The following is a 55,141-nucleotide window of genomic DNA, read 5'->3' on the forward strand; positions in this document are numbered from 1 at the left end:
CCGCGCACGCCGCGCGGATCGCCGAGGAGTCCCGCGAGCTGCTCACCGCGCCGCTCTGCCCGGCCGGCGAGACCGATCTGATCCTCGGCGGTGAGCAGCTCGCGTTGCAGATCCACGAGTCGGTCGGGCACGCCATCGAGCTGGACCGCATCCTCGGCTGGGAGGCGGCGTTCGCCGGCACGTCCTGGCTCGACCTGGCCCGCCTCGGCTCGCTGCACTACGGCTCCGAGCTGATGAACGTGACCATCGACCCGACCATCCCTGGCGCGCTGGGCAGCTTCGGCTACGACGACGAGGGCTCCCCGGCGGTCGCCCGGGACGCGGTCCGCGAGGGGCGGTGGGTCGGGGTGCTCGCCGGCCGGGACTCGGCCGCCGTCGCGGGCCTTGACTACGGCGGCAGCGTACGGGCCGACGGCTGGGCCCGGCTGCCGATGGTGCGGATGACGAACGTGGGCCTGGAACCCGGCCCGCACACGCTCGACGAGATCATCGCGGCCACCGACGACGGGGTGCTGATGGACATCAACCGGTCCTGGTCGATCGACGACAAGCGGCTCAACTTCCAGTTCGGCTGCGAGGTCGGCTGGGAGGTGAAGAAGGGCCGCCGGGGGCGGATGCTGCGCAACCCCACCTACACCGGCATCGGGCCGGTCTTCTGGCGCTCGATGGACATGCTCTCCTCGGAGACGGTCGCCTGGGGCACGCCCAACTGCGGGAAGGGGCAGCCCGGCCAGGTCGGGCACACCGGCCACCCGGCCGCGCCGGCCCGGTTCCGCGGCGTCCGGGTGGGGGTGCGGGCATGAGCGAGCGCGGCATGAACGCCGAGCTGGAGATCGCCGCCGGGGTGGTGGACCTGGTCCGGCACACGGCCGGTCCGGCCGCCGAGGCCGAGGTGCTGGTGACCCGCTCCGACCTGGCGCTGACCCGGTTCGCCAACTCGTTCGTCCACCAGAACGTGTCCGAGACCGGTGTCGCCGTACACCTGCGGTTGCACGTGGACGGGCGGACCGCTACCGGCAGCGGCAGCCGGGGCGACGCCGACGGGCTGGCCGCCCTGGTCGAGCGGACCCGGGCCGCGGCCCGGCTCGCGCCGCCCGACCCGGCCTGGCCGGGACTCACCGCCCCGACGCCTGTGCCGTCCGGCCCGGCCGTCGACGAGGACACCGCGTTCGCCTCGCCCGACGAGCGGGCCGAGCGGGTACGCGCGTTCGTGGACGCGGTCGAAGGGCTGGAGGCGGCCGGCTACTGCCGGACCTCGTACCGGTCGGGGGCGTTCGCCAACTCGGCCGGGCACACGGCTGTGGGCCGGGCGGCCGAGGCGGCGATGGACGGCATCGCCCGCGCCGGCGGCGCCGACGGGGTGGCCCGGCTCTGCGCCGACCGGCTGGCCGATCTCGACGGCGCGGCGCTCGGCGCCCGCGCGGCGGCCAAGGCGCGCGCCGCTGCGGACCCGGTCGAGCTGCCGCCCGGGCACTACGAGGTGGTGCTCGAACCGGCTGCCGTCGCCGACCTGCTCCAGAACCTGGCCTGGTACGGCTTCAACGGCAAGCGCTACGCCGAACGGCAGTCCTTCGCCGAGCCGGGCACCGCCCAGTTCGACCCGGCGGTGACGGTGGTGGACGACCCGCTGCACGCCGGCACGCTGCCGTTCGACCTGGAGGGCACGCCCCGGCAGGCGTTGCCGCTGGTCGAGGGCGGCACCACAGGAGCGGTGGCGTACGACAGGCGCGGCGGCGCCGAGGCGGGCGCCGGGTCCACCGGGCACGGCATGCCGGGTAGCGCGACGTTCGGCCCGATCCCGCACAACGTCCGCCTGCTGACGGGCACGGCGGGCGTGGCAGGCGCGGCCGTCGCCGCCGGACCGGTGAGCGCGGGCGTGACCGGGGCGGTGGGCGACCCGGACACCGCCGCGCTGGTGGCCGGGATGCGGCGCGGGCTGCTGGTCAGCGACTTCTGGTACACCCGCGTGCTGGACCCGAAGCAGCTCGTGGTCACCGGGTTGACCCGCAACGGGGTGTGGCTGGTCGAGGACGGCGTGCCGACCCGGGCGGTGCGCGACTTCCGGTTCACCGAGTCGTACCCCCGGGCGCTGGGGCCGGGCCGGGTTCTCGGCCTGGGCCGGACGGCGGTCCGCCAGCCTGCCCGCGTCGACGGCTCCTGGTACGAGACACCGGCGCTGCGGCTGTCCTCGTGGCACTTCACCGGCGGCGCGTCCGGGTGACCCGGCGCGCCGCCGGGCGCACCACGCCACCGGTCGGCGCACCGTTCGGCCGACCCGCCACATTGATCATGAACTGACTCTTTCCAAGCTGCGGGACACACGGGACACTGCGTTGCGCGGCCGGGCCGTGAAGATCGGCGTAACGTGTGTCACTTAGCCGCACCGGTTCGCCGGTGTGGCCTCGCGCGTGCGCAGGACGTGACAGTGACGTCAGGGAGATGACTCAGATGACAACTACGTCGGCCAGGACGCCGAGACCGCAGCCGCGGGGAGGGCGGGCACGCGCCGCCATCGCGGCGAAGACGTTGCGGACCGACAGATGGTGGATCGCCCCGCTGATCACGGTGGTGGGGCTCAGCGCGTGGGTCATCTACGCGACGGTCCGGGTCTTCATGCACAAGTGGTACTGGGTGGAGCAGTACCACTACCTGACGCCGTTCTACTCCCCCTGCGTCACCGACCGCTGTGTCGAGGGCTCCTCGCACTTCGGCCAGTTCCTGCCCGGCTGGTGGATCATCCCGGACGCGGCGCTCACCCTGCCGTTCCTGCTGCTGTTCCGGCTGACCTGCTACTACTACCGCAAGGCGTACTACCGGTCGTTCTGGCTGTCGCCGCCGGCCTGCGCGGTGCCGGACGGGCACCAGTCGTACAGCGGCGAGACGCGGTTCCCGCTGCTCGGGCAGAACCTGCACCGTTACTTCTTCTACGCCGCCGCGATCATCTCGCTGATCAACACCTGGGACGCGATCCTGGCCTTCCACTCCCCCGAGGGCTTCGGCTTCGGCCTGGGCAACATCATCCTGATCGGCAACGTGGTGATGCTGTGGGCGTACACGATCTCCTGCCACTCCTGCCGGCACATCATCGGCGGGCGGCTCAAGCACTTCTCCAAGCACCCGATGCGCTACAAGGCGTGGACCGGGGTGTCCTGGTTGAACGTCCGGCACATGCAGCTCGCCTGGATCACCCTCGGCACCCTGGCACTCACCGACTTCTACGTGATGGCGGTCGCCGCCGGCTGGATCAACGACCTGCGGTTCATCAACTGAGAGCCTGGACATGACTGAGACGCGAATCGAACGACACCACTACGACGTCGTCGTGATCGGGGCCGGTGGCGCCGGCCTGCGCGCGGCGATCGAGGCCCGGCTGGCTGGCAAGAAGACCGCGATCATCTCGAAGTCGCTGTTCGGCAAGGCGCACACGGTGATGGCCGAGGGCGGCGCCGCCGCCGCGATGGGCAACGTGAACTCGCGCGACAACTGGCAGGTGCACTTCCGGGACACCATGCGCGGCGGCAAGTTCCTCAACAACTTCCGGATGGCCGAGCTGCACGCCAAGGAGGCGCCGCAGCGGATCTGGGAGCTGGAGACGTACGGCGCGCTGTTCGACCGCACCAAGGACGGGAAGATCTCGCAGCGCAACTTCGGCGGCCACGAGTACCCGCGCCTGGCGCACGTCGGCGACCGGACCGGCCTGGAGCTGATCCGTACGCTTCAGCAGAAGATCGTCTCGCTCCAGCAGGAGGACAAGCAGGAGTTCGGCAGCTACGACGCGCGGATCCGGGTCTTCTCCGAGACCACGATCACCGAGCTGCTGCTCGACGGCGACCGCGTCGCCGGGGCGTTCGGCTACTACCGCGAGTCCGGCGAGTTCGTCCTGTTCGAGGCGCCCGCGGTGGTCCTGGCGACCGGCGGCGTCGGACGCTCCTACAAGGTCACCTCGAACTCGTGGGAGTACACCGGCGACGGCCACGCGCTGGCGCTGCGCGCCGGGGCCACGCTGATCAACATGGAGTTCCTCCAGTTCCACCCGACCGGCATGGTCTGGCCGCCCTCGGTGAAGGGCATCCTGGTCACCGAGTCGGTACGCGGCGACGGCGGCGTGCTGAAGAACTCCGAGGGCAAGCGGTTCATGTTCGACTACGTGCCCGACGTGTTCCGCAAGCAGTACGCGGAGACCGAGGAGGAGGCGGACCGCTGGTACACCGACCCGGACAACAACAGGCGTCCGCCGGAGCTGCTGCCCCGCGACGAGGTCGCGCGCGCGATCAACAGCGAGGTCAAGGAGGGCCGGGGTACGCCGGCCGGGGGCGTCTACCTGGACATCGCCTCCCGTAAGTCGGCCGAGGAGATCCGCCGCCGCCTCCCGTCGATGTACCACCAGTTCAAGGAACTGGCCGACGTCGACATCACCAAGGAGCCGATGGAGGTCGGCCCGACCTGTCACTACGTGATGGGCGGCGTCGAGGTGGACCCGGACTCCGGCGCGGCGTACGGCACCGTGCGCGGGCTCTACGCCGCCGGTGAGGTGTCCGGCGGCATGCACGGCTCCAACCGGCTCGGCGGCAACTCCCTGTCCGACCTGCTGGTCTTCGGCAAGCGCGCGGGCGGGCACGCGGCCACGTACACCGATCAGCTCACCACCCGCCCGGCGGTGTCGGTGGCGGCGGTGGAGGCCGCCGTGGAGACGGCGCTGGCGCCGTTGCAGCGGGACACCGGTGAGAGCCCGTACCAGCTCCAGCAGGACCTCCAGGTGGTGATGGGCGACCTGGTCGGCATCATCCGGCGCGAGGGTGAGCTGGCCGACGCGCTCGGCCGGCTGGCCGAGCTGCGGGAGCGGGTGGCGAAGGTCAGCGCGGTCGGCGGCCGGCGCTACAACCCGGGCTGGCACCTGGCGCTGGACCTGCGCAACATGCTCGTGGTCTCGGAGTGCACCGCGAAGGCCGCGCTGGAGCGGCAGGAGTCGCGCGGCGGGCACACCCGGGAGGACTACCCGGCGATGGACCCGAAGTGGCGGAGCGTCAACCTGGTCTGCTCGCTGGACGGCGACACGGTCCGGCTGACCCACAAGCCGCTGCCGAAGATGCGGCCGGAGCTGATCGGGCTGTTCGACCGGGCCGAGCTGGCCAAGTACCTGACCGACGAGGAACTCGCCGAGTTCGACGCCCTCACCGAGGAGGCGAACAACTGATGGGAAGTAAGCGCCAGTTCCGCATCTGGCGGGGCGACGAGACCGGCGGCGACCTGAAGGACTACACCGTCGAGGTGAACGAGGGCGAGGTGGTCCTCGACGTGATCCACCGGCTCCAGGCCACCGAGGCGCCGGACCTGGCGTGCCGGTGGAACTGCAAGGCCGGCAAGTGCGGCTCGTGCTCGATGGAGATCAACGGCAAGCCGCGGCTGGGCTGCATGACGCGGATGTCGACGTTCGAGGAGTCCGAGACCGTCACCGTCACCCCGCTGCGCACCTTCCCGGTGATCCGGGACCTGGTCACCGACGTCTCGTTCAACTACGAGAAGGCGCGGGAGACCCCGGCGTTCGCGCCGCCGGCCGACGTGGCGCCCGGTGACTACCGGATGCAGCAGGTCGACGTCGAGCGCTCGCAGGAGTTCCGCAAGTGCATCGAGTGCTTCCTGTGCCAGAACGTCTGCCACGTGATCCGTGACCACGAGGAGAACAAGCCGGCGTTCTCCGGTCCCCGGTTCTTCATCCGGGCGGCCGAGCTGGACATGCACCCGCTCGACGCGCGCACCGACCGCCGGGAGTACGCGCAGTCGGACATGGGACTCGGCTTCTGCAACATCACCAAGTGCTGCACCGAGGTCTGCCCCGAGCACATCAAGATCACCGACAACGGGATCATCCCCATGAAGGAACGGGTCGTCGACCGCAGGTACGATCCCCTTGTGTGGCTCGGTAACAAGATCTTCCGGAGGGGTCAGGTGCCTCAGACCAGCGCGACCAGCGGGCATTCGAGCGGTGCCGTCACGTCCGGAGGGGCGCAGGGCGGGGCGCACGCGCACGGCGGCGGTTCGCACGCCGGCGGGGTGCACTCGCACGCGGGCGGCTCGCACGACAGCGCCGCCGAGCGTCAGGCCCAGCAGGGCGTCAACTGGCACCGCGAGGTGCCGCACCCGACCGCCCCGGCGGTGGACGCCAACGGCAGGCTGCCGCTGACCGAACTGACGTTCAACAAGGCCGCCGCGCCGTCGCCGTTCGGCGACGACGTGACGTTCCCGCTGCCGCCGGAGCACCTCAACTTCGCTCACCCGCAGCAGGACGAGCCGAAGCACTGAACAGCAGCGCGACGATGACGGGGGCCGGCGGCACGAGCCGCGGGCCCTCGTCCCGTTTCCGGCCGGCTGTCCGGTTCACCGGACGGCCCGGCTCGCGCCGCCGTCGTTCAGGGGGCGTCGAGCAGCGGGCGCAGCGCGGCCACGATCGGCACGTCGGCCGGCAGCCAGTCGACGCTGTCCAGCTCGGCGGCGGAGAGCCAGCGCAGCTCGGCGTGCTCCAGGGCCTCGGGCTCGTCGCCGTGCAGCAGGCGGGCGGCGTAGACGCGCAGCACGGACCGGCCGTGCGCCATCCGTACGTCCCGGCCGACACGCGCGCCGACGGCCACCCGTACGCCCAGCTCCTCGGCACACTCCCGGGCCAGCGCGTCGGTCTCGGCCTCGCCCGGCTCGACCTTTCCGCCCGGGAACTCCCATCGCCCCGCCACCTCGGGGGGCGCGGAGCGCTCGCATGCCAGCACCCGGCCACCCTCGATGATCGCCGCCCCGACGACCACCCTCGGCTCCCGCCGGTCGGCCTGCCCGCTTCCGCTAACCCGTTCGGTCCGCACGGGCCACCAGCGTGCCAGATCAATCGGCGGTTTGGGTAGCTGCGTCGGCCGTCAGGTCAGCAGAACACGGAAGTGTGGGCGTGGACACACCATCTGAGCGGCGAGAGACTAGAGGGCGTCGACTGGGACACGGGATGGCGACGATTTGGCCACAAGCCGGCAACGACGCCTGGGAGGTGCGGTGATGCGCGTGCTGTTCAGCGGCCGGGCGAAGCACGACTACCTCAGCGACGCGCTAGCCCTGCTGTCCGGATGGACGCGCGAGGGCGAACAGATCCGCCGCACGATCGTCCTCGACGACACCCAGCACGCCGCGCTCACCGAGCGGGTGGCGGTGGTCGCCGACGCGCTGCGGCTGCGCCCCGAGATCAGCCGCCGGGCCGACCGTACCCAGATCAGACTCGGGCACGACGACGGCGAGCCACTCACCGAGGGTGAGGTTCTGCTCGCGGCGCGCATCGAGGACGCGGTCCGCGCGGTCACCGAGCCCTGATCGGCTGGCACGCCCCGCCTACCCTCGGGTGCATGTCTGGCCCCACGTACGACCGCAAGGAACAGTTCCAGCAGATCCAGAGCGGGTTGCTGCCCGGTGAGCAGATCATCGCCGTCTACGACGCGGTCGGCACCGGCACCGGCTTCATCGGCCTGACCGACCGGCGCGTGATCATCCAGGACCGCTCCTTCGTCGGCAAGCGGTACGCGATCACCAGCATCCCGTACTCGAAGATCACCAGCGTGAGCGTGGTGAGCAACAAGTCCTGGGGTGGTTCGTTCTTCTCCACCGGGTCCATCGCGGTGCACGTCGGCACGCACACCTACGAGGTCGAGTTCCGGGGCGCGCAGAAGAGCCACCACGTGCACAACGTGATCCTGCACCACATCTCCTGACCCGCCTGGCACAATCGCCGCCATGCGGGGGCTGAGGGCGCGATGGCGGGCCTGGCGGGGCGAGCATCGGCGGGCCGTACGCCTGCTCCGCCGCCTCCTGGTGCTCGCCACCGCCGCCGTGATGCTGCTCGGCGCCGCCACGGTCGCCAGCGCGACCTGGGTCCGCGGCGCCGCCGAGGGCCGCCTGTTCGACGCCGCGGACGTGCCGGACACACCGGTGGCCCTGGTGCTGGGCACCAAGGTGGAGCCGGACGGCACGCCGGCGCCGTTCCTCGCCGCCCGGCTGGAGATCGCCCGCCAGTTGTACGCCGCCGGCAAGGTCCAAGTGCTCCTGCTCTCCGGCGACCACATGGACTGGGACTACGACGAGCCGGACGCGATGCGGCGCTGGCTCGTCGAGCGTGGCGTCCCGGCGGAGAAGACGGTGCTGGACCACGCCGGATTCGACACGTACGACTCGTGCGTCCGCGCGCACCGCGTCTTCGGGGTCCGGCGGGCCACAGTGGTCACCCAGTCGTTCCACCTGCCGCGCGCGGTGGCGCTCTGCCGGGACGCCGGCATCGAGGCCGTCGGCGTCGGCGACGACACCGCCCGCCGGTACGCCGACCAGTGGCGGATCAGCTCCACCCGGGAGTACGGCGCGTGCGTGAAGGCCGCCGTGGACGTGCTCACCGGGCGTGACCCGGTGCACCTCGGCCGCCGGGAGACCGGAGTGGACGACGCGCTGCGGGCTTAATCGGGTTGTCTGCTCGGCACGGCTGCTGATCTGCTGAACCCCTCGAAGCCGACCGGAGGGAGCACCGCCATGCCGAACGCTGCGAAGCCCAGCCGACCCGTCGTCACCTCATCCGAATCGAGGCTTCGTCTTGTCGTACCCCATTCCGGCGGAGGTCACTGACCTCTCGCCGCGTCGCGTCCCTTCCGCCCGGCGGGAGGGCGCGTGATGTCCGTCTTCGACGACCCCGGCCTGTTCGGCCGGCTCTGGGCCGCCACCTACGACGGCCCCGGCAATCCCGACCCGGCCCCGGCCGTCGACTTCCTCGCGCCGCTGGCCGAGGGCGGCCCGGTGCTCGAACTGGCTGTGGGCACCGGCCGGGTGGCCCTGCCGCTGGCCGCCCGCGGCCTCGCCGTGGAGGGTGTCGAGGCGTCCCCGGAGATGGTGGCGCACCTGCGCGCCAAGCCGGGCGGCGCGGACATGCCCGTCACCATCGGCGACATGTCGGACGTCCCGGTCGCCGGGCCGTACCGTCTGGTCTTCCTGGTGTTCAACACGCTGTTCAACCTGGTCTCGGAGGAGCGCCAGGCGGCGTGCTTCCGCAACGTCGCCCGGGTGCTCGCGCCCGGCGGGGCGTTCGTCATCGAGACCTTCGTGCCCGACCCGGCGGACTTCGACCGGGACGAGCAGGTCCAGGTGCGGGAGGTGACCGAGGACTCGGCCACCATCCGCCTGCACCGGTACGACCGGGCGGCGCAGACGTTCGTGCGGCAGACCGTCACCTTCGACGCCTCCGGCGTGCACCTGAAGCCGTTCGCCATGCGGTACGCCTGGCCGGAACAGATCGACGAACTGGCGGAGCGGTCCGGGCTGCGGCTCACCGAGCGGTACGCCGACTGGGACCGGTCGCCGTTCGAGGCGGACAGCCGCGCGCACATCTCCGTCTACCGGCAGCGGTAGCGCTCACGCCGAGGGGCCGGGCATCACGTCCCGGCCTCTCGGCGCGCGACTACGCTGACGACCGCCGGGCCCGGACAGGAGAGGCCGATGACAGTCTCAGTCGCCGCCATGGACGACTCGCACGCCGACTCCGTGCTGGAGATCTACCGCCTCGGCATCGCCGAGGGGAACGCCACGTTCGAGACCGAGCCGCCGGACTGGACGCGGTTCACCGCCACCCGCCTGCCCGGCCACCGCTGGGTGGCGCTCGACGAGGCCGGCGACGTCCTCGGCTGGGTGGCCTGCTCGGCGGTCTCCGACCGCTGCGTCTACGCCGGGGTGGTCGAGCACTCCGTCTACGTGCACCCGAAGGGGCGGGGTCGCGGGGTCGGCCGAGCACTGCTGGAGGCGCTGATCGCCTCCACCGAGGCGGCCGGGATCTGGACCATCCAGTCCGGCGTGTTCCCGGAGAACACCGCGAGTCTCGCGCTGCACGCGACGTGCGGATTCCGCGTCGTCGGCACCCGCGAGCGGGTAGGCCGCCACCACGGCACCTGGCGAGACGTGACCTTGATCGAACGCCGCAGCCCTAGGATCTGACCCCCTCCCTCCTCCCGCGCCCTCGCCCCGGTGATCAAGGCGTTTGTGTCCGGTCGGCGCGGTCCGGGTGACGTAAACCCCTTGATCACCGGGTTGGTCAGGTGCCGACCAGGTGGCGGCGTACCAGGGCGTCCCGCTCCAGGATCAGGCCGACCATCTGCCAGAACTCGGCGAGCCGGGGATGGGTCAGGCCCTCCTCGCGGCTGAGCTTGCGGCCGAAGATCGGGCTGTCCCCGGCGACCTCACCACCGTTGACGAGCGTCGCGGCCGGCCCCGGCGAGCCGACCACCGGCCCGACCCGGCAGCCGAAGGTGACGTGGTCGTCGAAGTCGTCGCGGCCCCAGCTGCCCAGGATCGCGTCGATCCAGACCTCGTGCACGCCGTCGTGGTGGTAGCAGCCACGGCGCGAACCCTAGCGAGCCCGCGTGCCGCCGCGCGTACCCGAAGGCACTTGACGGTTCCGGCGCCCAGGTGCGACGGTTAGCTACATGAGTAATGAACCGAAGAACCGGGATGGATGACGGGCGGCCGATCTTCGTCCAGATCGCGGAGCTGATCGAAAACTCGATCATCGACGGGACGCTCGCGGAGGAGACCCAGGTGCCGTCGACGAACGAGCTGGCGGCGTTCCACCGGATCAACGCGGCGACCGCCGCCAAGGGGATCAACCGCCTGGTCGATGACGGGATTCTCTACAAACGCAGGGGGATCGGAATGTTCGTGGCAACGGGGGCCGTCGAGACACTCCGCGAACGCCGCCGGCGCGAGTTCTCCGACCAGTACGTGCGGCCCCTCATCGAGGAGGCACGCAAGTTGGGCATCGGCACCGAGGAGCTGAAGAAGCTCATCGAGACAGGGGAGGAACAGCGATGAGCGTCGTGGCGGCAGCCGGCCTCACGAAGCGGTTCGGTGAGGTGACCGCTCTCGACGACGTCACCTTCACGTTGACGGGCAACAAGATCTACGGCCTCCTCGGACGCAACGGCGCCGGCAAGACGACGCTGATGCAGCTGATCACCGGCCAGAACAACGGCATCAGCGGGGACCTCACGCTCTTCGGCGAGCGCCCGTACGAGAACGAGCGGGCACTGTCGCGGGTGGTCTTCATCAAGGAGAGCCAGACGTACCCCACGACCTACCAGGTCCGGCACGTCCTGAGCCTGGCCAGGCGGCTGTTCCCCAACTGGGACGAGGACTTCGCGCAGTCCCTCGTGGACGACTTCGACCTGCCGCGCAAGCGCAACGTGCGCAAGCTGTCCCGCGGCATGCTGTCCGCGCTGGGCGTGACGATCGGACTGGCCGCACGGGCGCCGCTGACCTTCTTCGACGAGCCGTACCTCGGTCTCGACGCGGTCGCCCGGCAGCTCTTCTACGACCGGCTCCTCGCCGACTACGCCGAGAATCCGCGCACTGTCGTGCTCTCCACACACCTCATCGACGAGGTGGCCGACCTGATCGAGCACGTGCTGCTGCTCGACCGCGGCAAGCTGCTGCTCGACGCGCCCAGCGACGAGTTGCGCGGCGAGGTGATGGAGGCGTCCGGCCCGGCCGGGGCGGTGGACGAGTTCGCCGCCGCACACCGGGTGCTGCACCGCGGGCAGCTCGGCGGCGCGGTCCGCGCGTCGCTGCGCGGGTCGTTCGACAACGCCGAACGGATGCGCGCCAGGAAGCTCGGCATCGACCTGGCACCGTTGTCGCTCCAGCAGGCCGTGGTGCGCCTGACGACGGAAAGGACGAACACCCGATGACCCGCATCCTCGACGTCGCCCGGATGCACACCATCGCCCGGGTCGGCCAGCTGGACTGGCCGTGGGGCATCATGGCCATCTCGCTCGGCGTCAACCTGCTGATCTTCGCCTCGGTCGACGAGGCGGCGCCGGGCAAGAACACCACAGGCGGTCTGCTCAGCCTCTACATCGTCTGCGCGATCATCGCCGCCGCCTCGATCAGCCAGGTGTTCCCGTTCGCGCTCGGCATGGGCGTCACCCGGCGCACCTTCTACCTCGCCACAGTGCTCGTCAACGTGGTGCAGGCGGTCGTCTACGGCGTCCTGCTCTACCTGCTCAACCTGATCGAGGGCGCCACCGGCGGCTTCGGGATCGAGCTCCGGTTCTTCCGGATCCCGTACATCGACGTCGACAACGGGCTGTTGCAGATCGCCGTCTACGCGGTGCCGTTCCTGTTCTTGAACTTCCTCTCCGTCTTCGTATCCGTCTGGTACGTCCGGTTCGGCATGAACGGCCTGCTCGGCGCCGGCGCGGCGCTGATCCTGGTGACCGGCCTGCTCGTCGCGTTGATCACCTGGCAGGGCTGGTTCGGCGCCATCTGGCAGTGGCTGAGCAGCCAGCACCAGATCAGCCTGCTGGTGGGATGGCCCGCCCTGGTGGCGGCGGCGGCCGCACTCGGGGGTATGGCGGCCATCCGCCGGGCCAACGCCTGACGGTTACGCACACGGCGACCGCCGGTCCGCAGGACGCGGGCCGGCGGTCGTTTGCGCATCGGTTGTCGACCTGCACTGGTGGAGCGTCACCTCAGCGCCTGGTCTCGTACCTCGTCAGGAGCACACCGCCCGGGAACGTCCGGGTCTCCACCAGGGCCAGGTTCACCCAGTTGTCCAGGGCCGTGAAGAACGGCTTGCCGTCACCCACCAGGACCGGGTGGGTGACGAGCACGTACTCGTCGATCAGCCCGCCCCGCATGGCCGCAGCGGCGAGTGTGGCGCCGCCGATGTCCATCGGACCGCCGTCCTCGGCCTTGAGCCGGGTGATCTCGGTGACCGCGTCGCCGGTGACCAGGCGGGTGTTCCAGTCGACCGGCCTGGTCGTCGAGGAGAACACCACCTTCGGCATGTCCCGCCAGCGGCCGGCGAACTCGACCTGGGCCGGTGTGACGCCCGGCTGCTGGTCGGCGGTCGGCCAGTGGGAGCTCATCGCCTCCCACAGTCGCCGCCCGTAGAGCGCCGTGCCTGTCGCCCCCACCCGGTCGGACCACCACTGGAACAACTCGTCGCTCGGCGCACCCCAGCCGAGGTCGTCGCCGGGCGCGGCGACGTAGCCGTCCAGGCTCACGTTCATGCCGAAGGTCAGTTTGCGCATCGTGCCAGCCTCCCGTCGGTCGGTACTCGGCGTACAGACCAGCACAGCGCTGGCAAGACATCGGTCAGGCCACACCGAGGGCCGGCCCACGGGTGTTCCCGCGTCCGGGTGCGGGACCGTGACCCCGTGGACGAGGAGACTGCGGGAGCGCCGTCGCGGTGCATCGCGGGCACTGCTGTGGTGGCCGGGTAATTCCGATGACGGCCTTCGGGCGGGCAGCAAGGATGGTGCGTCGAGGGGGTGCGACCACGAAATGTCTCTTACGGACGGCAGGGACCAACAGCATCGACCCGTCGCCCTGGTGACCGGTGCCGGCCGCAGCGCCGGCATCGCTGCATCGGTGGTGGTGACGCTGGCTCGGACCGGCTGGGATGTCGGCTTCACCTACTGGACCCCGTACGACGAGCGGATGCCCTGGGGAGCCGATCCCGAGGCCATGACGCAGCTCAGCGGCCAGGCCGCCGAGCATGGGGCAAGAACTGTCGCAGTCGAGGCGAACCTCGCTGATCCTCACACCACGGCTGACATCTTCGAGGCCGTGGAGCGAGAGCTGGGCTCGGTCGGCGCGCTCGTCCTCGCCCACTGCGAGAGCGTGAAATCAGGCCTGCTCGACACCAGCATCGAGAGCTTCGACCGTCACTTCGCGGTCAACACCCGGGCGAGCTGGCTCCTGATTCGCGAGTACGCCCGACGGTTCCGAGGGTCACATGGCACGGGACGCATCGTCAGCCTCACCAGTGACGCTACCGTCGGCAACCTTCCCTACGGAGCCAGCAAAGGCGCTCTCGATCGGATCACCCTGGCCGCTGCTCAAGAACTGGCCCACCTCGGCGTGACCGCCAACGCCATCGATCCGGGTCCAACCGACACCGGCTGGATGACCGCAGAGATCATGGATGCCGTCCTACGGGCCACGCCGCTCGGTCGCCTCGGACGCCCGCAGGATTGTGCGAACCTCGTCGCGTTCCTGTGCTCACCCGACGGGGGCTGGATCAACGGCCAACTGTTACGCAGCGACGGCGGCATCTCCTGACCTGTGACAACAGACCGAACTCAGACGTTGAAGCGGAACATAGACGGGCGCTCGCATGACCGGCGGCGACCCAGTCGGCAGGCTTGTCACGCCACATCTTGGGCTTACGCTGTTAGTGGCTGGTTGCCGACGTTTCACGCTGTCTTGTGCCCCCTGTGTGCCCCCGAAGGCTCTTTGGCCGCCAAGCGGCCGAGCCATCGATGCGCATTCTCCAGGCCCACTTCGTTGTCGGCTGCGCTCGTGATTCCGGTCAGATCGTCGGTAACGACTCGGCGGGCGAAGTAGTCAGCCTGCACCGCCCACCGAAACCGGAGCATGGCCAGCAAGCCGTGTTCCACCTCGGCGCGCGTCATCGTCTTGCTCTCTAGGTATGCCTCCACCAGGTAGTCCGCGTTATCGATGCCTCCGACATACATCACTGCCGACGCGAGGTCGTACAGCAGCGGACCGCTCATCGCGATACTCCAGTCGATCAGTCCGCACTCTCCCGTCTTGCGGTCGAGCCGGAATGCCTCTGGAGCCGGATCGGTGTGTAGCAGGCCCCACGACAAAGACCCGACATCAAGCGCCTCGTACCCCGCAAGGGCGGCCGCCACTGAGGGTCGAACCCAAGGACGAACTGCCAAATGTGGTGCCCGCGCATCGACCCAGTCAAACCGATCGGCATCCTTGATCGTCACGCTTCTAAGCGCTGCGTGCACTCGCGCCAGGGTTGCCCCGATCAGCCGTTGCTCGTCCGGGCTCCTGCCAAGCAGCCCGCTGCCTGCGACCCAGTTCAACAACCCGAGTGGCACTCCGTCGACATCGGCGACGACGCTTCCGTGCCTCGTCACTACCGGGGTGCCCGCCGGAACGCCTGCCGCCTCGACGTGAGCCGCGACCTCAAGGCCGCCCATGAAGGAACGGCGCGATCCCGGCGCAACCGCCTTGGCTACCCACCGTTCACCGCCCTCGGAAACGAACCACGTCGCCGAGTTCATTCCGCCGTTGTGCACCTGAACCGCCGCGTCCGCCAGTCCCCAATAGGCCGCGAGACACGCACGCAGCTTCCCGTTATCGATCACCAGCAAGAGTCAAACACCATCCACCGCAACTGGCTACGAACTTCTGACCTCACCGCGTGCCCACCTCGCCATCCCGTCTGCCATCGACCCGCCCTCCTGGGGAGCGGGCCGCCGCCCGGCCCGCCACGTCAAGCGGACCTTGACGGCTCGTACGGACGCTGGCGGGCCGGGCGGCGGTCTGCTCGGCTCGCCCGGGTCGATGGCAGGCGGGATGGCTCCCACCGCAACCACCCACGGACCGTGACCCGCCGACGGAGCCCCGGCCATCCTGGAGCCGGAGCGCCCCCGCCGGAGGCGCACTAACCGCAACCCCGCGACCGCCCCCACTTCGCCGACGCGGCCGGCGTGCCCTTCCCTACGCCGCGCGGGCTCGTGGCCGCGCGGCCCGGCCGGCTGCCGGCCCACCACCACCCGGTCAACGCCCCTGTCGTGCTGCGGCGGCCCACCGGGCTTCCCGCTGTCCGCGCCAGCCGCCGGGCATCAGGCGTGACGGCCGCAGAGCGACAGCGGCAGTGGCCGGCGCGCGCCCAGGCGGCGGCGCGTGCGGCCCGTCAAGGGCCGCCTTGAAGACGTACAGAAACTTTGAACAGCCTCGTCGGCAGTCGGCCGCATCCGTCGAGACAGTCCATGTCGGAGGTAGAGTCCGCGACCGTGGATGAGGTGACTTGGCTCAATGTCATCACCGTGCTCATTGCCCTGGGTGGCGTGGTCGTGGCGGTGCTGTCCTGGGTGGTGTCGCGTGGCTCACGTAGCGAGGCACGGCGCTCAGCCGACGCTGCCGAGGTGTCGGCAAAGGCAGCGCAGGACTCGGCCCGGGAGGCCGCCGCTATCGCGGCGATCGAGCGTGACCGGGAGCATGACCGGCTCGGCCCTGGGCGGGTACCCGGCATCGCTCTTGAGTTGGAGCCGAACCCACGCGATAGCGGTCTGCCCGAGACGCTGTTCGGCACGATCACCGTGCCTCGCGACTACCGCGTGCGCGCCGTCGCCGTACGGGGCAATTCCTCTGCGCCGATCGGCCTGGACTTGCTGCTGCATGCTGGTCGTCCCTACCGCTTCGCCATCGAGCAGATGCATCCGGATCGCGCTGAGCCCGTTGCGGAGTACGTGCTGTTCCGATTCTGGCCGCCTGCTGAGATCGATGACGTGGACACGTGGCGATGCCCCTGCGATCGACCACAAGCCGACGGGGATAACCGGCCTGGTCATTGGGAGTGGCGTGCTCCGGTTGAGTATCGACGGCCACCTACACAGGTGTTCGTGCTGCGCTGAGCCGGCGGTGACGGCAGAGCGGCTTGCGGGTTAGGTGCGAGTACCGGGGAACGACGATTGCAAGGCGGTGGCTCGTGACTCGATGAGCTGCATGCGGAGCTGCCACTCTTCGTTCGCGCTCCAGTCGCTCTGGGCCGTGATCTGGTCCGGGTGCTTCCGGTATAACAGCCCTGGCTCCGCGATGAAGTAGCCGTCGGTCACGACTGACGCGGCGATCAACAGCCCAGTGTCTTCCCCACCCGGCAGTGCCATCCAGCCGCCAAGGGCGAGGGCGAGTTCTCGCCGGATACACAGCGTGGCTGGGTGGACCGGAAGCCGGTATCCCTTACGGCGGAAGTAGTTCAGTACCTCGCCCTGGTGCAGGATGCCGCCCGGTGGGTCGGCGTGTTGCCAGCCAACCGTTGATCCGTCGGGCATTAGGTCGAGCACACTGCACGTCGTCCAGCCGACGTCGGGCCGCTTGCTGAGTACGTCGATCTCACGCGCAAGGGCGCCGGGAGCGAGCTGGTCGTCTGCGTCCAGGACTCGCAGCAGATCTCCGCCGCTGCGTGCCATAGCCATGTTGCGGGCGGTCCCTGGACCACCAGGCTTCCCTGTTCCGCTGAGAATGCGTGGGTCATCGGGAAGGGCGGCAGCAACTTTGCCGGTCCGTCCGTCCTCCTGGACCAACCATTCCCACGCCCACCCATCCGGCAACTCTTGCGAGCGGAGTGATTCGTAGGCGTCTGCCAGATAGGGAATGCTCGGGGCGTGGACTGGCGTGATCAGGGAGATCTTCACTCGGACCACCGCGCAAGCTTCGTTGTGTAAACGAACTCGGTCCGGTCGCCAGGGAGTACGACGTTCGAGACCTCCACGACGCAGTCCTTGGTGTCCACGGAGACCTTGCGAAGAACGAGCACTGAGACGCCTGGGGGCAGCTTCAAGGCTTCGGCTTCGTCTGCCGAGGGCGGCCGGGCCGTGATCTCGTCAACGATCCGGTCTAGCTCAATTCCGATGGTGAATAGCTGGTTCTGAGTACCGCCCGGCCACGGCTCGTTGTTGTCGTCGAGCAGCGCCGGGTTCTCGGCTACCACGTCATAGACCATGTAGGACGTGTTCAGGCTGAGCGGCACCCGCTCCTTGCGGGAACTAGTTCGGTAGACGCGCTCAAGCATCTTTGCGCCGACCGGAACTCCGAAGATCCGAGCCAGTTCAGCGCTCGCCGGAACCGTCCGGTACTCAGCCGAGAAGTCAAGGTCTTGCATGGTCAGTCCGGTGTCCCGCTCGGTTGCGCCTGTGCGGCGTCGCTGAGACTCGGGCAGCCGGGCTCGATCCTTCTCCCACTGATACCGCTCGGGGGATCGCCGTACTCGCTGTCGGGGGGCGCGGACGAAGGTTCCTCGGCCGTGACGTCGATCGACCAGACCTTCTGCTTCAAGCGTGTCGAGCGCCTGTCGGACGACGGGCAAGCTCACTTCATAGTCGGCTTTCATCTGCTGCTCGTTCGGCAGCTTCGTTCCAGGCGTGACCTCACCTGAATGAATCTTTTCGCGCCACTCTGCGGCGATTCGCTCCCACTTGGCCATTCTTCACACTCCTTCACGCCTGGATCCAGTTTAGGTCTTCATGAAGTCTTGACGCGACCGGACGACCGGCCGTACGTTGTCTGCACGTCTTCATGAAGACATGATGACGGTGGAGTGCGCCGACGAGCGGTGCCCCAACAGACAGGAGACGGCCTTGAAGCTGTACGTGGACACCACGAGCAAGCAGGTGACGGCGTCGAAGGACCCGGAGCCGAAGAACGACCAGAACGGCAACCAGAAGTCCGAGAAGAACACGGGCCGGCCCATGTGGTCCACGCAGGTCTTCGTGCTCGACGAGACGGGCGGCGAGGTCATCACCATCACCACGGCGGGTGAGAAGCCGAACGTGAAGGTGGGCGACTTCCTCGCGGTCGAGCAGTTGGAGGCCATTCCGTGGGCGACCAACGGGCGTAACGGCGTCGCGTTCCGGGCGGTGTCCCTGAAGCCGAAGACTGGTTCTCCGGCCAAGTAGGTCACTTCGCACGTCGTGCTGTGTGAGCCACAGGTGTCCGTGGCTTGCGAAGCGGCCTGATGGTCCGCTGATCCAACCCCATGCGGTTCCGGGAGTGTTCCTGACTCCTACGTTCCCGGTCCGGTCGTCACGACAGGTGGCGGCAAGAAGGAAATTGGCCCGGGGTCGGTACTGACTCCTACATCTGCCGACCCCGGTGCCGTCAACTCATCCGATCCCAACTGGCACTTGGGAGGACTCGTCGTGTCCAAGTCTAGCCCTCGCCGTTCCTTCGGCGGGAAGTCAACCGGAACGGTGACGGTCATTGAGGCCAGGGTTCACCGTTCCTCAGCCCGTAACGCCCGGCTCGCGTTCGTCCTGTCGGCGGTCATCGTCGGTCTTCTGTCGGCTGTGGTGGCCGCGTCCTACATGCACCCGATCCTGGCCCTGTTCCTCGGCGCGCTCGTCGGCGTGCCGGTCGGTGGGATCGCGTGGGTGCTGGTCCGGATCTGGCCGGTGCTGCGGCTGCTGTGGTGGTGGGCGATCGAGATCGTGCTCGCGGTCGCCGTGCTCACCTTCTGGGTGCAGCTCGCCAACCACACCCCGGCCGTGGTGACGCTGCTCGTGGTCACCCTGCTCGTCGGTGTCCCGGCCGCCGTGCCGGTCTGCCGCCGCCAGGTGATCGCCTGGGCGTGGTGTCTCGTGGTGAGGCATCGGCTGCGGGTGTGCTTCTCGCAGTTCATCATCGCCAACCAGTCCGGTTCGCTGCCGCTGATCCTGTGGGCTCGTCCCACGCCGGTCGGTGAGCGGGTCTGGGTGTACCTGCGCCCGGGCCTGTCGGCCAAAGACCTGGAAGGCCGCCTCGACAAGATCGCCGTGACCTGTCACGCCTCCACCGTGCTCATCGAGCGCGCCTCGGAGCGGACCGCCGCGTATCTGCGGTTCGACATCAAGCACCGTGAGGTGCTGACCGCCACTGTGGGTTCGCCGCTGGTCGACGTGATCGACCCGGACGCCCCGACGGTCGAGCAGGCACCGCTGACGGTGCCGACCGCCCTGGACCTGCCGGACGTCGACGTCCCGACGATCACCCTCCCGGCACAGGGCAAACCCGCCGGCAAGAAACCGGCCCCCACCACGACGGCCAACGGCAGCAAGCCCGCGGCTTCGTCCTCGACGCCCGAGGACGACGTTTCCGACTGGATCTGACCTTCAATTTCACCTGGGACGCGAGGAGCCCTGCGGGCTCGTTCGTGTGGTTCCTCGCGTCCACCAACCGCCCAAGGAGGGCACCGATGACCGCGATTCCCGCCCCCGCTGCTGCGGTGCCGGTGGGTCCTGGCCTGTCGATGTTCGACCCGATCTTCATCGGGATCGACGAGTTCGGCCAGCCCGTCTACATCACCCTCGCCTACCGCAACCTTCTCGCCGGTGGTGAGCCCGGCGGCGGTAAGTCCGGGCTGCTCAACTGCATCGCGGCCCACGCCGCGCTCAGTGTCGACTCCCGGCTCGTGCTACTCGACGGCAAGCTCGTCGAGCTGGGCCAGTGGGAAGACTCCGCTGATGCCTTCATCGGCCCGGACATCACCGAGGCCCTGACCGTCCTCAAGCGGCTGCAACTGGTGATGAACAACCGCTACGCCTGGCTGCGCGCCCACGGGCGCCGCAAGGTGACCGCCGACGACGGCCTGTCGGTCATCACCGTCCTGGTCGACGAGATCGCCTTCTACTCCGCCACCGTCGGCAGCAAGCAGGAGCAGGAAGAGTTCGTCGCCCTCCTGCGTGACCTGGTCGCCCGGGGCCGTGCCGCCGGTATCCCGGTCGTGGCCGCGACGCAGCGGCCGTCGTTCGACATCATCCCCACCTCGCTGCGGGACCTGTTCGGCTACCGGGCCGCGTTCCGCTGCACCACCCCAAACAGCTCGAACATCGTCCTCGGCCACGGCTGGGCCGAGCAGGGCTACACGGCCACCGACATCGCCCCCACCAACCAGGGCGCGGCCTACCTCATCGCCGAAGGCGGCGTCCCGCGCCGCATCAAGGTCGCCTACCTGACCGATGCCCAGATCGCGGGCATCGCCGACTACGCCGCCTGGATCCGCCGGCCACGCCGGTTACCGGACCAGGTTCCGGACCTCACCCGCGTCGACTTCGGGGTGGCGGCATGACCACCCGGGAACGCACCTACGCCAAGGCCAACAGCCAGCGGGCCGCGCAGTACACGGAACTGTGGATCGTCGGCCGTCCCGAGGACATCGCCGCCATGGTCCAGGTCGCCTCGGCCAGCGGCCGACTCGTCTACCTGTCCGCCCCGCGCCCGATGGGCGGCGACGACACCCGCCAACGCCGCTACTTGCGGCTGCGCACCACCCGATAAGCGGCCGACAGGACCAGGACATCGCCTGGCAGCAGTGCTGGTCCTGCCGACCTCCACCAACAGCCCCGAAAGGACGTGGCTGCCATGAAGGCTACCCAAAACCCTGCCACCGGAGTCCAGGTCACACCCGCTGACCTGCTCCGCTGCGCTGCCCTCTACCTGCGCCGGCACGGCTGGCACCAGGGCACCTACTACGCCCCCACCACCGACACCCCCACCCCGCCGGCCTGCGCCGCCGGGGCCATCGGCATCGCCACCGCCGGACACCGCGTCGAGCACTTCTCCCAGCTCGACCCGAGCGCGCTCGCCGACTACCTCGCGGCCATGGCCGCGTTCGTCGACTACCTCGACGACCACGCCCCGGTCTTCCACATCGACGAAGACGGCTACCTGCTCGACGAGCACACCTCCCCCTACTCCTGGAACGACGACCCCGCCCGCACCGCCGAGCAGGTCATCACCGCCCTCGACGCGGCTGCCGACGAGTGGGACCGCCTCCACAACCAGGGAGGCGAGAACTGATGTTCACCGTCAAGGCGTCCTTGACGCGCACCCCCTCCCGCCGCAAGCGGCGTGAAGTCGTCGAGAACAACGCGTTCGCCGCGTTCGCCCGCCGCATCATCCGCGCCCACGGCCGCCGCGTCGCCGCCGGTGACGTGGAAGCCCTCCGCGACCTCGTCGCACTGTCGGCCAACCTCGACGACGCCATCGGCGAAGCCGTCGTCGGCCTGCGGGCCTTCGGCTACTCCTGGGCCGAAATCGGCCAGCGCCTCGGCATCTCCAAGCAAGCCGCCCAGCAGCGCTGGGGAGGCCAGTCATGACCACCTACACCTACGACCCGGCCAACCCCGCCGACGAATTCCCCACCTACCCCTACCGGCTCGCCCCCGACGGCCTGGCCACCCGCCGCCAGCTCCGCGCCGCCGGACTCCGCCCGGGCGGACATCACGCGGTCGCGCAGATCCTGTGGCGTCGCGGTAAGCGCGTTGCGTACCTCTACCGCCTCGACCTCGCCGCCCCCAAACGGGTCGCGACCCCGGCCCAGCGGGCCGCTATCGCCAAAGCCCTGCGGGCTCGCCGCACCTGCCGCCACTGCGGCCAGACCAAGCCCTACTACATCCCCCGCCGTTACGGCTGCTGCCTCGACTGCCACGGAGGCGACCGATGACCTTCAACCTGTCCGACCCGTGCCTGTGGTGCATCGAGGGCAACTCGCCCGCTGGCGTCCACGACATCCTCGGCCCGGTCTACACGCCCTGCCCCGTCTGCCTCGGCCGCTGCGCCCTCTGCGAAGGCGACGGCCTCTTCCCCGCCGACTTCACCTGCCTGCCCTGCTTCCGCAACCAACTCGCCGCCCAGGGCCTGGCCCCGATCATGTGCGCCCACTGCTCCGGCGTGGTCGACCTCATCCCCCTCGACAGCATCCCGGCACCGGAGGTGACCCCCCATGCCCACCACTAACCCGCCCGCTGCCTGGCCCGCCCGCCTGGAAGGCGGCGTCCTGGTCCTCATCGTCATCTTCGTCGGCCTCGCCGCTGGGGCGGCTTCCTTCACCCACGTCCACGACTGGACCATGGCCAACAGCCCGGAAGGCACTTCCGGCTGGTTCGGCTGGGCCAACGCCGTCATCTCCGAACTCGTCCCCGTGGCCTGCCTGCTCGTCATCCGGCGTCGTAAGCGCCACGGCGGCCCGATCGGCTACCCGCTGGTCCTCCTGATCGCCTTCGCAGGCTTCTCCCTCGCCGCACAGCTCGGCGTCGCCGTCGGCCAAGTCGGCCCCTCCGGCTGGCTCCTGTCCGCCGTCCCCGCCCTGGCATTCATGGCCCTGGTCAAACTCGTCCTCGCCCCCGTCACAACCACCACCGACCCCATCGACGCCACCGACGACGTCGCCCAGCTCATCGAGGAGCCGCCGACCGTCGACATCCCGCCAGCCGCCCCGGCCGTCGTCGAGGCACCCGTCAACCCGGTGCCGATCACCCGACCCGAGGTGCCCGCGCACCTCATCCCCACCGCCCGCTTCGTCATCGGCCGCCACGAACAGAGCACCGGCCGCCCCATCACCATCGACGAACTCGCCGGACTGCTCACCATCACCCCCGACATCGCCCGGGAACTGCTGCACACCCTCAGCGGCCACACCACCGCCGTCAACGGCACCCCCGTCACTGGTGGTGCCCGATGACCATCCACGTCGTCGACATCGAGCAGGTCACCCACACCTGCCCCGCCTACCCGGACGAGCCGCACCCCTACGACACCCGACGCACCGTCATCCACGTCATCCCCGGCGGCCCCTGCCGGACCCCGGTCACCATCCGCTGCGGCCAGACGACCGCCACCATTCCCTGCCACCGGCACGAACCGGCCGCCCGCCAGTGCGGAGCCTGCCGGACCATCGTCACCCAGCACTCCATCACCAACCGGCCCGAGGTGGCCGCCTGATGGCGTCGACGCTGGACCTCACCCCCCGAGCCTCGGCCCGGGGGGTGGGCTCGAACGCCGACACCACCACCCCCGTCTACACCTACACCGCCGCCGGTTCCGCCTTCCAGCGCGCCACCCGACCCGACTACTTCGGCTGGCTCGACCACGTCCGCGCCGCCGCCGGCTGCACCCGACCCATCCGCCTCGCCGGGCAGCTCCTCACCGTCGAACCCGGCACCGGCCGCGTCCTCGACTCCCGGCAGACCGACGCCATGCCCGATGCTGCCATCTACAAGGCATGCGGCAACCGCCGCGCCACCGTCTGCCCTACCTGCGCGCAGACCTACCAACGCGACGCCTTCCAACTCCTGCGCGCGGGCCTGGTCGGCGGCAAAGGCGTCCCCGAATCAGTCGCGCAGCATCCGGCGGTGTTCGCCACGTTCACCGCGCCGTCGTTCGGCACCGTCCACGCCCGAAAGGTCAAGCGGCACACCTGCCGCAACCGCCGCCGCTGCGACTGCCGCGCCGAACCCTGCCACGCCCGCCGCGACACCGGCCTCTGCCCCCACGGCCGACCCGCCGTCTGCTGGGCTAGGCACGAGCAGGGTGACGCCGCGCTCGGGCATCCGCTGTGTCTGGACTGCTACGACCACGACCACCAGGTCGTCTGGAACATCTTCTCCGGCGAACTCTGGCACCGCACCAAACAAGCCGCCGAACGCTGGCTGGCGAAACTCGCCCAACGCCGCGGCGTCCCCCGCGTCGAGATCTCGACCGCCTCCGGCAACACCCGGAAGGTCGCTCCGGTGCGGCTGTCGCCCGGGAAGGTCGCTGAACTGCAAGCGCGGGGAGCGGTGCACTTCCACGCCATCGCCCGCCTCGACGGCGTCGACGGCCAGGACCCCGACAACGTCGTGCCCCCGCCGGCCGGGTTCACCGTCGACGACCTCGTCGACGCGCTGCGCCACGCCGCCCGGCAGATCGCCTTCCACACCCCGCCCCACCCCGACCGGCCCGAGGGCTGGCCCATCGCCTGGGGCGACCAGGTCGACCTGGAACCGATCGCCACCGACGGCTCGGGGGAGGTCACCGATGGCATGGTCGCGGGCTACCTTGCCAAGTACGCCACCAAAAGCACCGAGGCCACCGGGCACACCTCCACCCGCCTGACCGCCGACACGATCGGGGACTACGCCGACCCCGACGGCGACCACACCGCCCGCCTCATCGACGCCTGCTGGCGCATCGGCCGACCAATCCACACCCCGGCCCCACTCTCCGAGCGGTCCCGGGAACCCCGGCCACGGCCCGGCTTCGTCCAGCGCTGGGAATGCCCCGACTGCGGCACCCACACCCGCTACGCCGCCTGCCCCACCTGCACGGCTGCGCGTCAAGCCGCCCTTGACACCGAACCGACGAAAACGGCGACAGCCAACCCGTACGCCCGGCTGCGCCGATGGGCGCACATGCTCGGCTTCGGCGGCCACTTCCTCACGAAAGCCCGCCGCTACTCCGTCACCTTCCGGCTCCTGCGCGACACCCGCGTCACCTTCCGGCGCCACGAACACCAGAACCACGAACACTCGGCCACCGCCGCCGGACCACCCGTCGAGCAGGTCGACGAAGACACCACGCTCATCGTCGGCACCCTCACCTTCGCCGGAGTCGGCTGGCACACCACCGGAGACGCGCTCCTCGCCAACACCGCCGCCGCCCTCGCCCGCGAGCGACACGCCACCGGCCGCGAAGAACTCGCCCACGAACTCGGCACCACCCCGGCCGGTATCGCGTCGGCCGCATAGCTGACGACAAGGAGGAGACAGCATTGGCAACCCGTGAAGCAGCGACCGAACTGTGGTCGATCGAGGAGGTGTCGGCGTTCCTGCGGGTGCCCGTCGGCACGCTGTACCAGTGGCGGTACCGCCGCACCGGGCCACGGGCGTTCAAGGTCGGCCGACACCTGCGCTACGACCCGGCCGACGTGCGCTCCTGGCTCTCGGGACAGGCGGCCTGACATGGGCAGCGTGGAGAAGCGGATACGCGACGGCAAGGTTACCTACCTGGCCCGGTGGCGCGACGACGCCCACCGCCAGCGCAAGCGCTCCTTCACGCGCAAGGTCGACGCCGATCGCTTCCTCGCCCAGGTCGAAGCCGACATCGTGCGCGGCCAGTACGTCGACCCGTCCGACAAGACGACCGTGGTCGAGTACGCCCGGCGCTGGGCTGCCGGCCGCGCTCACCGTCCAACAACCGCCCGGCGTGTCTCCAGCCTGATCGAGACGCATATTGCTGCGACTCCGCTCGGCTCCCGTCGCCTGGCGGCCGTCGTGCCCTCCGAGGTGCAGGCATGGGCGGCCGACCGTGGCAAGGTGCTGTCGCCGTCGACCCTGCGCAACCTTGTCGGGCTGCTCCGCTCGGTCTACGCGGCGGCCGTGCTGGACAGGCTCGTCGGCCGCTCGCCCGTGGTCCGGGTCAGCCTGCCGTCAGCCCACCGGGAACGCGTCGTGCCGCTCACCGTCGACCAGGTACGCAAGCTCGCCGACGCGATCCCCGCCCGCAACCGCGCCATGGTCCTCACCCAGGCCGGGTTGGGCCTGCGCCTCGGCGAGCTGCTCGCGCTGCGCGTGCAAGATGTCGACTTCGCCGCGCGCCTGGTGCGGATCGAGTGGCAGTTCGCGCCGCAGTCCAAGGTGCGGACGGTCCCCAAGACTCCGCGCTCGCGCCGGACCGTGCCGCTGCCCCAGGTCGTCGCTGACGCTCTCCGGGCGCACATGGCGCAGTTCCCACCGGCTGATGACGGCACGCTGTTCACGACCCGCTTCGCCGGCCCCTACCGCCACGACTACTACGGCTCGATCATCTTCGGCGCGGCTGTCCAGAAGGCGGGCCTGCCGGAGAGCATCACGACCCATGACCTACGCCACCATTACGCGTCGGTCCTGCTGATGCAGGGCGAGTCGGTCATCACCGTGGCCGAACGGCTGGGGCACGAGAACGCCACGCTGGTCCTATCGACGTACGGTCACCTGATGCCGGACTCGGAGGAACGCACCCGCCGGGCGGTCGATGAGGCGTGGGGTTGTGCCCCCGATGCGCCCCAGGGCGAGACACCAACGCTCTGACCTGCGAAAACAGCCCGGATTCAGACGTTGAAGCGGAACTCCACCACGTCGCCGTCCTGCATGACGTACTCCTTGCCCTCGATCCGGACCTTGCCGGCGGCCTTGGCCGCCGCCATCGATCCGGCCTCGACCAGGTCGTTGTAGGAGACCACCTCGGCCTTGATGAAGCCGCGCTGGAAGTCGCTGTGGATCACCCCGGCGGCCTCCGGCGCGGTCGCGCCGACCGGGACGGTCCAGGCCCGCGCCTCCTTGGGGCCGGCCGTCAGGTACGTCTGGAGCCCGAGCGTCCGGAAGCCCACCCGGACGAGCTGGTTCAGGCCGGGCTCGGACTGCCCGATCGACTCCAGCAGCTCGCGGGCCTCGTCCTCGGGCAGGTCCACCAGCTCGGACTCGATCTTGGCGTCCATGAAGATCGCCTCGGCGGGGGCGACCAGGCCGCGCAGCTCGTCGAGGAACTCGTCGTTGCCCAGCTCGGCCTCGTCGACGTTGAAGACGTAGAGGAACGGCTTGGTGGTGAGCAGGTGCAGCTCACGCAGGTGTTCCAGCTCGACCTTCGCGGCGGCGGCGCCCGCGTACAGGGTCACGCCGTTGTCGAGGACCTCGACCGCCTTCTTCGCTGCCTCGACCGCGGCGGCCCGGTCCTTGCGGAGCTTGGCCTCCTTCTCCAGCCGGGGAAGCGCCTTCTCCAGCGTCTGGATGTCGGCCAGGATCAGCTCGGTGTTGATCGTCTCGATGTCGTCGGCCGGGGAGACCTTGCCGTCGACGTGCACCACGTTCGGGTCGGAGAAGGCGCGCACCACCTGGCAGATCGCCGAGGCGTCCCGGATGTTGGCGAGGAACGCGTTGCCCCGGCCCTGCCCCTTGGAGGCACCCCGGACCAGGCCGGCGATGTCGACGAACGAGACCGGCGCCGGCAGCACCTTCTGCGAGGAGAAGATCTCGGCCAGCTTGGCCAGCCGCTCGTCGGGCAGCCCGACCACGCCGACGTTCGGCTCGATGGTGGCGAACGGGTAGTTCGCGGCGAGCACGTCGTTCTTGGTCAGCGCGTTGAACAGGGTGCTCTTGCCCACGTTGGGCAGGCCGACGATGCCGATGGTGAGACTCACGACGAACCAGCTTACGCGCTTCGCCGGCCGCGCCGGGCAGGCAGGTCCGCGAAGCCTGTCACTCCGGCTCGGCGGACAGCAGGCGCGGCTCGATCCGGGTCTCCCGGGCGGTGCCGTCCTCGGCGCGGACCAGCTCGTACGCGGCCACGCCGGGACGGTCCGCCACCGCCTCGGCCAGCCGGGTGCCCCGGTAGATCAGCCCCACGCCGTCGTCGGTGCAGTGGCTCGCCGGCAGCGTGCCGTCGGCGACCAGCCGGTGCATCAGCGGGCGGCGCTGCTCCTCGCTGTCGTAGTGCACGCCGTTGCCGTACGGGAGCCAGCCCAGCCCTTCGGTGAAGGGCCGCAGCGTCGGACCGTAGCTGTCGGTGGCGCCGCCGGTGTGCCAGCAGATCGAACCGGCGGAGACCCCGCCGAGCACCACTCCGGCCTGCCAGCACTCGTGCAGGATCTCCGGCAGGCCGTGCACCCGCCACACCGCGCAGAGGTTCGCCACGCTGCCGCCGCCGACCCAGATGACGTCCTGCGCGAGCAGGTGCGCCCGGATGTCCTCGACGTTGGGCATCGGGTAGAGCGCCAGGTGGGAGGCGCGGAACCGGGTGCCGGCGAAGGCGCCGTAGAAGACGGTGAACCCGGTCGGCTGGTCGCCGGTGGCCTGGCCGAGGTAGCAGACGCGGGGCGCGTCACCGGCCCCGGCAAGTTCGGCCATCAGGTCGAACAGGGCGCTGGGCCGAGCGTCCCAGGGGCCACGGCGACGGCTGGCGAAACCCATGCTGGTGGCGACGATCGTCGGTTCGGTGGCGGGCATGGGCGTCCTTCCGGGCGGTGACGGTGCCGATCATTGTGCCGGATCCGCGGGCCTGGCCTCGGCCGCCGCGAGCAACGCGCGCAGCAGGTCGGCCAGCCGGTCCTGGTCGGCGGGCGGAAGCGCGTCGAGGATCCGCCGCTGCACCGCGAGCCCGGCCTCGGCCGACTCCTCCACCACCCGGCGGCCGGTGTCGGTGAGCGTGACCCGCAGCGCCCGCCGGTCGGCCGGGTCCGGGGAGCGCCGCACCAGGCCCGCGCGTTCGAGGCGATCGAGCCGCCCGGTCATGCCGCCGGAGGTGAGCATCAGCGAGGCGGCGAGCGCCTTCGGCGCCAGCGTGTACGGCGAGCCGGAGCGCCGCAGCGCGGCCAGCACGTCGAACTCGCCCCGGCCGATGCCCCAGCCCGCGTACACCTTCTCCTGGCCGTCGCCGACCAGCCGGGCCAGCCGGTAGATGCGGCCGAACACGGCCATCGGCTCGGGCCGCATACCTGGTCGTTCCCGCCGCCACTGCTCGACGATCGCGTCCACCTCGTCGCCTGTCACGGCTGCCGATTGTGCCGCACGTCCCACTTCCCCTTTTCGCTCGGACCTGATTAGCTTAGCGCTAAGATACTTAGAGCCGAGAGAGGCCGACATGAACCGCCGCTGGACCGACGTCGCGCTCACCGCCGCCGCCCCGATCACCTGGGGGACCACCTACCTGGTCACCGGCGAACTCCTTCCCCCGGACCGGCCGCTCTGGGCCGGGGCGATCCGCGCCCTCCCGGCCGGTCTGCTGCTGCTCGCCCTGACCCGCCGACGACCACGCGGTCTCTGGTGGGGGCGAGCCGCAGTGCTCGGCGCGCTGAACATCGGGGTGTTCTTCCCGCTGCTGTTCCTCGCCGCGTACCGGCTGCCCGGCGGCACCGCCGCCGTCCTCGGCGCCGCGCAGCCACTGCTGGTGGCGGTGCTGACAGTCGCGCTGCTCCGTGACCGCCCCACCCGGCCGGCGCTGGTCGCCGCCGCGGTCGCCCCGCTCGGCGTCGCCCTCGTGGTGCTGCGCCCAGGTGCCGGCCTCGACCCGCTCGGCGTCACCGCCGGACTGGCCGGCGCCGTGGCGATGGCCGCCGGACTTGTGCTCACCCGCCGCTGGGGCCGGCCGCCCGGAACGGGCGTCCTCGCCGCGACGAGCTGGCAGCTCGTCGCCGGTGGCCTGATGATCGTGCCGGTCGCCGCCGCCGTCGAGGGCGCGCCGCCCGTGCCCGACGGGCCGGCCCTTCTCGGGTACGCGTGGCTCGGGCTGGCCGGCACCGCGCTGGCGTACGTGCTGTGGTTCCGGGGCGCGGCGCGACTGCCGGTGTCCCGCGTGTCGGTGCTCGGCGCGCTGAGCCCGCTCACCGCGGCGGCGCTCGGCTGGGTGGTGCTCGGTGAGGCGCTGGACCCGGTCCAGCTCACCGGTTTCGCGGTGGCCGTGGCGGCGATGGTGCTCGCGCAGATGCCGGGTCGATCGCCGCGCCCGCAGCCGGGCGGCGGCGCGGACAGCCCGACAACGACGCCGGCCGGCCTTCGGGCAGGCGGCGGGACGGCGGCCCGGTGGCGGCGCGGTCAGCCGGCCCGCAGCCGACGCCAGTCGTCCGGCCACGCCTCGGCGGTGACGCCCTCGGGCAGCACACCGGCCGGTAGCTGCGCCGCGGCCGCGAGCGGCAGCGTGAACCGGTGCGCGGCGGCGGGACCGGCCGCGTACGACCGGTCGAGCAGCCACCGCACCTCGTCGGCGGTCCAGCCCAGGCCGGAGCGGGCGGCGATCTCGCGGACCAGCCGCAGGCCGACCCGGGTGTCGTCGTCGTAGAAGCGCATGCACCAGTGGTGCGCCCACATACCGAGCGCGCGCAGCCCGTCCGGGTCGAGGGAGCCGGCCAGCCGCCCGCAGGCGGTGTCCGCGAAGGGGCGACCGGGGTCACCGGCCCGGTCGCGCTCGATCGCGCCGTACGCGGCCGGCGCCACCACCCGCATCCGCTCGTAGAAGCCCTCCACCACCGCGGCGTCCAACGGTGCTCGCCCCGATCGCATCAGCGGACACCCCGCCCGGCCACGCTCGCCATGCCCCGCACCTCTTCTTGAGTTGGTGGCGGGACGCTACCGACCACTTACGACACTTTCTCGGGTCCGCCGGTCATGATCCACGCCACCTCGCCGGAGTGGCGGTGTCCCGGGGCTCGGGATACCGCCACTTCCCCGAGCGGGCGCGACTGCCGCACGTCATGTCTGAATCCCGCCAGCCGAGCGTCGGAGCTGCGAGGCAGGATCGTGGCATGGAACTGGACTTCGAGCGGTGCTACCGAGCCGTCGACAGCCGCGACCCGCGGTTCGACGGCTGGTTCTACACCGGCGTGACGTCGACCGGGATCTACTGCCGGCCGTCCTGTCCGGCGATGACGCCGAAGCGGCAGAACGTCCGGTTCTTCCCGTCCGCCGCCGCCGCGCAGGGGGCCGGGCTGCGGGCGTGCCGCCGGTGCCGGCCGGACGCGGCACCGGGCTCGCCCCAGTGGGACGTCCGGGCCGACCTGGTCGGTCGCGCCATGCGGCTGATCGCCGACGGCGTGGTGGACCGGGACGGGGTGCCCGGGCTGGCCACCCGGCTGGGCTACACCGAGCGGCACCTGCACCGGATGCTCCGGGCCGAGCTGGGCGCCGGCCCGCTGGCGCTGGCCCGGGCCCAGCGCGCGCAGACCGCCCGGATCCTGATCGAGACCACCGGCCTCGGCCTGGCCGAGGTGGCCTTCGCCGCCGGGTTCGGCAGCGTCCGGCAGTTCAACGACACGGTCCGCGAGGTCTACGGCGGCACGCCGTCCGAGCTGCGGGCCGGCCGACGTGGCCCGGCGGCGACCACCGGGGCGGGCACGCTCTCGCTACGGCTGGCGTACCGGCCCCCGCTGCACGCGGGCGCGCTGCTGGACTTCCTCGCGCTGCGCGCGCTACCCGGCGTCGAGGTGGTCCGCGACGGCACCTACCACCGAGGGCTGCGACTGCCGCACGGTCCCGCCACGGTGGCGCTGGCCCCTGCCGACGGCCACATCGACGCGACGCTGCGGCTGGCCGACATGCGTGACCTGGCCCCCGCGGTGGCCCGCTGCCGCCGTCTGCTCGACCTGGACGCCGACCCGGTAGCGGTGGACGCCACACTGGCCGCCGACCCGGCGCTGGCCCCGGCCGTCGCGGCCGAGCCCGGCGTCCGGCTGCCGCACGCGGTTGACGGTTTCGAGCTGGCCGTCCGCGCCGTCGCCACCCAGCAGGTCTCGCTGGCCTCGGCGCGGACCACGCTCACCCGCCTGCTCTCCGCCACCCGGGCAGCGAGCGGGGCGGGTGCCGACGACCCGGCGGACGGCCTGGTGGCGTTCCCCGGTCCGGCGGAGGTGCTCGCGGCTCCGGACACGGCGTTCCGGATGCCGGCGGCCCGCCGGGAGACGCTCCGTGCGTTGGCCCGCGCGGTCGCCGACGGCGAACTCGACCTGGAACCCGGAGGCGACCGGGAGGAGGCGGTCCGGCTCCTGGCCGCGGTGCCCGGTATCGGCCCGTGGACCACCGGCTACCTGGCCATGCGCGCACTCGGCGACCCGGATGTCGCGCTCACCACCGACCTGGGCGTACGCCGTGGCGCAGCGGCGCTCGGCCTGTCCGACGACCCGAAGACCCTGTCCGCGTACGCCGACCGCTGGCGCCCCTGGCGGTCGTACGCGACCATCCGACTCTGGAGAGCAGCATGAGCACTGTGGACAGCACCGTCATCGACACCCCCGCCGGCCCGTTGAGCGTGCTCGCCGGCCCGACCGGGGCGGTACGCGCGGCGGGCTTCACCGCCGACCCGGCGGCCCTGCTGCCGTTGATCCACCCGAGCCTGCGCGGCGAGCTGCGGGAACGGGCCGACCTCGGTCCGGTGACCGCCGCCGTGCGGGCCTACCTGGACGGTGAACTCACCGCGATCGACGCGGTAGCGGTGGAGCAGCACACCGGCGGCGCATTCCTGACGCACGCCTGGCAGGTGCTGCGCGACGTGAAGCCCGGCGACCCGGTCACCTACACCGGCTTCGCCGCGCTGGCCGGGCGACCGGCGGCGATCCGGGCCGCCGCGGCGGCCTGCGCGCGCAACGCCGCCGCGCTGTTCGTGCCCTGCCACCGGGTGCTGCGCACCGACGGCTCGCTCGGCGGATACCGCTGGGGCCTGGACGTGAAGAAGTGGCTTCTCGGGCATGAGGGACGGGTGACGGCTAGCTGACAGCCGGACTGCCACCCCCGGCGGCTACCGTCGGGTAGTGCCCGCGTCCAGCGACGGCAACCCCGCGGCGCATTCCGGCGCCCGGTCCCAGCCGCTGCGCAACCTCTGGCGGCTGCGGCCCTACCTGCGCCCGTACGCGACGGAGTTCGCCTGGCTGCTGGTCGCGGCGCTTGCCGCCACCGCGGCGAGCCTGGCCGTTCCGCTCGTGGTGCAGCGGGTGGTCGACGGGCCGGTGGCCCGGCACGACGAGGCCGGGCTGCTCCGGCTCGGCGCCCTCGCGCTGCTGCTCGGCGTGGCCGAGGCGGTCCTCATCTTCATCCGCCGCTGGACGCAGTCGTCGTCCTCGGTGGGCATGGAGGCCGCCATCCGCGCCGACATCTACGCCCACCTGCAACGGCTTCCGGCCGGCTTCCACGACCGCTGGCAGTCCGGCCAGTTGTTGTCCCGGATCACCAGCGACCTCTCGGTGATCCGGCGGTTCCTCTCCTTCGGGCTGCTGTTCCTGGTCCTCAACCTGGTCACCTACGCGGCGGTGGTGGCGCTGCTGATCCGGCTGCACCAGTGGCTGGGGCTGCTGGTCGCGGCGAGCGCCGTACCGCTGTTCCTGATCAGCCGCCGCTTCGCGCGCCACTACCACGCGGCGTCGCGGCGGATGCAGGACCAGCAGGGCGACGTCGCCACGCTGGTCGAGGAGACCGCGCTGGGGTTGCGCACCATGCGGGCGTACGGGCGTGGGCCGGAACTGGCTGCCCGGTTCGCCGTCGGCGCGCGCCGGCTGCACGACACCGGGATCGGCAAGGCCCGGCTGCTGGCCCGTACCTCCGCGTTGTTCGACCTGGTGCCCAACCTGACCCTCGGCGCGGTCCTGGTGGCAGGCGCCGCGGCGGTCGCCGACGGCGTGCTGTCCATCGGGGAGCTGGTCGCGTTCGTCAGTCTCCAGCTCATGCTGATCTGGCCGGTGCAGTCGCTGGGCTGGATCATCGCCAACGGCCAGGAGGCCGCGACCGCCGCCGACCGGATCCAGGAGGTCCTGGACACGCCGCCGACCATCGTGGACGCACCGCACGCCCGGCCGCTCGACCGGGGCGAGGTGCGCGGCCGGCTCCGCTTCGAGGGGGTCGGCTTCCGCTACCCCGGTACGTCCGCGCCGGTGCTGCGCGATCTGGACCTGACAGTGGAGCCGGGCGAGACGATGGCGCTCGTCGGCGCCACCGGCTGCGGCAAGAGCACGCTGCTGTCGCTCGTCCCCCGGCTGCACGAGGTCACCCGCGGCCGGATCACGCTCGACGGGTACGACGTGCGTGACCTGCGGCTGGAGTCGTTGCGGCGGCTGGTCGCCGTCGCGTTCGAGGAGCCGACGCTGTTCTCCATGTCGGTCTGGGAGAACCTCACACTGGGCCGCCCGGACGCGAGCGAGGACGAGGTCCGGGCCGCGCTGACGCTGGCCCAGGCGGAGTTCGCGTTCGAGCTGCCCTGGGGGCTTTCGACCCGGGTCGGTGAGCAGGGGCTGTCGCTGTCCGGCGGGCAGCGGCAGCGTCTCGCGCTGGCGCGTGCGGTGCTCGGCCGGCCCGCGGTGCTGGTGCTCGACGACCCGCTCTCCGCACTCGACGTGCACACCGAGGCGCTCGTCGAGGCGGCCCTGCGCCGCGTGCTGCGGGACACCGCCACCACGACCCTGCTGGTGGCGCACCGCCCCTCGACCGTGGCACTGGCGGACCGGGTGGCGTTGCTCGACGACGGCCGGATCGTCGCCGTCGGCACCCACTCGGAGCTGCTGGCCCGCGTACCCGCCTACCGGGCGGTGCTGTCCGCCGAGCCGGAGCGCCGGAGCGACGGCGTCGGCCTGGTGCGCTCGTGACCGGCCGCGCGCCGCGGGTGCCCCGGCCCCGCGACGCGCCGAACGGTAACGGGACGACCGGCGCGCGCCACGGCGACGGTGAAGGCCTGTCCCGCTGGCGAGGGCGGGCCACCGATCCGGACGCCGACCGCAGCCGGGCCGAGGACTCGTCCCCGGAGGCGGTGACCCGGCTGCGTGCCCGCAGCCGGCTGCTGCTGCGCCGGCTGCTGCGCCCGCACCGGCGGGCCCTCGGGCTGGCGGTGGCGTTGCTGCTGGCCCAGAACGCCGCCGCGATGTCCGGGCCGTACCTGGTCATGCTCGGCATCGACAGGGGTATCGAGCCGCTGCGGGGCGGCGATCCCGGCCCGCTGATCGCTGTCGCCGCCGCGTTCGTGGTCGCCACCGCTGTCGAGTACGCGGCCCGGCGCGCGTTCCTCACCCTCGCCGCCCGGATCGGCCAGGCCGTCCTGCTGGACCTGCGCCGCCGGGTGTACGGGCACTTCCTCCGCCTCGACGTCGGGTTCCACGAGCGCTACACGTCCGGGCGGATGGTGTCCCGGCTGACCAGCGACCTGGAGTCGATCGCCGAGCTGGTCGACGGCGGCATCGACAAGCTGGTGATGGCCGGGCTCTCCGTGCTGTCGGTGGCGGGCATCCTGCTCTGGCTGGACCTGCCACTGGCGGCGGTGACGCTGCTCGCGTTCCCGTTCCCGTTCCTGTTCGTGCTGTCGCGCTGGTTCGCCCGCGCCTCGGCCGGGGCGTACCGGCGCACCCGGGAGGCGGTGGCGCTGGTCATCGTGCACTTCGTCGAGTCGCTGCGCGGCATCCGGGCCGTCCAGGCGTACCGGCGGGAGGACCGCAACGACCGCATCTTCGCCACTGTGAACGACGACTACCGGCGCTCCAGCCTGCGCGCGTTCCGGCTGATCGCGATCTACTCGCCGGGCATCCGGCTGATCGGCAACCTGACCGCTGCGGTGGTGCTCGGGTACGGCGGCTGGCGGGTGCTGGGCGGCGGCGTGGAGGTGGGCGTGCTCGCCGCGTTCCTGCTCTACCTGCGCCGGTTCTTCGAGCCGATGGAGGAGCTGAGCCAGTTCTACAACTCGCTCCAGTCGGCGACCGCCGCGCTGGAGAAGCTGGCCGGCGTGCTGGACGAGCGCCCGGCGGTGGCCGAACCGGCGCGGCCGGTGCCGCTGCCGGCCGGGCCGCCGCGCGGGGCCGTCACCTTCCGCGCCGTCGACTTCGGCTACCGCCGCCGGACGCCGATCCTGTCCGGCCTGGACCTGACCGTGCCGCCGGGGCAGACAGTGGCGTTGATCGGGCCGACCGGCGCCGGAAAGTCCACTGTCGCGAAGCTGGTGGCCCGCTTCCACGATCCGGACGCGGGCGTGATCCGGCTGGACGGGGTGGACCTGCGCGACCTCGCAGACGCCGAGCTGCGCCGGGCGGTGGTGCTGGTGACCCAGGAGACGCACCTGTTCAGCGGTTCCGTGGCCGACAACATCAGGTTCGGCCGCCCCGACGCCGACGACGAGGCGGTGGTCGCGGCCGCGCGGGCGATCGGCGCGCACGACTTCATCGCCGCGCTGCCGGACGGGTACGCCACCGACGTGCACCGGCGCGGCGGGCGGCTCTCCGCCGGGCAGCGGCAGCTCGTCGCGTTCGCCCGGGCGTTCCTCGCCGACCCCCGGGTGCTGATCCTCGACGAGGCGACCTCGTCGCTCGACGTGCCGACCGAGCGGCTGGTGCAGCGGGCCCTGCACAGCGTGCTGCGCGACCGTACCGCGCTGGTCATCGCCCACCGGCTCTCCACGGTGGAGACAGCGGACCGGGTGCTGGTGCTCGACGACGGCCGGATCGTGGAGGACGGCCCGCCGGCCGAGCTGATCGCCGCCGACGGCCGCTACGCCGCCCTGCACCGCCAGTGGCGCGACTCCCTCCTCTAGCCCTCGCCCAGGTCCCCGTCGATCTTGCACTTGCGGCCCGCGAGATGCCCGATCAGTGGCTTGTGCCGGGGCGGCAAGTGCAAGATCGACGAGGACGCGCGGGGTGGGGAAAGTCGTGGAGTGCGGCAGGGTGGCTGCCTACCATCGGCTGATGACCGACACGACGATCAGCCCTCGCGGCGGCGTCCCCGAGCGTCCGAGCCTGGACGGCCTCGAGGAGACCTGGGCCCGCCGCTGGCAGGAGGACGGCACGTACGCGTTCGACCGCACGAAGGAGCGGTCGGACGTATACGCGATCGACACTCCCCCGCCGACCGTGTCGGGCGAGCTGCACATGGGTCACGTCTTCTCGTACACCCACACCGACACGGTGGCCCGGTTCCAGCGGATGCGCGGGCGCACCGTCTTCTACCCGATGGGCTGGGACGACAACGGGCTGCCCACCGAACGCCGGGTGCAGAACGTGTACGGCGTTCGTCCCGACCCGTCGTTGCCGTACGACAAGGACTGGCGCCCGCCGGCCGCACCGGTGGACGACGCTGCCCGGAAGAACCCGACAGCGATCTCCCGGCGCAACTTCATCGAGCTGTGCGAGCTGCTCACTGTGGAGGACGAGAAGGCGTTCGAGGCGCTGTGGCGGCGGCTCGGGCTGTCAGTGGACTGGTCGCTGACGTACACCACGATCGGGTCGGCGGCCCGCGCGGCGAGCCAGCGGGCGTTCCTGCGCAACCTGGCCCGGGGCGAGGCGTACCAGGCCGAGGCGCCGACGCTGTGGGACGTCGGGTACGGCACCGCCGTCGCGCAGGCGGAACTGGAGGACCGGGAGCGGCCCGGCGCGTACCACCGGCTGCGGTTCACCGGGCCGGACGGCCGCGAGGTGCTGATCGACACCACCCGGCCGGAGCTGCTGCCGGCCTGCGTGGCGCTCGTCTGCCACCCCGACGACGAGCGGTACGCGGACCTGGTCGGCGCCGCTGCGCGTACCCCTGTGTTCGGGGTCGAGGTGCCGGTGCGCGCGCACCCGCTGGCGGACCCGGCCAAGGGCACGGGCATCGCGATGGTCTGCACGTTCGGTGACCTGACCGACGTGACCTGGTGGCGGGAACTGCGGCTGGACACCCGCGTGGTGATCGGCCGGGACGGACGCCTGCTGCCGGAGCCGCCGGCCGGCGTGCCGGCGGAGCCCTACGCGGCACTGGCCGGGCAGACGGTGAACGGCGCCCGGCGGACGCTCGTGGAGCTGCTCGCCGACGCGGGCGACCTGGTCGGCGAGCCGCGGCCGATCACCCACCCGGTGAAGTTCTACGAGCGCGGCGACCGGCCGCTGGAGATCGTCTCGACCCGGCAGTGGTATCTGCGCAACGGCGGCCGGGACGCCGGCCTGCGCGAGGAGCTGCTGGCCCGGGGGCGGGAGCTGCGCTGGGTGCCGGAGCACATGCGGCACCGGTACGAGCACTGGGTGGGCGGTCTCACCGGTGACTGGCTGGTCAGCCGGCAGCGGTTCTTCGGCGTGCCGGTGCCGGTGTGGTACCGGCTCGACGACGCTGGCGAGCCGGACTGGTCCCACCCTCTCACACCGGACGAGGCGATGCTCCCGATCGATCCGACGAGCGAGCCGCCGCCCGGATACGAGGAGTCGCAGCGCGGTGAGCCAGGCGGTTTCACAGGCGACCCGGACGTGCTGGACACCTGGGCCACCTCGTCGCTGACCCCGCAGATCGTCGGCGGCTGGGAGACCGACCCGGACCTGTTCGCCCGGGTCTTCCCGATGGACCTGCGCCCGCAGGGGCACGACATCATCCGGACCTGGCTGTTCGCCACTGTGGCCCGGTCCCACCTGGAACACGGCGCGCTGCCGTGGCACACAGCTGTGCTCTCCGGCTGGATCCTCGACCCGGACCGCAAGAAGATGTCGAAGTCCAAGGGCAACGTGGTCACGCCGATGGCGCTGCTGGAGCGCAACGGGTCCGACGCGGTCCGCTACTGGGCCGCCAACGGCAAGCCGGGCATGGACCTCGCCTTCGACCCGGCCCAGGTCAAGGTGGGCCGCCGGCTGGCCACCAAGCTGCTCAACGCGTCGCGGTTCGCGCTCGGGCTGGGCGCCGCCGACGCGCTGCGGGCCGCGGCGACCCAACCGCTGGACACCGCGATGCTCGCCGAACTGTCCGGCGTGGTCGCGACCGCGACCACCGCCTTCGACGGGTACGACCACACGGCCGCTCTGATGGCCACCGAGGCGTTCTTCTGGCGGTTCTGCGACGACTACATCGAGCTGGTGAAGGAGCGCGCCTACGGCACCGGGCCGGCCGCCGACTCGGCCCGGGCGGCGCTGGCGACCGCGCTGTCGGTGCAGTTGCGCCTGTTCGCGCCGGTGCTGCCGTTCGTGACCGAGGAGGTCTGGTCGTGGTGGCGGTACGGGTCGGTGCACCGCTCACCGTGGCCGACCACGTACGAGGTGGGCCGCGCCATGGAGGCGCCGGGTGACCCGGAGCTGCTGCGGCTGGCCGCTGACGCGCTGGGTCAGGTGCGCCGCGCCAAGTCGGAACGGAAGCTGTCGATGAAGGCGGACGTGCCGCTGGCCGAGGCGCTCGGACCGGCAGCGGTGCTCGATCAGCTCGGCGCCGTCGCCGACGACCTGCGGGCCGCGGGCCGGATCGCGAAGCTGGACCTGCTGCCGGACCGCACCACGGAACTGGTCATCGCCTGCGCGTTCTGAACCGCCGCACGGCGGTCGGATGTAAGGAAGGGCCCCTTCTTAACGCCTGGCGTTGTAGAAGGGGCCCTTCTTAACACCCCGGAGGGCCGACCGGGCCGGCCCCTCGGCGGTGCATGCCTCACTCGGCCGCGCAGGCCGCCTTGAGCTTGTCCCGGGCGGTGGTCAGATCCGCCTTGCTCGGCGCCTTGCCCGGCGCCTTGGCCCAGGTGTCGGCGAGGTCGGTCATGGCGGTGGCGACCCCCTTCACCGCGGCGTTCACCTCGTCGCTGCTGGTGAAGGCGTGCGTGTAGAGCGTGGCCGCGCCCGCCGAGTACTGGGCGCTGACCGCCGAGTGGCCGGCCGGCGGGCCGATCTTCTCCGCCTCGGCCACCTCCTTCAGCGCGGCCGTGATGTCCTTCTCCGCCGTCGCGCAGGTCTTCCGGGTGGCCTCGTCGAGGCCCGCCGGCGCCGGGGTCACCGGCGGCACGGAGGTGGCGGCGGGGGCGGAGGGCGCCGCCGGCCCGGCCGAGGGCTTGTCGTCATCGCAGCCGGACATGACGATCATCGCGACCGCGGCCGGAGCCAGCAGGGCGAGGCGAGCTGAACGCAAGGTGTTCTCCCCGTGTCGGTGTGCGTAGCCGCCGCAAACTAACAGACCGGACACGGCAGGGCAGAACCCGTTTTCCGGCGCTCGTGCCGGAAAACGGGTTCCGCCCCGGGGTTCAGCTCGTCTCGCCGGCCACGCTGAACGAGCGCAGGCGGTCGATCGCCAGCACTGTGAACCCGACCGCCACCAGGGCGGTGAGCACCGCCGCGACCGGCACCGAGACGGTGGTGCCGAGCAGCGGCGTCGGCGCCATCCGGTCGGCCAGGGCGATCACCCACTGCTGGATCGACAGCACCCGGGTGCCGCCGACGAACCGGCCCAGCAGCCCTTCCCAGATCAGCACGTAGACCAGGCCGAGCAGCACCGGCCGCCGGGTCACCAGGCTCAGCGCGAGGAACAGCGCCGAGTACGCCAGCGCGCCCGCCGCCGAGGCGGCGACCAGTGCGAGTCCGAGGCGTACCGAATCGGCGAGCACGCCCGCGACGTAGATCGGGACGCCGACGGTGACCGCTGTGACGCCGGCCGCGACCGCCAGCTTCGGCAGCACGATCTGCCAGCGCGGCAGCGGCTTGGTGAGGATGTGCACGACGGTGCCGTCGTCGATCTCCGCGCCGAGCACGCCGGTGCCCACGATCAGCGCCACCACCGGCAGCACCACCGCGAGGCCGAGGCCGACGAGCACCGGCGGTCCCCACTGGCCCGGGTCGACGCCGAGCGACCGGCAGAGCACCGCCAGGCCGATCAGGACCAGCGGCAACGGCAGCAGCATGAGGAACCGGCTCCGGCCGAACAGGCCGCGCGCGGTGATCCAGGTGACTGTCGACATCATGCCTCCACCAGATACGAGAAGACGCTCTCCAGCGACTCGTCCTCCGGCAGGAGCTGCCGGACCCGGATGCCGTGCCGGAGCGCGATCCGGGGCAGTGCCCGGGTGAACGCGCCGTAGTCGCCGGCCTTGACCGTCAGGCCGGTTCGGTCCAGCTCGACGCCGGAGACCGACGCCTCGGCCATCAGCGCCACCGCCAGCGCCCGGTCGTCGGTGGAACGCACCCCGAACACGTGCGGCCGGTTGGTCATCAGGCGGCGGATGGTCCGGTAGTCGCCGGAGGCGGCGAGCCGGCCGGCCACCATCACCTGGACCGTGCCGGAGACCTGCTCGACCTCCTCCAGGATGTGCGAGCTGAACAGGATGGTCCGCCCCGCGTCGCCGAGCCGGTGCAGCAGCGCCATCATGTGCAGCCGCTGGCGCGGGTCCATCCCGTTGAACGGCTCGTCGAGCAGCAGCACCTGCGGGTCGTGCACGAGCGCGGCGGCGACCCGGGTGCGCTGCCGCATGCCCTTGGAGTAGGTGCCGATCCGGCGGGTCTGCGCGTCCTCCATCTCGACCAGCTCGATCGCCCGCCGGGTGGCGGCCTCCGGATCGGGCAGCCGGTGCAGCTTGGCGCTGGCGAGCACGAACTCGTACGCGCTGAGGAACGTGTGCACCGCCTCGCGCTCGCTGACCAGGCCGAGCCGCCGGTAGACGGCGGGGTTGCGCCAGGTCGGCTCCCCGTCCAGCGTCACGGTGCCGCGCGACGGGGACAGGAAGCCCGCCATCATGTGCAGCAGCGTGGTCTTCCCGGCGCCGTTGGGGCCGAGCAGGCCGGTCACGCCGGGGCCGAGCCGCATGGTGACGTCGTTGACCGCCACCACGTTGCCGTACCAGCGGGAGACGCCCGCCAGGTCGAGCGTGCTCGTCGCGGCGGCGGGCGCGCCGGCCGTCGACTGGGTGCTGATCGCCGTCATCGGGCGGCCACCTTCCGGTATCGCAGGAGCAGCAGGCTGACGCAGGCGGCGACCAGCAGCACGGCGGCCACGGCGTAGACCGGCCCGAAGTCGCCGATCGGCATGCCGCCCCGTCCCTGGGTCAGCCGGTCGCCGAGCGCCCAGTTGCCCACGCCGCCGACGAGCGTCGGCGGAGAAGCCACGAAGGCCAGCTCGTTGATCGTCCGCGAGGGCAGGATGGACAGCACGCCCACGACCGGCGTGGTCATCAGGAAGACCGCCACGATGCCGCCGGCGGCGAACGCGCGCTTGCCGGTGAGCGAGGCGACGAGCAGGGCGATCGAGGCGAACACCACCGCCCACAGCCCGGCGTAGAGCAGCCCGGGCAGCAGGTCGAGCAGCTCGTCCCACACCCCGCGTACGCCCCGGTTCGTGGTGAACGCGGCACCGAGGAACATCACCAGCTGCGGGCCGCCGAGCAGCAGCCACAGCGCGGTCACCAGCGCCAGCAGCTTGGACAGGGCGTAGTCGCCGCGCGGCAGCGGCCGGGAGAAGTACAGCGGCAGCACGCCGCTGCGCAGGTCGCGGGAGACCAGCTCGGGCGCGGCCACCGCGGCGAAGAAGATGACCAGCCAGCTCATCGCGTCGGCGAACTGGGCGTACGTCATCACCACCTCGCCGATCTGGCTGCGCACCGCGGTGACGCCGGCGGCCACCACTGTGACCACGGAGACGACCAGCCACGGGAAGATCTTGGCCTTGGCGCTGCGGCCCAGCCCGAAGACGGTACGCACGCCGTGCAGGTAGAGCGCGCCGAAGACCTGCCGGCGGCCGAGCCGCGGACCGGTGTAGCGCTGGTAGCCGATGTCGTGGATGACCCCGGTCGCGTCAGACATGGCTGGGCTCCCTCGCGGCGAAGAGTTCGGCCACCCGGTGCCGCCGCTGGTCCAGCCGGTGCAGCGGCAGGTCCAGCTCGGCGACCGCGCCGAGGATCTGGTCGTAGGTGGCGTCGTCGGCGAGCGGGACGAGCAGCAGCCGCCCGTCGCGGGTCACCGGCAGGTCGAGCGCGGTGAGCCGGGCGGCCAGTTCCTCCGTGCCCTCGCTCACCTCGACCGCGAGCACGTCGGTGGCGGTGGTCATGGCGGACACCCGGTCCGCGCGCAGCAGCCGGCCGCCGTCGATGGCGACGAGCGTGTCGCAGATCCGCTCCACCTCGCCGAGCAGGTGCGAGCAGACCACCACCGAGATGCCGAACTCGGTGCCGATCCGGTGGATCAGCGCGAGCATGGCGTCCCGGCCGGCCGGGTCGAGGCCGTTGGTCGGCTCGTCGAGCAGCAGCAGGTCGGGATCGTGCACGAGCGCCTGGGCGAGCTTGACCCGCTGCTTCATGCCGGTGGAGTAGCCACCGACGGCCCGGTGCCGCTCCTCGTGCAGACCGACGTGGCGCAGCGCCTCGGAGGCCCGCTCGCGGGCGACTGTGCGCGGCAGCCCGCTGATCCGGCCCAGATGGGTGACCAGCTCGGCGGCGGACAGGTCGGGCGGGAGGGCGTCGTGCTCGGGCATGTAGCCGACCCGGGCGCGGACCGCGGCGGGGTCGGTGGTGGGGTCGAGGCCGAGCACCTGCACCCGGCCGCTGGTCGGCGGGAGCAGACCCAGCAGGATCTTGATCAGAGTGGACTTGCCGGCGCCGTTCGCGCCCACCAGCCCGATGATCCCCGGCTCGACCGACACGGTGAGGTCGGCCAACGCGGTGACCCGGCCTCCGTACGTCTTGGTCAGCGACTCGGTCGCGAGCAGTGTCACGCCGTTCAGCGTAGAACTCCGGTGCCTCGCCAGAGCCTCTCCTGACCCCTGCGATCCCCTGATCCTCGGCCTCCGCGGCCCTTAGGTGGCGGGAACGGCGGCGCGCCTCGGGTGGAGGACTCGCGCCGGCTCCGGTCCCGTCTCCGCCGAGCGGTCCGGCGGATACGGGACCGCGCGCTCGGCCGGTCGGCGCGCGCAGGCAGCCGTTCGCACGATCGACCGGCCGCGGCCCGCCGGTAAGGATTCGGTGACCCCGACTCGTCCTCGGCACGGTCGCCGGAACAGGCGATCACCGGGAGGCCGGGTGGCGCTCTCGACCGATCGCCGGTGGGCTGCGAAACTGTGTGCCGGCCGGTGAGTTGGGGGTTCGATGAGCAACGGGTGGCTGCTGCCCGAGGACGTTCTGCGGGATGCGCCGTCGTACGCGCCCAGACCCGCTGAGCTGGCCGATCTCCAGTTGTTGCTGAGCGGGGCGTACGCACCGCTCACCGGTTTCATGAGCCGGGCCGACCTGGCCTCGCTGAACCGGCGCGGCCGGCTGGCCGACGGCACGCCGTGGCCGGTGCCGGTGACACTCCAGGTGCCGGCGGCGCTCGCCGACGGGCTGGACCCGGCCGACCCGGCCCGCCGGGCGGTGGTGCTCACCGACGGCGAGGGCGCGCCGGTGGCGGCGATGGACGTGACCGACGTCTGGCCGGGCCGCGAGGGCATGGTGGGTGTCGGCGGCACGGTGCGCCGCCTGGGCGACGGCGGCCACGGGCCGTTCCAGCGGCTGCGGCGCGGCCCCGACGAGGTACGCGGGCTGCTGCCGCCGGGCCGGGTGCTCGGCGTGTTCGCCGACCGTCCCCTGCACCGGCCGCAGCTGGCGCAGATCGCGCACGCGGCCCGTACGCTCGGCGCGCACCTGCTGGTGATGATCCCGGTGGGCGAGGAGTCGATCGGCGGCCTGCCGGCCGAGTCGCTGGTGCGCAGCGTGTTCGCCGCCCGCGACCGGATGCCCCCGGCGACGCTGGTGGCGGTGCCGCTGGCCCGGCGGCGCGACGAGATCAGCGACGCGCTGCTGCGGGCCCGGGTCGCCGCCGCGTACGGCGTCACCCACCTGCTCTCCACCGAGGGCATGCTCTCCGGCGCCGGTCTGCGCGTGCTGGTCCCCCGCGAGCTGGCCTACGACAACCGGGACGGGCAGTGGCGCTGGCGCGAGGACATCCCGCCGCGCAACCGGCGGCTGGCGCTGAGCGCGCGCGAGATCGACGACCTGCTGGACCGGGGCTTCCCGCTGCCCGAGTGGCACACCCCGCCGGCGGTGGCGAAGGAACTGGCCCGGGCACGCCCGCCGCGGCGGCACCGAGGGCTGGTGATCTTCCTGACCGGCCTGTCCGGCTCGGGCAAGTCGACGATCGCCCGAGGGCTGGCCGACGTGCTCCGCGAGCAGGGCGACCGCACCATCACGCTGCTCGACGGCGACGTGGTGCGGCGGGAACTCTCCGCCGGGCTGGGGTTCAGCAAGGCCGACCGGGATCTCAACGTGCGCCGGATCGGCTGGGTGGCCGCCGAGATCGCCCGGCACCGGGGCGTCGGCATCTGCTGCCCGATCGCGCCGTACGCGGCGGCCCGCGCCACCGCCCGGGAGATGGCCGAGACGGCCGGTGCGGGGTTCCTGCTGGTCCACGTGGCGACGCCGCTGGCGGTGTGTGAGCAGCGCGACCGCAAGGGCCTGTACGCCCGCGCCCGAGCCGGCCTGATCACCGGGATGACCGGCATCGACGACCCGTACGAGGCGCCCACCGACGCCGACCTGGTGGTGGACACCTCGGATCTGAGCGTCGAGGAGGCTATCGGGAAGGTGATGGAGCACCTGACCGAGACTGGCTGGGTGGAGCCCCGCCTCCAGCCCGCGTGACCGCCTGACCGCCGGCCGAGTCCCGGCACTCCAGCACCCTCGACCGCCGTCGTCCGGCTTCCGGACGGCGGCGGTCTCGCATCACCCCTCGTTGCGCGGTAGTGTTCGTCTTTGTTGGAACACGTTCGACCGCGTGGAGCGCCCGCGTGGGTCGGTGAGGCGCGGAGGTGAGCCGGGGATGCTGGCGCGGCAGCGGCAGACGGCCATCCTGGAACGACTGCGCCGCGCCGGCGGCGTCCGGGTCACCGAGCTGGCGGCCGAGTTCGGCGTCTCCGACATGACCATCCGGCGCGACCTGGACACGCTGCACGAGCAGGGCCTGCTCGCCAAGGTGCACGGGGGCGCGACGCCGGCCGGTCCCGGCTCGACCGACGAGCCCGGCTTCCACGCCAAGTCCGTCCGCCAGTCGGCGGAGAAGGCCGCCATCGCCGAGCATGCCGCAGGGCTGGTCCGGCCCGGCGCCGCGATCGCGCTCTCCGCCGGCACCACCACCGCCGAGCTGGCCCGGCGGCTGGTGGACGTGCCCGGCCTCACAGTGGTCACCAACTCGCTGCCGGTGGCGGAGGCCCTGCACGTCGGCGGCCGGCCGGACCAGACCGTGGTGCTCACCGGCGGCGTACGCACACCGTCGGACGCGCTCGTCGGCCCGCTCGCCGTGGCCGCGATCGCCGCGCTCCACCTGGACCTGCTCTTCCTGGGCGTGCACGGGATCAGCGAACGGGCCGGTTTCACCACCCCCAATCTGATGGAGGCGGACACGAACCGGGCGCTAGTGGCAGCGGCGGACCGGCTCGTGGTGCTCGCCGACCACACCAAGTGGGGCACCGTCGGCATCTCGTCGATCGTGCCGCTGGAGGCGGCGGACGTGCTGGTCACCGACGACCGGTTGGCACCCGAGGCCCGACGGGTACTCGACGACAGGGTGGGTGAGCTGGTGACGGTGCCCACGACGAGGGGGGCGGAGTGAAGCGTACGCAGATCGCGCTGGCCGACGGCCGCGAGCTGATCTACTTCGACGAGCGGGACGACGCGGTCCGCGACCAGCCGGACCGGCGGGACCTGCCCCCTCCCCCGCCCGCCTCGCAGCTGCGGTACGACCCGCTGACCGACGAGTGGGTGGCGGTGGCGGTGCACCGGCAGACCCGCACGTTCCTGCCCCCGGCCGACCAGTGCCCGCTGTGCCCGTCCCGCGGTGAGCGGCACAGTGAGATCCCCGCGCCCGACTACGACGTGGTGGTCTTCGAGAACCGGTTCCCGTCGCTGAGCCAGCGGGTGGCCGACGAGCCGGCCGAGATCACGCCGTTCACCCCGGTACGCCCCGGACGTGGAAAGTGCGAGGTGGTCTGCTTCACCGACGACCACAACGCCTCCTTCGCCCGCCTCTCCCCGCAGCGGGTGCGGACGGTGCTGGACGCGCTCGCCGACCGCACCACCGCACTGAGCGCGCTACCCGGCGTCGAGCAGGTCTTCCCGTTCGAGAACCGGGGCGTGGAGATCGGGGTGACCCTGCACCACCCGCACGGGCAGATCTACGCGTACCCGTTCGTCACGCCGCGCACCCGCACGATGCTGGCCGCCGCCCGGCGGTACGCCGACCGCACCGGGGGCAACCTCTACGCCGACGTGCTGGCCACCGAACGCGCCTCCGGAGAGCGGGTGGTGACGAGCAACGAGCACTGGACCGCGTACGTCCCGGCGGCGGCGCGCTGGCCGTTCGAGGTGCACGTGGCACCGCACCGGCCGGTGCCGGACATCCCGGCGCTGAACGACGCCGAGCGGGACGCCTTCGGGCCGCTCTACCTGGACCTGCTGCGCCGCTTCGACGGGCTGTTCGACCTGCCGATGCCGTACATCGCGGCCTGGCACCAGGCGCCGGTACGGATCGACAGGGAGCTGGGCCACCTGCACCTTCAGCTGTTCAGCATCCGGCGGGCCAAGGACAAGCTGAAGTACCTCGCCGGGTCGGAGTCCGGCATGGGCGTGTTCATCAACGACATCGCCCCGGAACGCGCCGCCGAACTGCTCCGCGCCGCATGAAAGGAAGGGCCCCTTATTAACGCCTGCGGCAGAGGAAGGGCCCCTTCTTAACAGCCGCGGTCCGAGCATGGGGCGCGGGGGGCCCGGGACAGGACCCCCCGCAGGGAAGGGACGGCTGGCTGCGCTCAGCAGCCTCGAAGGTCGGCCGGCCGGCGCGCGGCCACGGCCCACCTTCATGGACGCGACTGGCATCTCGTCCACCCTGTGCAACGAGGGCGCACCGAACGAGGTCACGCCGTCCCGGCGAGCCTGAGGTTGTTAAAAAGGGCCCCTTCTACAACGCGAGGCGTTAAGAAGGGGCCCTTCCTTGCACGTCAGGCGGCGAGCTTGCGCGCCAGGTTCTCGTCGAGCGCGTTCATGAACTCGTCGGTGGTCAGCCACGGGGCATCCCGCGAGATGAGCAGCGCGAGGTCCTTGGTCATCTGGCCACCCTCGACGGTGTCCACGATGACCTTCTCCAGCGTGTCGGCGAACTCGGTGACCGCCGGGGTGCCGTCCAGCTTGCCCCGGTGGGCCAGGCCCCGGGTCCAGGCGTAGATCGAGGCGATCGGGTTGGTCGAGGTCTTCTCGCCCTTCTGGTACTGCCGGTAGTGCCGGGTGACGGTGCCGTGGGCGGCCTCGGCCTCGACGGTGCGGCCGTCCGGGGACAGCAGCACCGAGGTCATCAGGCCGAGCGAGCCGAAGCCCTGCGCGACGGTGTCGGACTGCACGTCACCGTCGTAGTTCTTGCAGGCCCAGACGTATCCGCCCTCCCACTTGAGCGCGGCGGCGACCATGTCGTCGATCAGCCGGTGCTCGTAGGTGAGGCCGGCGGCCTCGAACTCGGCCTTGAACTCGTTCTCGAACACCTCGGCGAAGATGTCCTTGAACCGGCCGTCGTACGCCTTGAGGATGGTGTTCTTGGTCGACATGTAGACCGGGTAGCCGCGGTCCAGGCCGTACCGGAACGAGGCGCGGGCGAAGTCCCGGATCGACTCGTCGTAGTTGTACATGCCCATGGCGATGCCGCCGCCGGGGAAGTTGGCGACCTCCATCTCCATCGGGGTGCCGCCGTCGGCCGGGGTGTAGGTGATGGTCACCGTGCCCGGGCCGGGGACGACGAAGTCGGTGGCCTTGTACTGGTCGCCGTGCGCGTGCCGGCCGATGATGATCGGCTTGGTCCAGCCCGGGACGAGCCGCGGCACGTTCGACATGATGATCGGCTCGCGGAAGACCACGCCGCCGAGGATGTTGCGGATGGTGCCGTTCGGCGACCGCCACATCTTCTTCAGGCCGAACTCCTCCACCCGGGCCTCGTCCGGGGTGATGGTGGCGCACTTGACGCCGACGCCGTGCTCCTTGATGGCGTTGGCGGCGTCGACCGTGACCTGGTCGTCGGTGGCGTCACGGTGCTGGATCGACAGGTCGTAGTAGTGCAGGTCGACGTCGAGGTAGGGCAGGATCAGCTGCTCCCGGATCTGCTTCCAGATGATCCGGGTCATCTCGTCGCCGTCGATCTCCACGACCGGGTTGTTTACCTTGATCTTCGCCATCGGCCGGCGCTCCTCTCGGGGGACACGTGCTCAAGCAGTACGAGCGTACTGGAAACTGACCGGCAGTCCCCAGGCGGCCCGGGTGGACCGCCGGAAAAGCGGGCTGCGCCGCGCCTCGGCCCGCTGGCATCATCGTCCGATGCCGCGCAGCCGCACCCTCGGGTCTATCACGGTCACCGCGCTCTCCGACGGCGAGGGGCCCTTCTTCCAGCCCCGCGGCGAGGCGTTTCCCGACGCCACGGAAGCGCACTGGCAGGCGGCCGACCGGCTCGATCCGGGCGCCGTCACCGACGACGGCCGGTGGTGGCTGCGGTTCCGCGCGTTCGCGGTGCGGGCCGGCGACGGGCCGGTCACGCTTGTCGACGCCGGCATCGGCCCGGCCGACTCCCTCGCCGCGAGCTGGGCGCCGGTGCCGGGCCGGCTGCCGGCCGAGCTGGCCGCGGCCGGGATCGACCCGGCCGACGTCCGCACCGTGGTCCTCACCCATCTGCACACCGATCACGTGGGCTGGGCCGGCGCGCTGTTCCCGAACGCGGACCACCTGATCCAGCGCGCCGAGGTGGACGCGCTGGAGCTGTTCCACCCGGAACTGCCGGCCCGGCTGCTGACGCCGTTGCGCGCCGCCGGCCGGCTGCGGGTGGTCGACGGCGAGACGCCCCTCACCCCGGGGGTACGACTGCTGCACACGCCCGGCCACACGCCGGGTCACCAGTCGGTGCTGGTCGAGGCGGACGACGAGCGCCTCCTGATCACCGGCGACCTGCTCGTGCACGCGATCCAGTTGGTCGACCCGGAGCTGGCGTACGCCCACGAGGAGGACCAGCCCACGGCCCGCCACTCCCGGCAGCACCTGCTCACGTCCCTCTCCCCCACCGTCCTGGCCACTCCCCACCTGACCGCCCCCTTCACCACCCATCCCCCACCCCGTCGATCATGAAGTTGACGGCGGAATTGGAGATCGACTACGCCGTCAACCTCATGATCGACGGGGAGAACCGCGGGTGGGACGGCAGAAGGCCCGCCGGCGGAGCCGGCGGGCCTTCGATGCGGTGGGACGGGCGTCACATGCTGGCGACGTCGCCCTGCTTGGCGCGGACCGCCTCGGCGGCCTCCTTCAGCGCGGCCAGCTCGTCGGCGTCCAGGTCGGTCTCGACGACCCGCTTCACGCCCTCGGCGCCGATCTCGGCCTCGACGCCCAGGTAGACGCCGGAGATGCCGTACTCGCCGTCGACCCAGGCGCAGACCGGCATGACGGCGCCGGAGTCCTCGGCCACGGCCTTCGCCATCCGGGCCGCGGCGGCGGACGGGGCGTAGTACGCGGAACCGGTCTTGAGCAGCGCGACGACCTCGGCGCCACCGTTGCGGGTCTTGACGACCAGCTCCTCGATCTGCTCGGCCGGCATGACGTCACGCAGCGGCTTGCCGTTCACCGTGCTCTTGGACGGCACCGGGACCATCGTGTCGCCGTGCGAGCCGAGCGTCAGGGTCCGTACCGACTTCACCGGCACGCTCAGCGCCTCGGCGACGAAGTTGGTGAAGCGGGCGGTGTCCAGCATGCCGGCCTGGCCGAGCACCCGGTTCTTGGGGAACTGGGTGGCGAGCTGGGCCAGCGCGGTCATCTCGTCGAGCGGGTTGGACACCACGATGACGACGGCGTTCGGGGCGTACTTGGCGACGTTCTCGGCGACCTGCCGGACGATCTTGGCGTTGGTCTCCAGCAGGTCCATCCGGCTCATGCCCGGCTTGCGCGGCAGGCCGGCGGTGATGACGACGACGTCCGAGCCCTCGATGGCCTCGTAGCCCTCGCCGTTCGGGCCGGTGGTGACGCCGACGACCTTGGTCTCGAAGCCCTCGACCGCGCGGGACTGGTTGAGGTCGAGCGCGAGACCCGCCGGCTTGCCCTCCACGATGTCGGTGATCACGACGGTGTCGAAGACGTCGTACTCGGCCAGGCGCTGTGCGGTGGTCGAGCCGTAGAAGCCGGCGCCGACGACAGTGACCTTCTTACCCATGGTCGTCCCACTCCCTGATACCAGTCGGTTTTCCGGACCGTATCAGCCATCCTGGCACCGATCGGGTCAGGGGCGGACGGTTATGACCTGGGTGGGTGTCAGGCGGTCCGCTCGGCCCGTTCGACCACGTTCGTCAGCAGCATCGCCCGGGTCATCGGACCGACGCCGCCGGGCATCGGCACCAGCTTGCCCGCGACCTCGGCCACCTCCGGGTCCACGTCGCCGGTGTAGCGGCCCTTGCCGTCCTCGCCGATGACCCGCGTGATGCCGACATCCACCACCGTCGCGCCCGGGTTGATCATGTCGGCGGTCAGCAGGCCGGGCACGCCCGCGGCGACGATGACGACGTCGGCTGCGCGGGTGTGCGCGGCCAGGTCGAGCGTGCCGGTGTGGCAGAGCGTCACTGTGGCGTTCTCGCTGCGCCGGGTCAGCAGCAGGCCCAGCGGGCGGCCGACCGTGTTGCCCCGGCCGACGACAGCCACGTTCGCGCCGCGCAGCGGCACGTCGTGCCGGCGCAGCAGCTCCACGATGCCGCGCGGGGTGCAGGGCAGCGGCGCGTCGTACCCGAGGACGAGCCGGCCCAGGTTGACCGGGTGCAGCCCGTCGGCGTCCTTGTCCGGGTCGATCGACTCCAGCGCGCGCTGGGTGTCAAGGTGCCCGGGGAGCGGGAGCTGGACGATGTAGCCGTGGCAGGCCGGGTCGGCGTTCAGCTCGGCCAGCGCCGCGTCGAGCTGCTCCTGGCTGGCGTCGGCCGGCAGTGCGACCCGCAGCGAGGCGATGCCGACCTCGGCGCAGTCACGGTGCTTGCCGTTGACGTACGCCTGGGAGCCGGGGTCCTCCCCGACCAGCACGGTGCCGAGGCCGGGGGTGATGCCGCGTTCCGCGAGCGCCTTCACCCGGGCCCGTAGCTCGTCCTTGATCTCCGCCGCGGTGGCCTTGCCGTCCAGGATCGTCGCCGTCACGTCGTGATCGTCTCACGCCCGCGGGCGGGCCCGGACGACGACGGCCGACGATCACGCTCCGCAACGTGCCCTAACTCACGGAGAGTGACCAGTCACCGTGACACGGCGGCCCTGACACGCCCGGACGGGCAGGGACCGGACAGGCGGGCCGGACGTCGCAGACGCGCTTTACCGACCTCGAACGGACCACCAGGGGCGAATAAAAGGCCAGGTAGGGGCGAGGTTTAGCACGCGCGGACAACAGCGGCAAGGCCCGCCGAACACGATCCGTCATCAGTTGACCACGCACTAGTTGTCGACGGGCCAGATCGCGACCTACCGTTACCGCTCGTTGCGCAGAGTCACCCAGCGCCGGGACGACCGCGCAGCGTGAGGAGATGAGGAGACTCCATGCGTGTTCGTAGGCTCGCGGCCTGGGCCGCGCTCCCGCTCGCGGTGACGCTCGGCCTGACGGCCTGCGGCTCGGGCGGTGGCGGCGGCGGTGCCGGCGACTCCGATGCGGCCGTGCGGATCGAGATCGCCGAGCCGCAGCACCTCGTGCCCACCAACACCAACGAGACGAGCGGCTCCCAGGTCCTGTCGGCCCTGTTCAGCCCGCTCGTCGACTACGACGAGGCGAACAAGCCGCACGAGGTGGCGGCCGACTCGGTGACGACGTCCGACAACAAGGTCTGGACGGTCAAGCTGAAGCCCGGCTACACGTTCCACAACGGCGAGAAGGTCACCGCCGACAACTACATCGACGCCTGGAACTACGGCGCGTACGCGCCAAACGGTCAGAACTCCAGCTACTTCTTCGAGAAGGTGGCCGGCTACGACGACCTCCAGGGCGAGAGCCCGAAGGCGACGACGATGAGCGGCCTGAAGAAGGTCGACGACCTGACCTTCACCGTGACGCTCAGCCAGCCGTACGTGGACTTCAAGTCCATGCTCGGCTACACCGCCTTCTACCCGCTGCCCAAGGCGGCCTTCTCCGCCCCGGGCGTGCTCGCCGAGGGCTACGAGCAGGCGCCGATCGGCCAGGGCCCGTTCAAGATGAAGGGCAGCTGGCAGCACGACGCCAAGGTCGAGGTGGAGCGCTACGACGCGTTCCCGGGCCAGCAGCCCAAGGTCGGCGGCGTCGAGTTCCGCATCTACCAGCAGCCGACCGCGGCGTACGCGGACGTGCTGTCGGACAACCTCGACGTGATCAAGACGATCCCGACCGAGAACCTGTCGACCGCCTCGACCGACCTGGGCGACCGCTTCCAGCAGAGCCCGGCCTCGTCGCTGCAGGTGCTGGCCTTCCCGACGTTCCAGGAGGAGTTCAGCAAGCCCGAGGTGCGCAAGGCGATCTCGATGGCGATCGACCGGGACGAGATCACCAAGTCGATCTTCAAGGACTCGCAGCAGCCGGCTCGCTCGTTCGTCTCGCCGGTGGTCGCCGGTTACCGGGAGAACACCATCGGCACGGCGGGCGCGTTCGACCCGGTCAAGGCCAAGGCCATGTACGAGGCCGCGGGCGGCCCGAAGAAGATCGAGCTGTCCTACAACGGCGACGGCGGCCACAAGGACTGGATCGACGCCACGTGCAACCAGCTCAAGGCCAACCTGGGTGTGGAGTGCGTGGGCACCGCCGAGCCGAAGTTCGCGGACCTGCTGACCAAGCTCAAGCAGAAGCAGCCGGTCGGCCTGTTCCGGATGGGCTGGGTCATGGACTACCCGTCCATGGAGAACTACCTCGGCCCGCTGTACAGCACCACCGGCTCGTCGAACTACTACGGCTACAGCAACCCGGAGTTCGACAAGCTGCTCGCGGAGGGCGCCCGCGCGGCGACCGAGGACGAGGCGATCAAGAAGTACCAGGCGGCGGAGGACCTGCTCGCGCAGGACATGCCGGTGATCCCGCTGCGGTACGGGCAGAACAACTTCGGCCACTCGACCAAGGTCAAGAACGTCCACGTGGACCTCTTCGACCGGGTGGATCTGCTGAAGATCGAACGCGCCTGACACCCCGCTGACGGGCCGGGCCACCCCCACCGGGTGGCCCGGCCCTCGCATTGGCACGCATTTAGCCTGGTTTCGGCAGACTTGCCAGCATGCTCCGCTTCATCCTGCGGCGACTGCTCCAGATGGTCCTCGCCTTCTTCGGGACCACGCTGATCGTCTACGCGCTGATGTTCGCCGGGCAGGGCGACCCGATCCAGGCCCTCGCCGGGGAGCGGCCGGTCACCGCCGCGCAGCGGGCCTACCTGACCGAGAAGTACCACCTGGACGCGACGGGTGTCGGCGGCTTCTTCTACCGCTACTTCGACTACGTGGGCGGCCTGGTCCAGGGCGACCTCGGGCAGTCGCTGACCGGGCGGCAGATCAGCGACATCCTCGCCGCCGCCTGGCCGGTCACCCTGAAGCTCGCGGTGATCGCGATGGCCGTGACGGTGATCTTCGGGGTCACCGCCGGCGTGATCGCGGCGATCCGCCGCTCCGGCGTGTTCGACCACGCCACGCTCGTGCTCACGCTGCTGGTGCTCGGCATCCCCACCATCGTGCTGGCCCCGCTGGCGCAGTACTTCCTCGGCGTACGCTGGCCGATCTTCCCGCCCACCGCCGGAGCGCAACCCTCCTTCTACGCGTTGCTGCTGCCCGGCATCGTGCTCGGCTCGTTGTCGCTGGCCACCGCGCTGCGGCTGACGCGTACCTCGGTGACCGAGAACCTGCGCGCCGACTACGTCCGCACCGCCCGCTCCAAGGGCCTGCGGCGGCGCCGCATCGTCGGCGTGCACGTGCTGCGCAACTCGCTCATCCCGGTCGTCACCTTCCTCGGCGTCGAGCTGGGCAACCTGATGGGCGGCGCGATCATCACCGAGGGCGTGTTCAACGTCCCGGGCGTCGGCTTCAACCTGTTCCGCGGCATCCGCACCGAGGACGGACCGCTTGTGGTCGGCATCGTCAGCGTGCTCGTCGTGGTCTACCTGCTGTCCAACCTGGTGGTGGACGTGCTCTACGCCGTCCTCGACCCGAGGATCCGCTATGAGTGAGCACAGCGAGGTGCAGCAGTGAGCGACTTCGAGACGGTGGCGGCTACCGAGAACCAGGCCGCGCGACGCGGCGTGTCAGGCGAACCGGGCACGCCCGGGCGGGCCGGGCGGCCGGACCGGGCCCGCAGCCTGGCCGGTGACGCCTGGCGGGACCTGCGCCGCAACCCGGTCTTCTGGATCAGCCTGCTCCTGGTGGTGCTGGTCGCCGCGATGGCCGTGGCACCCGGGCTGTTCGCCGCCAACGACCCGCGCGACTGTGTGCTGTCCCGGCAGCACGCCGGGCCGTCCGGCGGGGCGATCTTCGGGTACGACTTCCAGGGCTGCGACACGTTCGCCCGCGCGGTCTACGGCGCCCGCGCCTCGCTGCTCGTGGGCGCGTTCTCCGCGCTGATCACCGGCGTGATCGCGCTCGTCGTCGGCATGCTCGCCGGCTACTTCGGCGGGTGGGTCGACGCGGTGCTGTCCCG

At 71.3% G+C, this 55,141-nt stretch carries 58 protein-coding genes and 1 pseudogene (2 of these 59 only partly in view); 41 read left to right on the forward strand and 18 right to left on the reverse strand.

The features are described 5' to 3' along the window. The 5 genes from MICAU_RS26575 to MICAU_RS26595 form a co-directional block, all read left to right on the forward strand. A protein-coding gene (locus MICAU_RS26575) for a TldD/PmbA family protein (protein ID WP_013288447.1) crosses the window boundary here: on the forward strand, positions 1-803 show its 3' portion. It extends 634 nt beyond the left edge of the window; 803 of the gene's 1,437 nt are visible here — the last part of the coding sequence; its start codon lies beyond the left edge, outside the window; it ends in the stop codon at positions 801-803. Beyond that, positions 800-2,221, forward strand: coding sequence for a TldD/PmbA family protein (locus MICAU_RS26580; RefSeq protein ID WP_013288448.1), 1,422 nt, complete (start codon positions 800-802; stop codon positions 2,219-2,221). Before MICAU_RS26575 ends, MICAU_RS26580 begins: the two co-directional genes overlap by 4 nt. Before the next feature lie 227 nt (positions 2,222-2,448). Continuing rightward, positions 2,449-3,270 (forward strand): succinate dehydrogenase subunit SdhC, encoded by an 822-nt coding sequence (gene sdhC / locus MICAU_RS26585; RefSeq protein ID WP_013288449.1) that lies wholly within the window; start codon positions 2,449-2,451, stop codon positions 3,268-3,270. A 10-nt stretch (positions 3,271-3,280) separates the two neighbouring features. Further along, positions 3,281-5,194: a fumarate reductase/succinate dehydrogenase flavoprotein subunit gene (locus MICAU_RS26590; RefSeq protein WP_013288450.1), complete on the forward strand. Its 1,914-nt coding sequence runs from the start codon at positions 3,281-3,283 to the stop codon at positions 5,192-5,194. Continuing rightward, positions 5,194-6,300, forward strand: coding sequence for a succinate dehydrogenase/fumarate reductase iron-sulfur subunit (locus MICAU_RS26595; protein ID WP_013288451.1), 1,107 nt, complete (start codon positions 5,194-5,196; stop codon positions 6,298-6,300). The genes MICAU_RS26590 and MICAU_RS26595 overlap by 1 nt, the downstream gene beginning before the upstream one ends. A gap of 107 nt (positions 6,301-6,407) precedes the next feature. Here MICAU_RS26595 and MICAU_RS26600 read toward each other — a convergent pair whose 3' ends face one another. Beyond that, positions 6,408-6,848 (reverse strand): (deoxy)nucleoside triphosphate pyrophosphohydrolase, encoded by a 441-nt coding sequence (locus MICAU_RS26600; RefSeq protein ID WP_174361743.1) that lies wholly within the window; start codon positions 6,846-6,848, stop codon positions 6,408-6,410. A gap of 184 nt (positions 6,849-7,032) precedes the next feature. Between MICAU_RS26600 and MICAU_RS26605 the strand changes: the two genes are divergently transcribed. From MICAU_RS26605 to MICAU_RS26625, 5 genes are all read left to right on the forward strand, one after another. Then, positions 7,033-7,341, forward strand: a complete 309-nt coding sequence (locus MICAU_RS26605) for a 4a-hydroxytetrahydrobiopterin dehydratase (RefSeq protein WP_013288453.1) — start codon at positions 7,033-7,035, stop codon at positions 7,339-7,341. Positions 7,342-7,373: 32 nt separating this feature from the next. Next, positions 7,374-7,736, forward strand: coding sequence for a PH domain-containing protein (locus tag MICAU_RS26610; RefSeq protein WP_013288454.1), 363 nt, complete (start codon positions 7,374-7,376; stop codon positions 7,734-7,736). A gap of 22 nt (positions 7,737-7,758) precedes the next feature. Then, a complete protein-coding gene (locus MICAU_RS26615; protein WP_013288455.1) occupies positions 7,759-8,472 on the forward strand; it encodes a SanA/YdcF family protein in 714 nt (237 codons plus the stop codon). A 207-nt stretch (positions 8,473-8,679) separates the two neighbouring features. After that, positions 8,680-9,411: a class I SAM-dependent methyltransferase gene (locus MICAU_RS26620; RefSeq protein ID WP_013288456.1), complete on the forward strand. Its 732-nt coding sequence runs from the start codon at positions 8,680-8,682 to the stop codon at positions 9,409-9,411. An 87-nt stretch (positions 9,412-9,498) separates the two neighbouring features. Then, on the forward strand, positions 9,499-9,990 hold the full coding sequence (locus MICAU_RS26625; protein ID WP_013288457.1) for a GNAT family N-acetyltransferase: 492 nt from the start codon (positions 9,499-9,501) through the stop codon (positions 9,988-9,990). A gap of 97 nt (positions 9,991-10,087) precedes the next feature. Here the strand turns inward: MICAU_RS26625 and MICAU_RS26630 are convergent, their stop codons facing one another. After that, positions 10,088-10,369: a hypothetical protein gene (locus MICAU_RS26630; protein WP_013288458.1), complete on the reverse strand. Its 282-nt coding sequence runs from the start codon at positions 10,367-10,369 to the stop codon at positions 10,088-10,090. Positions 10,370-10,503: 134 nt separating this feature from the next. Here MICAU_RS26630 and MICAU_RS26635 point away from each other — a divergent pair, with 134 nt between their 5' ends. The 3 genes from MICAU_RS26635 to MICAU_RS26645 are packed head-to-tail and all read left to right on the forward strand — an operon-like array spanning position 10,504 to position 12,430. After that, positions 10,504-10,863 carry a GntR family transcriptional regulator gene (locus MICAU_RS26635; RefSeq protein ID WP_013288459.1) on the forward strand — a complete coding sequence of 120 codons (360 nt, stop codon included), beginning with the start codon at positions 10,504-10,506 and terminating at the stop codon, positions 10,861-10,863. After that, entirely contained in the window at positions 10,860-11,738 is an 879-nt protein-coding gene (locus MICAU_RS26640) for an ATP-binding cassette domain-containing protein (RefSeq protein WP_013288460.1), read from the forward strand. Before MICAU_RS26635 ends, MICAU_RS26640 begins: the two co-directional genes overlap by 4 nt. Then, positions 11,735-12,430, forward strand: coding sequence for a hypothetical protein (locus MICAU_RS26645; protein WP_013288461.1), 696 nt, complete (start codon positions 11,735-11,737; stop codon positions 12,428-12,430). The genes MICAU_RS26640 and MICAU_RS26645 overlap by 4 nt, the downstream gene beginning before the upstream one ends. Positions 12,431-12,521: 91 nt before the next feature. Here MICAU_RS26645 and MICAU_RS26650 read toward each other — a convergent pair whose 3' ends face one another. Then, the gene (locus MICAU_RS26650) at positions 12,522-13,085 is read right to left on the reverse strand and encodes a dihydrofolate reductase family protein (RefSeq protein WP_013288462.1); all 564 of its coding nucleotides are present in this window, start codon (positions 13,083-13,085) and stop codon (positions 12,522-12,524) included. A 301-nt stretch (positions 13,086-13,386) separates the two neighbouring features. Here MICAU_RS26650 and MICAU_RS26655 point away from each other — a divergent pair, with 301 nt between their 5' ends. Then, positions 13,387-14,118 (forward strand): SDR family oxidoreductase, encoded by a 732-nt coding sequence (locus tag MICAU_RS26655; protein WP_244879678.1) that lies wholly within the window; start codon positions 13,387-13,389, stop codon positions 14,116-14,118. Positions 14,119-14,252: 134 nt separating this feature from the next. Here the strand turns inward: MICAU_RS26655 and MICAU_RS32125 are convergent, their stop codons facing one another. After that, a complete protein-coding gene (locus tag MICAU_RS32125) occupies positions 14,253-15,182 on the reverse strand; it encodes a phosphotransferase enzyme family protein (RefSeq protein WP_013288464.1) in 930 nt (309 codons plus the stop codon). A gap of 651 nt (positions 15,183-15,833) precedes the next feature. On the opposite strand from MICAU_RS32125, the gene MICAU_RS26665 reads away from it, so the two are divergent. After that, a complete protein-coding gene (locus MICAU_RS26665) occupies positions 15,834-16,454 on the forward strand; it encodes a hypothetical protein (protein WP_143025350.1) in 621 nt (206 codons plus the stop codon). Positions 16,455-16,484: 30 nt separating this feature from the next. Here MICAU_RS26665 and MICAU_RS26670 read toward each other — a convergent pair whose 3' ends face one another. After that, positions 16,485-17,234 carry a glycosyltransferase family 2 protein gene (locus MICAU_RS26670; RefSeq protein ID WP_244879679.1) on the reverse strand — a complete coding sequence of 250 codons (750 nt, stop codon included), beginning with the start codon at positions 17,232-17,234 and terminating at the stop codon, positions 16,485-16,487. Further along, entirely contained in the window at positions 17,231-18,022 is a 792-nt protein-coding gene (locus MICAU_RS26675) for a GntR family transcriptional regulator (RefSeq protein ID WP_013288466.1), read from the reverse strand. The genes MICAU_RS26670 and MICAU_RS26675 overlap by 4 nt, the downstream gene beginning before the upstream one ends. Before the next feature lie 154 nt (positions 18,023-18,176). Here MICAU_RS26675 and MICAU_RS26680 point away from each other — a divergent pair, with 154 nt between their 5' ends. From MICAU_RS26680 to MICAU_RS26740, 13 genes are all read left to right on the forward strand, one after another. Then, positions 18,177-18,494 carry a hypothetical protein gene (locus MICAU_RS26680; protein ID WP_041799353.1) on the forward strand — a complete coding sequence of 106 codons (318 nt, stop codon included), beginning with the start codon at positions 18,177-18,179 and terminating at the stop codon, positions 18,492-18,494. Positions 18,495-18,737: 243 nt separating this feature from the next. Further along, a complete protein-coding gene (locus MICAU_RS26685) occupies positions 18,738-19,682 on the forward strand; it encodes a hypothetical protein (protein ID WP_013288468.1) in 945 nt (314 codons plus the stop codon). Positions 19,683-19,768: 86 nt separating this feature from the next. After that, entirely contained in the window at positions 19,769-20,641 is an 873-nt protein-coding gene (locus tag MICAU_RS26690) for an FtsK/SpoIIIE domain-containing protein (RefSeq protein ID WP_013288469.1), read from the forward strand. Then, positions 20,638-20,850, forward strand: coding sequence for a hypothetical protein (locus MICAU_RS26695; RefSeq protein ID WP_013288470.1), 213 nt, complete (start codon positions 20,638-20,640; stop codon positions 20,848-20,850). Before MICAU_RS26690 ends, MICAU_RS26695 begins: the two co-directional genes overlap by 4 nt. An 84-nt stretch (positions 20,851-20,934) precedes the next feature. Then, entirely contained in the window at positions 20,935-21,372 is a 438-nt protein-coding gene (locus tag MICAU_RS26700) for a DUF6197 family protein (RefSeq protein WP_013288471.1), read from the forward strand. Next, positions 21,372-21,671, forward strand: a complete 300-nt coding sequence (locus tag MICAU_RS26705; RefSeq protein ID WP_013288472.1) for a hypothetical protein — start codon at positions 21,372-21,374, stop codon at positions 21,669-21,671. The genes MICAU_RS26700 and MICAU_RS26705 overlap by 1 nt, the downstream gene beginning before the upstream one ends. Beyond that, entirely contained in the window at positions 21,668-22,018 is a 351-nt protein-coding gene (locus MICAU_RS26710; RefSeq protein WP_013288473.1) for an RRQRL motif-containing zinc-binding protein, read from the forward strand. Before MICAU_RS26705 ends, MICAU_RS26710 begins: the two co-directional genes overlap by 4 nt. Next, positions 22,015-22,311, forward strand: a complete 297-nt coding sequence (locus tag MICAU_RS26715; RefSeq protein ID WP_013288474.1) for a hypothetical protein — start codon at positions 22,015-22,017, stop codon at positions 22,309-22,311. Before MICAU_RS26710 ends, MICAU_RS26715 begins: the two co-directional genes overlap by 4 nt. Beyond that, positions 22,298-23,035 (forward strand): hypothetical protein, encoded by a 738-nt coding sequence (locus MICAU_RS26720; protein WP_013288475.1) that lies wholly within the window; start codon positions 22,298-22,300, stop codon positions 23,033-23,035. Before MICAU_RS26715 ends, MICAU_RS26720 begins: the two co-directional genes overlap by 14 nt. After that, positions 23,032-23,295 (forward strand): hypothetical protein, encoded by a 264-nt coding sequence (locus MICAU_RS26725; protein ID WP_013288476.1) that lies wholly within the window; start codon positions 23,032-23,034, stop codon positions 23,293-23,295. The genes MICAU_RS26720 and MICAU_RS26725 overlap by 4 nt, the downstream gene beginning before the upstream one ends. Then, complete coding sequence (locus MICAU_RS26730) at positions 23,295-25,079, forward strand: replication initiator (protein WP_013288477.1); 1,785 nt, start codon at positions 23,295-23,297, stop codon at positions 25,077-25,079. Before MICAU_RS26725 ends, MICAU_RS26730 begins: the two co-directional genes overlap by 1 nt. A gap of 23 nt (positions 25,080-25,102) precedes the next feature. Beyond that, a complete protein-coding gene (locus MICAU_RS26735) occupies positions 25,103-25,291 on the forward strand; it encodes a helix-turn-helix transcriptional regulator (RefSeq protein WP_013288478.1) in 189 nt (62 codons plus the stop codon). 1 nt (position 25,292) lies between these two features. Continuing rightward, entirely contained in the window at positions 25,293-26,399 is a 1,107-nt protein-coding gene (locus MICAU_RS26740) for a tyrosine-type recombinase/integrase (RefSeq protein WP_013288479.1), read from the forward strand. A 20-nt stretch (positions 26,400-26,419) separates the two neighbouring features. Here MICAU_RS26740 and ychF read toward each other — a convergent pair whose 3' ends face one another. The 3 genes from ychF to MICAU_RS26755 are packed head-to-tail and all read right to left on the reverse strand — an operon-like array spanning position 26,420 to position 28,853. Beyond that, on the reverse strand, positions 26,420-27,505 hold the full coding sequence (ychF, locus tag MICAU_RS26745; RefSeq protein ID WP_013288480.1) for a redox-regulated ATPase YchF: 1,086 nt from the start codon (positions 27,503-27,505) through the stop codon (positions 26,420-26,422). A gap of 58 nt (positions 27,506-27,563) precedes the next feature. Next, positions 27,564-28,310, reverse strand: a complete 747-nt coding sequence (locus MICAU_RS26750; RefSeq protein WP_013288481.1) for a Type 1 glutamine amidotransferase-like domain-containing protein — start codon at positions 28,308-28,310, stop codon at positions 27,564-27,566. Positions 28,311-28,340: 30 nt separating this feature from the next. Then, complete coding sequence (locus MICAU_RS26755; RefSeq protein ID WP_041799118.1) at positions 28,341-28,853, reverse strand: MarR family winged helix-turn-helix transcriptional regulator; 513 nt, start codon at positions 28,851-28,853, stop codon at positions 28,341-28,343. 91 nt (positions 28,854-28,944) lie between these two features. Here MICAU_RS26755 and MICAU_RS33265 point away from each other — a divergent pair. After that, positions 28,945-29,766: pseudogene (locus MICAU_RS33265) on the forward strand (EamA family transporter); the annotation flags it as partial. A gap of 128 nt (positions 29,767-29,894) precedes the next feature. Here the strand turns inward: MICAU_RS33265 and MICAU_RS33270 are convergent. Next, positions 29,895-30,359, reverse strand: coding sequence for a hypothetical protein (locus MICAU_RS33270; RefSeq protein WP_225319535.1), 465 nt, complete (start codon positions 30,357-30,359; stop codon positions 29,895-29,897). Between the two features lie 242 nt (positions 30,360-30,601). Here MICAU_RS33270 and MICAU_RS26765 point away from each other — a divergent pair, with 242 nt between their 5' ends. From MICAU_RS26765 to valS, 5 genes are all read left to right on the forward strand, one after another. Beyond that, positions 30,602-32,053: an AlkA N-terminal domain-containing protein gene (locus MICAU_RS26765; RefSeq protein ID WP_013288484.1), complete on the forward strand. Its 1,452-nt coding sequence runs from the start codon at positions 30,602-30,604 to the stop codon at positions 32,051-32,053. Then, positions 32,050-32,562 (forward strand): methylated-DNA--[protein]-cysteine S-methyltransferase, encoded by a 513-nt coding sequence (locus MICAU_RS26770; protein ID WP_013288485.1) that lies wholly within the window; start codon positions 32,050-32,052, stop codon positions 32,560-32,562. Before MICAU_RS26765 ends, MICAU_RS26770 begins: the two co-directional genes overlap by 4 nt. A 37-nt stretch (positions 32,563-32,599) precedes the next feature. Next, entirely contained in the window at positions 32,600-34,420 is a 1,821-nt protein-coding gene (locus MICAU_RS26775) for an ABC transporter ATP-binding protein (RefSeq protein ID WP_013288486.1), read from the forward strand. Further along, positions 34,417-36,345: an ABC transporter ATP-binding protein gene (locus MICAU_RS26780; RefSeq protein ID WP_013288487.1), complete on the forward strand. Its 1,929-nt coding sequence runs from the start codon at positions 34,417-34,419 to the stop codon at positions 36,343-36,345. Before MICAU_RS26775 ends, MICAU_RS26780 begins: the two co-directional genes overlap by 4 nt. Before the next feature lie 151 nt (positions 36,346-36,496). Beyond that, complete coding sequence (valS, locus tag MICAU_RS26785) at positions 36,497-39,061, forward strand: valine--tRNA ligase (protein WP_041799357.1); 2,565 nt, start codon at positions 36,497-36,499, stop codon at positions 39,059-39,061. A 118-nt stretch (positions 39,062-39,179) separates the two neighbouring features. Here the strand turns inward: valS and MICAU_RS26790 are convergent, their stop codons facing one another. From MICAU_RS26790 to MICAU_RS26810, 5 genes are all read right to left on the reverse strand, one after another. Beyond that, complete coding sequence (locus tag MICAU_RS26790; RefSeq protein ID WP_013288489.1) at positions 39,180-39,605, reverse strand: hypothetical protein; 426 nt, start codon at positions 39,603-39,605, stop codon at positions 39,180-39,182. Positions 39,606-39,762: 157 nt separating this feature from the next. Then, positions 39,763-40,473 carry an ABC transporter permease gene (locus MICAU_RS26795; RefSeq protein ID WP_013288490.1) on the reverse strand — a complete coding sequence of 237 codons (711 nt, stop codon included), beginning with the start codon at positions 40,471-40,473 and terminating at the stop codon, positions 39,763-39,765. Continuing rightward, entirely contained in the window at positions 40,473-41,432 is a 960-nt protein-coding gene (locus MICAU_RS26800; protein WP_013288491.1) for an ABC transporter ATP-binding protein, read from the reverse strand. The genes MICAU_RS26795 and MICAU_RS26800 overlap by 1 nt, the downstream gene beginning before the upstream one ends. Continuing rightward, positions 41,429-42,307 (reverse strand): ABC transporter permease, encoded by an 879-nt coding sequence (locus MICAU_RS26805; protein WP_013288492.1) that lies wholly within the window; start codon positions 42,305-42,307, stop codon positions 41,429-41,431. Before MICAU_RS26805 ends, MICAU_RS26800 begins: the two co-directional genes overlap by 4 nt. Beyond that, on the reverse strand, positions 42,300-43,214 hold the full coding sequence (locus tag MICAU_RS26810; protein ID WP_013288493.1) for an ABC transporter ATP-binding protein: 915 nt from the start codon (positions 43,212-43,214) through the stop codon (positions 42,300-42,302). The genes MICAU_RS26805 and MICAU_RS26810 overlap by 8 nt, the downstream gene beginning before the upstream one ends. Positions 43,215-43,584: 370 nt before the next feature. On the opposite strand from MICAU_RS26810, the gene cysC reads away from it, so the two are divergent. From cysC to galT, 3 genes are all read left to right on the forward strand, one after another. Then, complete coding sequence (gene cysC, locus MICAU_RS26815) at positions 43,585-45,114, forward strand: adenylyl-sulfate kinase (RefSeq protein WP_013288494.1); 1,530 nt, start codon at positions 43,585-43,587, stop codon at positions 45,112-45,114. Positions 45,115-45,292: 178 nt separating this feature from the next. Next, on the forward strand, positions 45,293-46,081 hold the full coding sequence (locus tag MICAU_RS26820) for a DeoR/GlpR family DNA-binding transcription regulator (RefSeq protein WP_013288495.1): 789 nt from the start codon (positions 45,293-45,295) through the stop codon (positions 46,079-46,081). Beyond that, the gene (galT, locus tag MICAU_RS26825) at positions 46,078-47,151 is read left to right on the forward strand and encodes a galactose-1-phosphate uridylyltransferase (RefSeq protein WP_013288496.1); all 1,074 of its coding nucleotides are present in this window, start codon (positions 46,078-46,080) and stop codon (positions 47,149-47,151) included. The genes MICAU_RS26820 and galT overlap by 4 nt, the downstream gene beginning before the upstream one ends. Before the next feature lie 314 nt (positions 47,152-47,465). Here galT and MICAU_RS26830 read toward each other — a convergent pair whose 3' ends face one another. Then, positions 47,466-48,683 carry an NADP-dependent isocitrate dehydrogenase gene (locus MICAU_RS26830; protein WP_013288497.1) on the reverse strand — a complete coding sequence of 406 codons (1,218 nt, stop codon included), beginning with the start codon at positions 48,681-48,683 and terminating at the stop codon, positions 47,466-47,468. Positions 48,684-48,822: 139 nt separating this feature from the next. On the opposite strand from MICAU_RS26830, the gene MICAU_RS26835 reads away from it, so the two are divergent. Continuing rightward, the gene (locus tag MICAU_RS26835; RefSeq protein ID WP_013288498.1) at positions 48,823-49,620 is read left to right on the forward strand and encodes an MBL fold metallo-hydrolase; all 798 of its coding nucleotides are present in this window, start codon (positions 48,823-48,825) and stop codon (positions 49,618-49,620) included. Between the two features lie 124 nt (positions 49,621-49,744). On the opposite strand, the gene mdh is transcribed toward MICAU_RS26835, so the two are convergent. Further along, positions 49,745-50,695 (reverse strand): malate dehydrogenase, encoded by a 951-nt coding sequence (gene mdh, locus MICAU_RS26840; protein WP_013288499.1) that lies wholly within the window; start codon positions 50,693-50,695, stop codon positions 49,745-49,747. A gap of 98 nt (positions 50,696-50,793) precedes the next feature. After that, entirely contained in the window at positions 50,794-51,657 is an 864-nt protein-coding gene (locus MICAU_RS26845) for a bifunctional methylenetetrahydrofolate dehydrogenase/methenyltetrahydrofolate cyclohydrolase (RefSeq protein WP_013288500.1), read from the reverse strand. 390 nt (positions 51,658-52,047) lie between these two features. Between MICAU_RS26845 and MICAU_RS26850 the strand changes: the two genes are divergently transcribed. The 3 genes from MICAU_RS26850 to MICAU_RS26860 form a co-directional block, all read left to right on the forward strand. Further along, positions 52,048-53,646 (forward strand): peptide ABC transporter substrate-binding protein, encoded by a 1,599-nt coding sequence (locus tag MICAU_RS26850; protein WP_013288501.1) that lies wholly within the window; start codon positions 52,048-52,050, stop codon positions 53,644-53,646. Positions 53,647-53,735: 89 nt separating this feature from the next. Beyond that, on the forward strand, positions 53,736-54,674 hold the full coding sequence (locus MICAU_RS26855; protein ID WP_013288502.1) for an ABC transporter permease: 939 nt from the start codon (positions 53,736-53,738) through the stop codon (positions 54,672-54,674). Between the two features lie 18 nt (positions 54,675-54,692). Further along, on the forward strand, positions 54,693-55,141 hold the beginning of the coding sequence (locus tag MICAU_RS26860) for an ABC transporter permease (RefSeq protein ID WP_013288503.1). The gene runs 508 nt beyond the window's last position; the window shows 449 of its 957 coding nt (coding positions 1-449); it begins with the start codon at positions 54,693-54,695; its stop codon lies off the right edge, out of view.

Origin of the sequence: Micromonospora aurantiaca ATCC 27029 (assembly GCF_000145235.1) — a bacterium.
GTDB lineage: Bacteria > Actinomycetota > Actinomycetes > Mycobacteriales > Micromonosporaceae > Micromonospora > Micromonospora aurantiaca.

What these genes read in the sequence shown, in the direction of transcription:
- MICAU_RS26580 (WP_013288448.1), top strand. Translation starts at nt 800, where the DNA reads ATGAGCGAGCGCGGCATGAACGCCGAGCTGGAGATCGCCGCCGGGGTG.
- sdhC (WP_013288449.1), top strand. Translation starts at nt 2,449, where the DNA reads ATGACAACTACGTCGGCCAGGACGCCGAGACCGCAGCCGCGGGGAGGG.
- MICAU_RS26590 (WP_013288450.1), top strand. Translation starts at nt 3,281, where the DNA reads ATGACTGAGACGCGAATCGAACGACACCACTACGACGTCGTCGTGATC.
- MICAU_RS26595 (WP_013288451.1), top strand. Translation starts at nt 5,194, where the DNA reads ATGGGAAGTAAGCGCCAGTTCCGCATCTGGCGGGGCGACGAGACCGGC.
- MICAU_RS26605 (WP_013288453.1), top strand. Translation starts at nt 7,033, where the DNA reads ATGCGCGTGCTGTTCAGCGGCCGGGCGAAGCACGACTACCTCAGCGAC.
- MICAU_RS26610 (WP_013288454.1), top strand. Translation starts at nt 7,374, where the DNA reads ATGTCTGGCCCCACGTACGACCGCAAGGAACAGTTCCAGCAGATCCAG.
- MICAU_RS26615 (WP_013288455.1), top strand. Translation starts at nt 7,759, where the DNA reads ATGCGGGGGCTGAGGGCGCGATGGCGGGCCTGGCGGGGCGAGCATCGG.
- MICAU_RS26620 (WP_013288456.1), top strand. Translation starts at nt 8,680, where the DNA reads ATGTCCGTCTTCGACGACCCCGGCCTGTTCGGCCGGCTCTGGGCCGCC.
- MICAU_RS26625 (WP_013288457.1), top strand. Translation starts at nt 9,499, where the DNA reads ATGACAGTCTCAGTCGCCGCCATGGACGACTCGCACGCCGACTCCGTG.
- MICAU_RS26635 (WP_013288459.1), top strand. Translation starts at nt 10,504, where the DNA reads ATGGATGACGGGCGGCCGATCTTCGTCCAGATCGCGGAGCTGATCGAA.
- MICAU_RS26640 (WP_013288460.1), top strand. Translation starts at nt 10,860, where the DNA reads ATGAGCGTCGTGGCGGCAGCCGGCCTCACGAAGCGGTTCGGTGAGGTG.
- MICAU_RS26645 (WP_013288461.1), top strand. Translation starts at nt 11,735, where the DNA reads ATGACCCGCATCCTCGACGTCGCCCGGATGCACACCATCGCCCGGGTC.
- MICAU_RS26650 (WP_013288462.1), bottom strand. Translation starts at nt 13,085, where the DNA reads ATGCGCAAACTGACCTTCGGCATGAACGTGAGCCTGGACGGCTACGTC.
- MICAU_RS26675 (WP_013288466.1), bottom strand. Translation starts at nt 18,022, where the DNA reads ATGGCCAAGTGGGAGCGAATCGCCGCAGAGTGGCGCGAAAAGATTCAT.
- MICAU_RS26690 (WP_013288469.1), top strand. Translation starts at nt 19,769, where the DNA reads ATGACCGCGATTCCCGCCCCCGCTGCTGCGGTGCCGGTGGGTCCTGGC.
- MICAU_RS26695 (WP_013288470.1), top strand. Translation starts at nt 20,638, where the DNA reads ATGACCACCCGGGAACGCACCTACGCCAAGGCCAACAGCCAGCGGGCC.
- MICAU_RS26700 (WP_013288471.1), top strand. Translation starts at nt 20,935, where the DNA reads ATGAAGGCTACCCAAAACCCTGCCACCGGAGTCCAGGTCACACCCGCT.
- MICAU_RS26705 (WP_013288472.1), top strand. Translation starts at nt 21,372, where the DNA reads ATGTTCACCGTCAAGGCGTCCTTGACGCGCACCCCCTCCCGCCGCAAG.
- MICAU_RS26710 (WP_013288473.1), top strand. Translation starts at nt 21,668, where the DNA reads ATGACCACCTACACCTACGACCCGGCCAACCCCGCCGACGAATTCCCC.
- MICAU_RS26715 (WP_013288474.1), top strand. Translation starts at nt 22,015, where the DNA reads ATGACCTTCAACCTGTCCGACCCGTGCCTGTGGTGCATCGAGGGCAAC.
- MICAU_RS26720 (WP_013288475.1), top strand. Translation starts at nt 22,298, where the DNA reads ATGCCCACCACTAACCCGCCCGCTGCCTGGCCCGCCCGCCTGGAAGGC.
- MICAU_RS26725 (WP_013288476.1), top strand. Translation starts at nt 23,032, where the DNA reads ATGACCATCCACGTCGTCGACATCGAGCAGGTCACCCACACCTGCCCC.
- MICAU_RS26730 (WP_013288477.1), top strand. Translation starts at nt 23,295, where the DNA reads ATGGCGTCGACGCTGGACCTCACCCCCCGAGCCTCGGCCCGGGGGGTG.
- MICAU_RS26740 (WP_013288479.1), top strand. Translation starts at nt 25,293, where the DNA reads ATGGGCAGCGTGGAGAAGCGGATACGCGACGGCAAGGTTACCTACCTG.
- MICAU_RS26750 (WP_013288481.1), bottom strand. Translation starts at nt 28,310, where the DNA reads ATGCCCGCCACCGAACCGACGATCGTCGCCACCAGCATGGGTTTCGCC.
- MICAU_RS33270 (WP_225319535.1), bottom strand. Translation starts at nt 30,359, where the DNA reads ATGCGATCGGGGCGAGCACCGTTGGACGCCGCGGTGGTGGAGGGCTTC.
- MICAU_RS26765 (WP_013288484.1), top strand. Translation starts at nt 30,602, where the DNA reads ATGGAACTGGACTTCGAGCGGTGCTACCGAGCCGTCGACAGCCGCGAC.
- MICAU_RS26770 (WP_013288485.1), top strand. Translation starts at nt 32,050, where the DNA reads ATGAGCACTGTGGACAGCACCGTCATCGACACCCCCGCCGGCCCGTTG.
- valS (WP_041799357.1), top strand. Translation starts at nt 36,497, where the DNA reads ATGACCGACACGACGATCAGCCCTCGCGGCGGCGTCCCCGAGCGTCCG.
- MICAU_RS26790 (WP_013288489.1), bottom strand. Translation starts at nt 39,605, where the DNA reads ATGATCGTCATGTCCGGCTGCGATGACGACAAGCCCTCGGCCGGGCCG.
- MICAU_RS26795 (WP_013288490.1), bottom strand. Translation starts at nt 40,473, where the DNA reads ATGTCGACAGTCACCTGGATCACCGCGCGCGGCCTGTTCGGCCGGAGC.
- MICAU_RS26800 (WP_013288491.1), bottom strand. Translation starts at nt 41,432, where the DNA reads ATGACGGCGATCAGCACCCAGTCGACGGCCGGCGCGCCCGCCGCCGCG.
- MICAU_RS26805 (WP_013288492.1), bottom strand. Translation starts at nt 42,307, where the DNA reads ATGTCTGACGCGACCGGGGTCATCCACGACATCGGCTACCAGCGCTAC.
- cysC (WP_013288494.1), top strand. Translation starts at nt 43,585, where the DNA reads ATGAGCAACGGGTGGCTGCTGCCCGAGGACGTTCTGCGGGATGCGCCG.
- MICAU_RS26820 (WP_013288495.1), top strand. Translation starts at nt 45,293, where the DNA reads ATGCTGGCGCGGCAGCGGCAGACGGCCATCCTGGAACGACTGCGCCGC.
- MICAU_RS26830 (WP_013288497.1), bottom strand. Translation starts at nt 48,683, where the DNA reads ATGGCGAAGATCAAGGTAAACAACCCGGTCGTGGAGATCGACGGCGAC.
- MICAU_RS26835 (WP_013288498.1), top strand. Translation starts at nt 48,823, where the DNA reads ATGCCGCGCAGCCGCACCCTCGGGTCTATCACGGTCACCGCGCTCTCC.
- mdh (WP_013288499.1), bottom strand. Translation starts at nt 50,695, where the DNA reads ATGGGTAAGAAGGTCACTGTCGTCGGCGCCGGCTTCTACGGCTCGACC.
- MICAU_RS26850 (WP_013288501.1), top strand. Translation starts at nt 52,048, where the DNA reads ATGCGTGTTCGTAGGCTCGCGGCCTGGGCCGCGCTCCCGCTCGCGGTG.
- MICAU_RS26855 (WP_013288502.1), top strand. Translation starts at nt 53,736, where the DNA reads ATGCTCCGCTTCATCCTGCGGCGACTGCTCCAGATGGTCCTCGCCTTC.